The 53,869-nt window shown below is 64.7% G+C and carries 64 protein-coding genes and 1 tRNA gene (2 of these 65 running past the window's edge); 24 read left to right on the plus strand and 41 right to left on the minus strand.

Annotation, left to right across the window (positions count from 1 at the left end; translation table 11 throughout):
- A protein-coding gene (locus tag L858_RS0113740; RefSeq protein WP_028056132.1) for an N-formylglutamate amidohydrolase crosses the window boundary here: on the minus strand, nucleotides 1-45 show its start. 849 nt of this gene lie to the left of the window's left edge; 45 of the gene's 894 nt are visible here — the first part of the coding sequence; its start codon is at nucleotides 43-45; its stop codon lies beyond the left edge, outside the window.
- Nucleotides 46-194: 149 nt separating this feature from the next.
- On the opposite strand from L858_RS0113740, the gene cpdR reads away from it, so the two are divergent.
- Nucleotides 195-572 carry a cell cycle two-component system response regulator CpdR gene (cpdR, locus tag L858_RS0113745; RefSeq protein WP_022683731.1) on the plus strand — a complete coding sequence of 126 codons (378 nt, stop codon included), beginning with the start codon at nucleotides 195-197 and terminating at the stop codon, nucleotides 570-572.
- A gap of 5 nt (nucleotides 573-577) precedes the next feature.
- Here cpdR and L858_RS0113750 read toward each other — a convergent pair whose 3' ends face one another.
- Nucleotides 578-1,915, minus strand: a complete 1,338-nt coding sequence (locus tag L858_RS0113750; protein WP_028056133.1) for a dicarboxylate/amino acid:cation symporter — start codon at nucleotides 1,913-1,915, stop codon at nucleotides 578-580.
- 123 nt (nucleotides 1,916-2,038) lie between these two features.
- Between L858_RS0113750 and L858_RS0113755 the strand changes: the two genes are divergently transcribed.
- Nucleotides 2,039-2,113: transfer RNA gene (locus tag L858_RS0113755), tRNA-Val, on the plus strand.
- 62 nt (nucleotides 2,114-2,175) lie between these two features.
- Here L858_RS0113755 and L858_RS0113760 read toward each other — a convergent pair.
- On the minus strand, nucleotides 2,176-2,778 hold the full coding sequence (locus L858_RS0113760; protein ID WP_022683733.1) for a hypothetical protein: 603 nt from the start codon (nucleotides 2,776-2,778) through the stop codon (nucleotides 2,176-2,178).
- Nucleotides 2,779-3,005: 227 nt separating this feature from the next.
- Here L858_RS0113760 and L858_RS0113765 point away from each other — a divergent pair, with 227 nt between their 5' ends.
- On the plus strand, nucleotides 3,006-3,644 hold the full coding sequence (locus L858_RS0113765) for a 5'-methylthioadenosine/S-adenosylhomocysteine nucleosidase (RefSeq protein WP_022683734.1): 639 nt from the start codon (nucleotides 3,006-3,008) through the stop codon (nucleotides 3,642-3,644).
- Between the two features lie 16 nt (nucleotides 3,645-3,660).
- Here the strand turns inward: L858_RS0113765 and L858_RS0113770 are convergent, their stop codons facing one another.
- The 4 genes from L858_RS0113770 to petA form a co-directional block, all read right to left on the minus strand.
- Nucleotides 3,661-4,197, minus strand: coding sequence for an adenine phosphoribosyltransferase (locus L858_RS0113770; RefSeq protein ID WP_028056134.1), 537 nt, complete (start codon nucleotides 4,195-4,197; stop codon nucleotides 3,661-3,663).
- 76 nt (nucleotides 4,198-4,273) lie between these two features.
- A complete protein-coding gene (locus L858_RS0113775; protein WP_022683736.1) occupies nucleotides 4,274-5,122 on the minus strand; it encodes a cytochrome c1 in 849 nt (282 codons plus the stop codon).
- Between the two features lie 16 nt (nucleotides 5,123-5,138).
- Nucleotides 5,139-6,458, minus strand: a complete 1,320-nt coding sequence (locus L858_RS0113780; protein WP_022683737.1) for a cytochrome b — start codon at nucleotides 6,456-6,458, stop codon at nucleotides 5,139-5,141.
- Nucleotides 6,459-6,469: 11 nt separating this feature from the next.
- Nucleotides 6,470-7,036, minus strand: a complete 567-nt coding sequence (gene petA / locus L858_RS0113785) for a ubiquinol-cytochrome c reductase iron-sulfur subunit (RefSeq protein ID WP_022683738.1) — start codon at nucleotides 7,034-7,036, stop codon at nucleotides 6,470-6,472.
- Nucleotides 7,037-7,230: 194 nt separating this feature from the next.
- Here petA and L858_RS0113790 point away from each other — a divergent pair, with 194 nt between their 5' ends.
- The 3 genes from L858_RS0113790 to L858_RS0113800 are packed head-to-tail and all read left to right on the plus strand — an operon-like array spanning nucleotide 7,231 to nucleotide 9,153.
- On the plus strand, nucleotides 7,231-7,701 hold the full coding sequence (locus tag L858_RS0113790; protein ID WP_022683739.1) for a tRNA (cytidine(34)-2'-O)-methyltransferase: 471 nt from the start codon (nucleotides 7,231-7,233) through the stop codon (nucleotides 7,699-7,701).
- Entirely contained in the window at nucleotides 7,698-8,549 is an 852-nt protein-coding gene (hemF, locus tag L858_RS0113795) for an oxygen-dependent coproporphyrinogen oxidase (RefSeq protein ID WP_022683740.1), read from the plus strand. Before L858_RS0113790 ends, hemF begins: the two co-directional genes overlap by 4 nt.
- Nucleotides 8,550-8,553: 4 nt before the next feature.
- Nucleotides 8,554-9,153 carry a GNAT family N-acetyltransferase gene (locus L858_RS0113800; protein WP_022683741.1) on the plus strand — a complete coding sequence of 200 codons (600 nt, stop codon included), beginning with the start codon at nucleotides 8,554-8,556 and terminating at the stop codon, nucleotides 9,151-9,153.
- Here the strand turns inward: L858_RS0113800 and L858_RS0113805 are convergent.
- Nucleotides 9,135-9,920, minus strand: a complete 786-nt coding sequence (locus L858_RS0113805) for a DUF7847 domain-containing protein (protein ID WP_022683742.1) — start codon at nucleotides 9,918-9,920, stop codon at nucleotides 9,135-9,137. The genes L858_RS0113800 and L858_RS0113805 overlap by 19 nt on opposite strands.
- Nucleotides 9,921-9,995: 75 nt before the next feature.
- Here L858_RS0113805 and lipB point away from each other — a divergent pair, with 75 nt between their 5' ends.
- From lipB to L858_RS0113820, 3 genes are all read left to right on the plus strand, one after another.
- Nucleotides 9,996-10,709 (plus strand): lipoyl(octanoyl) transferase LipB, encoded by a 714-nt coding sequence (gene lipB, locus L858_RS0113810; RefSeq protein WP_022683743.1) that lies wholly within the window; start codon nucleotides 9,996-9,998, stop codon nucleotides 10,707-10,709.
- Between the two features lie 63 nt (nucleotides 10,710-10,772).
- Nucleotides 10,773-11,063 carry a hypothetical protein gene (locus tag L858_RS0113815; protein ID WP_022683744.1) on the plus strand — a complete coding sequence of 97 codons (291 nt, stop codon included), beginning with the start codon at nucleotides 10,773-10,775 and terminating at the stop codon, nucleotides 11,061-11,063.
- A gap of 114 nt (nucleotides 11,064-11,177) precedes the next feature.
- A complete protein-coding gene (locus L858_RS0113820; RefSeq protein ID WP_028056136.1) occupies nucleotides 11,178-11,870 on the plus strand; it encodes a hypothetical protein in 693 nt (230 codons plus the stop codon).
- On the opposite strand, the gene queE is transcribed toward L858_RS0113820, so the two are convergent.
- The 25 genes from queE to L858_RS0113945 form a co-directional block, all read right to left on the minus strand.
- On the minus strand, nucleotides 11,867-12,514 hold the full coding sequence (queE, locus tag L858_RS0113825) for a 7-carboxy-7-deazaguanine synthase (RefSeq protein WP_022683746.1): 648 nt from the start codon (nucleotides 12,512-12,514) through the stop codon (nucleotides 11,867-11,869). The genes L858_RS0113820 and queE overlap by 4 nt on opposite strands.
- A 10-nt stretch (nucleotides 12,515-12,524) precedes the next feature.
- Nucleotides 12,525-13,217: a 7-cyano-7-deazaguanine synthase QueC gene (gene queC, locus L858_RS0113830; RefSeq protein WP_022683747.1), complete on the minus strand. Its 693-nt coding sequence runs from the start codon at nucleotides 13,215-13,217 to the stop codon at nucleotides 12,525-12,527.
- 55 nt (nucleotides 13,218-13,272) lie between these two features.
- Nucleotides 13,273-13,662: a DUF3617 domain-containing protein gene (locus tag L858_RS0113835; protein WP_028056137.1), complete on the minus strand. Its 390-nt coding sequence runs from the start codon at nucleotides 13,660-13,662 to the stop codon at nucleotides 13,273-13,275.
- A gap of 134 nt (nucleotides 13,663-13,796) precedes the next feature.
- A complete protein-coding gene (hslO, locus tag L858_RS0113840; protein WP_022683749.1) occupies nucleotides 13,797-14,705 on the minus strand; it encodes an Hsp33 family molecular chaperone HslO in 909 nt (302 codons plus the stop codon).
- 123 nt (nucleotides 14,706-14,828) lie between these two features.
- Nucleotides 14,829-15,758: an ornithine carbamoyltransferase gene (argF, locus tag L858_RS0113845; protein ID WP_022683750.1), complete on the minus strand. Its 930-nt coding sequence runs from the start codon at nucleotides 15,756-15,758 to the stop codon at nucleotides 14,829-14,831.
- Nucleotides 15,759-15,886: 128 nt separating this feature from the next.
- A complete protein-coding gene (locus L858_RS0113850) occupies nucleotides 15,887-17,083 on the minus strand; it encodes an aspartate aminotransferase family protein (RefSeq protein WP_022683751.1) in 1,197 nt (398 codons plus the stop codon).
- 144 nt (nucleotides 17,084-17,227) lie between these two features.
- Nucleotides 17,228-17,626 (minus strand): flagellar export chaperone FliS, encoded by a 399-nt coding sequence (locus L858_RS0113855; RefSeq protein ID WP_022683752.1) that lies wholly within the window; start codon nucleotides 17,624-17,626, stop codon nucleotides 17,228-17,230.
- Nucleotides 17,627-17,647: 21 nt separating this feature from the next.
- Nucleotides 17,648-19,093: a flagellar filament capping protein FliD gene (gene fliD / locus L858_RS0113860; protein WP_022683753.1), complete on the minus strand. Its 1,446-nt coding sequence runs from the start codon at nucleotides 19,091-19,093 to the stop codon at nucleotides 17,648-17,650.
- 77 nt (nucleotides 19,094-19,170) lie between these two features.
- Nucleotides 19,171-19,629 carry a hypothetical protein gene (locus tag L858_RS0113865; protein WP_022683754.1) on the minus strand — a complete coding sequence of 153 codons (459 nt, stop codon included), beginning with the start codon at nucleotides 19,627-19,629 and terminating at the stop codon, nucleotides 19,171-19,173.
- 87 nt (nucleotides 19,630-19,716) lie between these two features.
- Nucleotides 19,717-20,856, minus strand: a complete 1,140-nt coding sequence (flhB, locus tag L858_RS0113870) for a flagellar type III secretion system protein FlhB (RefSeq protein ID WP_022683755.1) — start codon at nucleotides 20,854-20,856, stop codon at nucleotides 19,717-19,719.
- Between the two features lie 3 nt (nucleotides 20,857-20,859).
- On the minus strand, nucleotides 20,860-21,642 hold the full coding sequence (fliR, locus tag L858_RS0113875) for a flagellar biosynthetic protein FliR (RefSeq protein ID WP_022683756.1): 783 nt from the start codon (nucleotides 21,640-21,642) through the stop codon (nucleotides 20,860-20,862).
- On the minus strand, nucleotides 21,639-21,911 hold the full coding sequence (fliQ, locus tag L858_RS0113880) for a flagellar biosynthesis protein FliQ (protein WP_022683757.1): 273 nt from the start codon (nucleotides 21,909-21,911) through the stop codon (nucleotides 21,639-21,641). The genes fliR and fliQ overlap by 4 nt, the downstream gene beginning before the upstream one ends.
- A 38-nt stretch (nucleotides 21,912-21,949) precedes the next feature.
- Complete coding sequence (gene fliP / locus L858_RS0113885) at nucleotides 21,950-22,723, minus strand: flagellar type III secretion system pore protein FliP (RefSeq protein WP_028056138.1); 774 nt, start codon at nucleotides 22,721-22,723, stop codon at nucleotides 21,950-21,952.
- 34 nt (nucleotides 22,724-22,757) lie between these two features.
- Nucleotides 22,758-23,024 (minus strand): FliO/MopB family protein, encoded by a 267-nt coding sequence (locus L858_RS0113890; RefSeq protein WP_022683759.1) that lies wholly within the window; start codon nucleotides 23,022-23,024, stop codon nucleotides 22,758-22,760.
- A gap of 86 nt (nucleotides 23,025-23,110) precedes the next feature.
- Nucleotides 23,111-23,449, minus strand: coding sequence for a flagellar motor switch protein FliN (gene fliN, locus L858_RS0113895; protein WP_022683760.1), 339 nt, complete (start codon nucleotides 23,447-23,449; stop codon nucleotides 23,111-23,113).
- Entirely contained in the window at nucleotides 23,449-24,345 is an 897-nt protein-coding gene (locus L858_RS0113900) for a flagellar motor switch protein FliM (protein ID WP_022683761.1), read from the minus strand. The genes fliN and L858_RS0113900 overlap by 1 nt, the downstream gene beginning before the upstream one ends.
- A 51-nt stretch (nucleotides 24,346-24,396) precedes the next feature.
- A complete protein-coding gene (locus L858_RS0113905) occupies nucleotides 24,397-25,038 on the minus strand; it encodes a flagellar basal body-associated FliL family protein (protein ID WP_022683762.1) in 642 nt (213 codons plus the stop codon).
- A gap of 30 nt (nucleotides 25,039-25,068) precedes the next feature.
- Nucleotides 25,069-26,847, minus strand: coding sequence for a flagellar hook-length control protein FliK (locus L858_RS0113910; protein ID WP_238564974.1), 1,779 nt, complete (start codon nucleotides 26,845-26,847; stop codon nucleotides 25,069-25,071).
- Nucleotides 26,848-26,854: 7 nt separating this feature from the next.
- Nucleotides 26,855-27,280 carry a hypothetical protein gene (locus tag L858_RS0113915; RefSeq protein WP_022683764.1) on the minus strand — a complete coding sequence of 142 codons (426 nt, stop codon included), beginning with the start codon at nucleotides 27,278-27,280 and terminating at the stop codon, nucleotides 26,855-26,857.
- Nucleotides 27,277-28,605: a FliI/YscN family ATPase gene (locus tag L858_RS0113920; RefSeq protein ID WP_022683765.1), complete on the minus strand. Its 1,329-nt coding sequence runs from the start codon at nucleotides 28,603-28,605 to the stop codon at nucleotides 27,277-27,279. The genes L858_RS0113915 and L858_RS0113920 overlap by 4 nt, the downstream gene beginning before the upstream one ends.
- Nucleotides 28,602-29,228: a FliH/SctL family protein gene (locus L858_RS0113925; RefSeq protein WP_022683766.1), complete on the minus strand. Its 627-nt coding sequence runs from the start codon at nucleotides 29,226-29,228 to the stop codon at nucleotides 28,602-28,604. The genes L858_RS0113920 and L858_RS0113925 overlap by 4 nt, the downstream gene beginning before the upstream one ends.
- Nucleotides 29,221-30,234 (minus strand): flagellar motor switch protein FliG, encoded by a 1,014-nt coding sequence (gene fliG, locus L858_RS0113930; protein ID WP_022683767.1) that lies wholly within the window; start codon nucleotides 30,232-30,234, stop codon nucleotides 29,221-29,223. Before fliG ends, L858_RS0113925 begins: the two co-directional genes overlap by 8 nt.
- Nucleotides 30,227-31,978, minus strand: a complete 1,752-nt coding sequence (gene fliF, locus L858_RS0113935) for a flagellar basal-body MS-ring/collar protein FliF (RefSeq protein ID WP_022683768.1) — start codon at nucleotides 31,976-31,978, stop codon at nucleotides 30,227-30,229. Before fliF ends, fliG begins: the two co-directional genes overlap by 8 nt.
- Nucleotide 31,979: 1 nt before the next feature.
- Nucleotides 31,980-32,339 carry a flagellar hook-basal body complex protein FliE gene (gene fliE / locus L858_RS0113940; protein ID WP_022683769.1) on the minus strand — a complete coding sequence of 120 codons (360 nt, stop codon included), beginning with the start codon at nucleotides 32,337-32,339 and terminating at the stop codon, nucleotides 31,980-31,982.
- A gap of 12 nt (nucleotides 32,340-32,351) precedes the next feature.
- Nucleotides 32,352-33,611, minus strand: coding sequence for a sigma-54 interaction domain-containing protein (locus L858_RS0113945; RefSeq protein ID WP_022683770.1), 1,260 nt, complete (start codon nucleotides 33,609-33,611; stop codon nucleotides 32,352-32,354).
- Nucleotides 33,612-33,951: 340 nt separating this feature from the next.
- On the opposite strand from L858_RS0113945, the gene L858_RS0113955 reads away from it, so the two are divergent.
- The 3 genes from L858_RS0113955 (at nucleotide 33,952) to mdoH (ending at nucleotide 38,424) form a co-directional block, all read left to right on the plus strand.
- Complete coding sequence (locus L858_RS0113955; RefSeq protein ID WP_028056139.1) at nucleotides 33,952-34,770, plus strand: flagellin N-terminal helical domain-containing protein; 819 nt, start codon at nucleotides 33,952-33,954, stop codon at nucleotides 34,768-34,770.
- Between the two features lie 209 nt (nucleotides 34,771-34,979).
- Nucleotides 34,980-36,467 carry an OpgD/OpgG family glucan biosynthesis protein gene (locus L858_RS0113960; protein WP_028056140.1) on the plus strand — a complete coding sequence of 496 codons (1,488 nt, stop codon included), beginning with the start codon at nucleotides 34,980-34,982 and terminating at the stop codon, nucleotides 36,465-36,467.
- A 61-nt stretch (nucleotides 36,468-36,528) separates the two neighbouring features.
- A complete protein-coding gene (gene mdoH / locus L858_RS0113965; protein WP_037504783.1) occupies nucleotides 36,529-38,424 on the plus strand; it encodes a glucans biosynthesis glucosyltransferase MdoH in 1,896 nt (631 codons plus the stop codon).
- A gap of 43 nt (nucleotides 38,425-38,467) precedes the next feature.
- Here the strand turns inward: mdoH and L858_RS0113970 are convergent, their stop codons facing one another.
- The 8 genes from L858_RS0113970 to L858_RS0114005 all read right to left on the minus strand — a co-directional run bounded on the left by L858_RS0113970 (nucleotide 38,468) and on the right by L858_RS0114005 (nucleotide 44,726).
- Nucleotides 38,468-39,205 (minus strand): sigma-70 family RNA polymerase sigma factor, encoded by a 738-nt coding sequence (locus tag L858_RS0113970; RefSeq protein ID WP_022683775.1) that lies wholly within the window; start codon nucleotides 39,203-39,205, stop codon nucleotides 38,468-38,470.
- A 12-nt stretch (nucleotides 39,206-39,217) separates the two neighbouring features.
- Nucleotides 39,218-41,338, minus strand: coding sequence for a flagellar biosynthesis protein FlhA (gene flhA, locus L858_RS0113975; protein ID WP_022683776.1), 2,121 nt, complete (start codon nucleotides 41,336-41,338; stop codon nucleotides 39,218-39,220).
- A gap of 9 nt (nucleotides 41,339-41,347) precedes the next feature.
- Nucleotides 41,348-42,172: a lysozyme family protein gene (locus tag L858_RS0113980; protein ID WP_022683777.1), complete on the minus strand. Its 825-nt coding sequence runs from the start codon at nucleotides 42,170-42,172 to the stop codon at nucleotides 41,348-41,350.
- 147 nt (nucleotides 42,173-42,319) lie between these two features.
- Nucleotides 42,320-42,628, minus strand: coding sequence for a hypothetical protein (locus tag L858_RS0113985; RefSeq protein ID WP_022683778.1), 309 nt, complete (start codon nucleotides 42,626-42,628; stop codon nucleotides 42,320-42,322).
- 7 nt (nucleotides 42,629-42,635) lie between these two features.
- Nucleotides 42,636-42,917: a flagellar biosynthesis anti-sigma factor FlgM gene (gene flgM, locus L858_RS0113990; RefSeq protein WP_022683779.1), complete on the minus strand. Its 282-nt coding sequence runs from the start codon at nucleotides 42,915-42,917 to the stop codon at nucleotides 42,636-42,638.
- A gap of 45 nt (nucleotides 42,918-42,962) precedes the next feature.
- Nucleotides 42,963-43,511: a flagella basal body P-ring formation protein FlgA gene (locus L858_RS0113995; RefSeq protein ID WP_022683780.1), complete on the minus strand. Its 549-nt coding sequence runs from the start codon at nucleotides 43,509-43,511 to the stop codon at nucleotides 42,963-42,965.
- 64 nt (nucleotides 43,512-43,575) lie between these two features.
- Entirely contained in the window at nucleotides 43,576-44,058 is a 483-nt protein-coding gene (locus tag L858_RS0114000) for an OmpA family protein (RefSeq protein ID WP_022683781.1), read from the minus strand.
- Nucleotides 44,058-44,726 (minus strand): MotA/TolQ/ExbB proton channel family protein, encoded by a 669-nt coding sequence (locus L858_RS0114005; protein ID WP_022683782.1) that lies wholly within the window; start codon nucleotides 44,724-44,726, stop codon nucleotides 44,058-44,060. Before L858_RS0114005 ends, L858_RS0114000 begins: the two co-directional genes overlap by 1 nt.
- A 261-nt stretch (nucleotides 44,727-44,987) precedes the next feature.
- Between L858_RS0114005 and flgB the strand changes: the two genes are divergently transcribed.
- The 12 genes from flgB to motA all read left to right on the plus strand — a co-directional run.
- Nucleotides 44,988-45,356, plus strand: coding sequence for a flagellar basal body rod protein FlgB (gene flgB, locus L858_RS0114010; protein ID WP_022683783.1), 369 nt, complete (start codon nucleotides 44,988-44,990; stop codon nucleotides 45,354-45,356).
- Nucleotides 45,357-45,358: 2 nt separating this feature from the next.
- Complete coding sequence (flgC, locus tag L858_RS0114015) at nucleotides 45,359-45,769, plus strand: flagellar basal body rod protein FlgC (RefSeq protein ID WP_028056141.1); 411 nt, start codon at nucleotides 45,359-45,361, stop codon at nucleotides 45,767-45,769.
- Nucleotides 45,766-46,422 carry a flagellar hook assembly protein FlgD gene (locus L858_RS0114020; protein ID WP_022683785.1) on the plus strand — a complete coding sequence of 219 codons (657 nt, stop codon included), beginning with the start codon at nucleotides 45,766-45,768 and terminating at the stop codon, nucleotides 46,420-46,422. Before flgC ends, L858_RS0114020 begins: the two co-directional genes overlap by 4 nt.
- A gap of 32 nt (nucleotides 46,423-46,454) precedes the next feature.
- Entirely contained in the window at nucleotides 46,455-47,297 is an 843-nt protein-coding gene (locus tag L858_RS0114025) for a flagellar hook-basal body complex protein (protein ID WP_022683786.1), read from the plus strand.
- Between the two features lie 71 nt (nucleotides 47,298-47,368).
- Nucleotides 47,369-48,109 carry a flagellar basal body rod protein FlgF gene (locus L858_RS0114030; RefSeq protein WP_022683787.1) on the plus strand — a complete coding sequence of 247 codons (741 nt, stop codon included), beginning with the start codon at nucleotides 47,369-47,371 and terminating at the stop codon, nucleotides 48,107-48,109.
- A gap of 55 nt (nucleotides 48,110-48,164) precedes the next feature.
- Nucleotides 48,165-48,953: a flagellar basal-body rod protein FlgG gene (flgG, locus tag L858_RS0114035; protein ID WP_022683788.1), complete on the plus strand. Its 789-nt coding sequence runs from the start codon at nucleotides 48,165-48,167 to the stop codon at nucleotides 48,951-48,953.
- Between the two features lie 5 nt (nucleotides 48,954-48,958).
- Nucleotides 48,959-49,636: a flagellar basal body L-ring protein FlgH gene (locus L858_RS0114040; protein WP_028056142.1), complete on the plus strand. Its 678-nt coding sequence runs from the start codon at nucleotides 48,959-48,961 to the stop codon at nucleotides 49,634-49,636.
- A 17-nt stretch (nucleotides 49,637-49,653) separates the two neighbouring features.
- On the plus strand, nucleotides 49,654-50,766 hold the full coding sequence (locus L858_RS0114045) for a flagellar basal body P-ring protein FlgI (protein ID WP_193742872.1): 1,113 nt from the start codon (nucleotides 49,654-49,656) through the stop codon (nucleotides 50,764-50,766).
- Nucleotides 50,766-51,074: a rod-binding protein gene (locus tag L858_RS0114050; RefSeq protein ID WP_022683791.1), complete on the plus strand. Its 309-nt coding sequence runs from the start codon at nucleotides 50,766-50,768 to the stop codon at nucleotides 51,072-51,074. Before L858_RS0114045 ends, L858_RS0114050 begins: the two co-directional genes overlap by 1 nt.
- Nucleotides 51,071-52,408, plus strand: a complete 1,338-nt coding sequence (gene flgK / locus L858_RS0114055) for a flagellar hook-associated protein FlgK (protein ID WP_022683792.1) — start codon at nucleotides 51,071-51,073, stop codon at nucleotides 52,406-52,408. The genes L858_RS0114050 and flgK overlap by 4 nt, the downstream gene beginning before the upstream one ends.
- 18 nt (nucleotides 52,409-52,426) lie before the next feature.
- Entirely contained in the window at nucleotides 52,427-53,272 is an 846-nt protein-coding gene (locus tag L858_RS0114060) for a flagellin (protein WP_022683793.1), read from the plus strand.
- A 245-nt stretch (nucleotides 53,273-53,517) separates the two neighbouring features.
- Nucleotides 53,518-53,869: the start of a flagellar motor stator protein MotA gene (motA, locus tag L858_RS0114065; protein ID WP_022683794.1), read on the plus strand. The gene runs 512 nt beyond the window's last position; only the first 352 of its 864 coding nucleotides appear in the window; the start codon lies at nucleotides 53,518-53,520; the stop codon falls past the right edge of the window.

Consider the following 53,869-nt stretch of genomic DNA (forward strand, 5'->3'; position numbering starts at 1 on the left):
GGCCGGGGTCGACTGCCTCGGCACGGGTATCGGCGTTTGAGGCAATTCGTCTCCTTTCACCGCCGCCCGCCAAAAATGGTTACCCGGCTGGATAATATTCACACCTTGTCGCATATATGGGAACGGGGCGCCATCCGAAGGATGGGATCGGGCAAGCGCGGCCGCAAGGGCCGAAAGATGAGACAAGCGGGGCGATGGTTAGAATTTTGCTGGCCGAAGATGATGACAGCATGCGCGCCTATCTGGGGCGCGCGCTGGAGCGCTCCGGCTATGAGGTGGTGGCCGTGGCGACCGGTGCGGAGGCCCTGCCCCATATCGATGCCGATCGATTCGACCTGCTGCTGACCGACATCGTGATGCCGGAGATGGACGGCATCGAACTTGCCCAGCATGCCGCCGCGATCGCCCCCGACATGCGCATCATGTTCATCACCGGCTTTGCCGCCGTGACGCTGCGGGCGGGCAAGGCCGTTCCCCAGGCGAAGGTGCTGTCCAAGCCATTCCATCTGCGGGAACTGGTGCTGGAGGTGGAACGTATGTTCGGCAGCGAGAGCCTGACCGGCCTCAATTGAGCCGATCAGGTCAGGACCGGCTCCTCGCCATCAGGCGGCGGCGGCAGGGGGTGGCCCGCCATCGCCGCGGCGAATCTCTCCCGATCCAGCCCCTTCTCCCAGGCTGACACGACGACTGTCGCAACCGCATTGCCGACGAAATTGGTAAGGCTGCGACATTCGCTCATGAAGCGGTCGACCCCCAGGATCAGCGTCATGCCCGCGACGGGCACCGACGGCACGATCGACAGGGTCGCCGCCAGCGTGATGAAGCCTGCGCCCGTCACGCCTGCGGCGCCCTTGCTGGACAGCATGGCCACCAGCAGGAGCAGCAATTGCTCCTCCAGGCTCAGATGCACATTGGTCGCCTGCGCGATGAAGAGCGCCGCCAGCGTCATATAGATGTTCGTGCCGTCCAGGTTGAAGCTGTAGCCGGTGGGCACCACCAGACCCACGACCGACTTGCGGCACCCCGCCCGCTCCATCTTCTCGATCAGGCTGGGGAGCGCCGCTTCGGAGGAGGAGGTGCCCAGAACCAGCAGCAGCTCGGCCTTCAGATAGCGGATCAGGTGGAGGATGTTGAAGCCGACCAGCCGCGCGACGGCGCCCAGCACCAGCAGCACGAACAGCAAGGAGGTAAAATAGAAGGTGGCGACCAGTTCCGCGAGGCTCACCAGCGTCCCGATGCCATATTTTCCGATGGTGAAGGCCATGGCGCCAAAGGCCCCCAGCGGTGCGGCCTTCATGAGCAGCGAAACCAGCTTGAAGATCGCATGACTGGCGGCTTCGAGCACGGCCATGAGCGGATCGGCCCTTGGCCCCACCATCGTCACGGCGACGCCGAAGAGGATGGCGACGAACAGCACTTGGAGGATATTGTGGCCGTCCGCGACCGCTGAAATCAGCGTGTCGGGAATGATGTCGAGCAGAAAGCCGGTGAGCGTCCGGTCATGCGCCTGCTGCTGATATTGCGCGATCTTGCCGGCATCCAGCGTCGCCGGATCGATGTTCATGCCCGTGCCGGGATGCAGCAGATTGGCGACGATCAGCCCCACGATCAGCGCAAGCGTGGAAAAGGTCAGGAAATAGGCGAAGGCCTTGGCCGCCACCCGCCCGATCGCGCCCAGTTCCTTCATCCCTGCTATGCCGGTCACAATGGTGAGGAAGATGACCGGCGCGATGATCATCTTCACGAGCTTGATGAACGCATCGCCCAGCGGTTGCAGCGCGACGCCGGTGCCAGGAAAGAAATGCCCGATGGTGACGCCCAGCGCGATGGCGACCAGCACCTGCACATAAAGCTGCCGGTACAGCGGCGGGCGGGACACCGGCAGGTCGGACGTGGCGGCGGTGGTTGGCATCATCGGTCGGCGGTCCCCTTCGCGCCGCACCATATGGACTGCCCTGCCGCTGTCCAGAAGAATAGCGGAAAGGTGAATTTCCCGCTTGCGCGCGACGGAGAGCGCGGCTATTGGCCCCTCCACCGTGGGCGTGTAGCTCAGTGGTAGAGCACTGTGTTGACATCGCAGGGGTCGCAAGTTCAATCCTTGCCACGCCCACCATGGAAAGCCCCGTCAGTCCCACGGACTGGCGGGGTTTTTCATACGTCCAACATGGCGCTAGTTCAGGCTGCAATCTTCTCTTCCGCCGACCATGCCGTGAGCGGGTTCGCATCGATACCGAGCAGGCGGCGGGCGTCATCCATCACCACCTTCATCCATTTCGCGCACCATGAGGGTGAGAAGTCGCTTCCGTCCCAAGCTGCCGGACCGAAGAGATGCTCGAGCTTCCACAGCAGCGCCGACTGGTCCGGAGCGGGCATCTCGATCAACGCGGCTTCGATCGAACCCTGAGCATCGCACAGACGATCGCTCTCCTCATTGACTGCATCCAGGCCGAGGCGTTCGTGGGTCTTGCGATATGCAAGCCATGCGTCCCGAACAGCCGCGGCGTTTCGCCGGATGACAGGCGACCAGTGGTTGTCCCAGGCCTGAAGATTGCCCGGATCGACGCGGTACCGGGTGATCTTGCCGTCCAGCGCCTCGATTTCAAAGCAGAGGTCTGGAAAAGGGACCGCGCGCTTCAGCTCTTCGTAGAGCGGATCATGAACTGACACATTGTAGAGATCGGACGCCTCCTTGGCCGCCGCGTGCTCAGCAAGGGTTTTGTCCCAAAGTGCGAGGTCAGCGGACCGCCCCGTGACACCTATCGATACATGCATGGTCATAGATCACTCCCAATCATGACTGGCGGATGCCGCCAGAACGTTGCAGGTGCGATCTGTGCCTGGCTTGTGTAAGTGATGCGTTTAGGAATTCGGTAGGTGCCCTGCTCATCGAATAGATTGAACCGCGATCAGGCTGCGGCCTTGCAGAGCTTTTCTAATGTCGCCTTCGCGAGGCGGGAAGATTATGGGTTTCGGTCGGGCTGCGCCGTGCGGGAAGGGCAAACAATATGCCGGATTTCAAGGTCATCGCTGGGAAACGGGTGCTGTTCGTCATGGCGGTTGAGGCCGAATATGGCGCACATCTTCGTGCCCGCTTCTCGCCGCTGCTGACCGGTGTCGGCCCTGTCGAAGCGTCGATCCATATGGCGATCGCGCTGCACAGGCTGGAAATGGCGAACGCCCTGCCTGATCTGGTCGTCTCGCTCGGATCGGCTGGATCGCGCTTGTGCGAACTTGGTCAGGTCTATCAGGTGGCAAGCGTTTCGTGGCGCGACATGGACGCGTCCCGCCTTGGCTTCGTCAAGGGCGTCACGCCCTTCATCGATCACCCTGTCGATGTGCCGCTTTGCCAGCCCCTCTCGCTGCAATCGGCCCGCCTGTCGACGGGCGCCAATATCGTGGGTGGCGATGCCTATGCCGCGATCGACGCCGAGATGGTCGACATGGAAACCTTCGCCATCGCACGGGCATGCGATCGGTTCGGCGTCTCGCTGATGGGCTTGCGGGGCATATCCGATGGGCCGGGCGAACTGTCGGACTTGCTGGGCTGGACAGAGCTTCTGGGACTGCTGGACGAGCGGCTCGCCGCAGCGGTCGATCTGCTGCCTGCCGCACTCGCCAGCCATGAACTACCGGGACTGCGATAAACTGAACGGCGCAAGATCAGTGCCCAGGAAAAGCGATCACCGTCTGGGATACGATGCCATCCTGTTCCAGTGCGCGACGCCCGCCTAGGTCGGGCAGGTCTATAGCGAAGAGCGCCATCAGGACCGTGGCGCCCTGCTCGCGCAGCAACTGCGCGGCCGCGAGTGCGGTGCCACCGGTCGCGATCAGATCATCGACCAGCAGGACGCGCGCGCCTTGGGGCACCTGACCTTCGTGCAGTTCCAGCCGGTCGGTGCCATATTCCAGCATATAGTCGATGCCGACGGTCTGCCCTGGCAGCTTCCCAGCCTTGCGCACTGGCACGAAGCCAAGCCCGAGCGCGTGCGCCAGTACCGCGCCGAGGATGAAACCGCGCGCCTCGATGCCGATCACCAACTCCGCGTCGAGCGGGCGGGCGATCAGGGCCATCCGCTCCACCAGTTCGGCAAAGCCGCGCCAGTCCGCCAGCAGCGTGGTGATGTCGCGGAATTGGATACCGGGCTTGGGCCAGTCGGGAATGGTGCGGACCAGTGCCGCAAGGCCGTCGACGCTCATCATATCCTCCATAAGAAAAGGGGCGCGGTTGATGAACCACGCCCCCTTTTTGTCGGTCTTCCGGCCGGGCCGCGGGTCAGATAGCCCGCTTCTTGTCCGCCCAGATATTCTGGTACGCCATATAGGCAAGGCCGGTGGCGATCAGCAGGAAGAAGATGGTCGCCAGGCCCGCACGGCGGCGGTTCTCCAGCTTGGGCTCCGCAGTCCAGGTCAGGAAGGCGGCGACGTCCTGCGCCATCTGATCGACCGTCGCCTTGGTGCCGTCGCCATAGGTCACCTGACCGTCGGCCGTCAGCGGCGGCGCCATGGCGAGGTTCAGGTTGGGGAAATAGGGGTTGTAGTGCAGCCCCTGCGGCGTCTTGGCGTCGGGAAACTCCTTCAGCAGCTCGGCCGGCTGGTTCTGGAAGCCCGTCAGCAGCGAATAGACGTAAGCCGAACCATGGTGGCGCGCCTTGGCCATCAGCGAGAGATCCGGCGGGATCGCATTGTTGTTCGCCGCCGCCGCCGCGACATTGTTCGCGAACGGCTTGGGGAAGAAGTCGGCCGGGACCGGATCGCGCGTCGACATCTCACCCGTCTTGGGATCGACGTCGGGCGTCTTGATCGCCCATTGCTTGGCGATCGCCTTCACCTCTGCCTCATTATAGCCGATCGCCTGCAGGTCGCGAAAAGCGACGAACTTCAGGCTGTGGCAGGCCGAGCAGACTTCCTTGTAGACCTGGAAGCCGCGCTGCAGCTGGGCCTTGTCGAAGGTGCCGAGCGGCCCGTCGAAGGAGAAAGACACATGTTTGGGGTCGCGGTGGAACTCATGCTCCACCGTTTTAGCCGGGGGTTCGGAGACGAACGCCACCGCACCCACCAGGAAGGAGACGAGCAGCCAGCCAGCGAAGAAAAGGCCGACAAGAAATGCGCCAATGCGAACCATGATTTTCTTGCCCCCCTTAACCGGCGTTCGACGGCTGCGGATCGGCGCCCATTCCGGGCAGCGCGTCCTGCTCGCCTTTTATGTTGGTGCGATTGAGCACCGATTCCGTGATCGAGGCCGGCAGCGGCAGCGGCTTTTCGAAGCGCGCGATCAGCGGCAGGATGATCAGGAAGTGCGCGAAATAATAGGCGGCAGCCACCTGGGAGATCATCACATAAGGCTCTTCCGCCGGCGCACCACCGCAATAGCCCAGGATCAGGACGTCGATGATCAGGATCCAGAAGAATTTGCGGAAGGTCGGCCGATAGTTGCCCGAGCGCACCGGCGAGGTGTCGAGCCAGGGCAGGAAGAAGAGCAGCAGGATCGACGCGAACATCGCCAGCACGCCCAGCAGCTTCGCCGGGACGAAGAAGAAGTCGACGGTGAAGGCGCGCAGGATCGCGTAGAAGGGCCAGAAATACCATTCAGGGACGATGTGCGCCGGCGTCGAAAGCGGGTTCGCCTCGATATAATTGTCCGGGTGGCCGAGATAGTTCGGCGCGAAGAACAGCAGGATCGCGAAGAGGATCAGGAAGACGCCCGCGCCGAAACCGTCCTTCGCGGTGTAATAAGGATGGAAGGGCACGGTATCCTGCGGCCCCTTCACGTCTACGCCCGTCGGGTTCGAAGAGCCCGGAATGTGCAGCGCCCAGATGTGCAGGATGACGACACCCGCGATCACGAAGGGCAGCAGGAAGTGCAGCGAGAAGAAGCGGTTGAGCGAAGCATTACCCGGAGCAAAACCGCCGAGCAGCCAGGTCTGGATCGGCTCGCCCACCACGGGGATCGCGCCGAACAGGCCGGTGATCACCTTTGCGCCCCAATAGCTCATCTGCCCCCAGGGAAGCACATAGCCCATGAAGGCGGTCGCCATCATGAGGAGGAAGATGACGAGGCCGAGCAGCCACACCATTTCGCGCGGCGCCTTGTAGGAACCGTAGAACAGGCCGCGGAAGATATGGAGATAGACCACGATGAAGAAGAAGCTGGCGCCGTTGGCATGCGCGTAACGCATCAGCCAGCCCGCGTTCACGTCGCGCATCGTCTGTTCGACGGTGCCGAAGGCGACCAGCGTGTTGGCGCCATAGTGCATCGCCATGATCACGCCGGTGACGATCTGTATCACCAGCGCGAGGCCGGCCAGAACACCGAAGTTCCAGAAATAGTTGAGATTGCGCGGCACGGGATAGCCGGCGCCGATTGAATTATAGACGAGGCGCGGAAGCGGCAGCTTCTCGTCTATCCACTGCATCACAGGATGCTTGGGGGTATAATGCTCAGCCCAGGGAAAGCTCATGGTTTCTTACCTCAGCCTACGAGAATGGCGGTGTCGGAAGTGAAGCTGAACTTCGGAACTTCCAGGTTCTTGGGCGCGGGGCCTTTGCGGATGCGGGCCGCGGTGTCGTAGGACGAGCCGTGGCAGGGGCAGAAATAGCCGCCATATTCACCGCGATTTTCGCCCTCGCCAGCGCCCAGCGGCACGCAGCCGAGATGGGTGCAGACGCCCATCGTCACCAGCCACTGCTTCTTGCCGTCGACCGTGCGCTCCTCCAGCGTCTGCGGATCACGCAAACCGGATACGTCGACCTTGTCGGCTTCGGCGATTTCCTTGTCGGTCAGGTGCCGCACGAAAAGCGGCTGCGAGCGGAAGGTCGTCTTGATCGCCTGTCCCGGCTGGATCGCCGACAGATCGACTTCCGTCGACGCGAGCGCCAGCACGTCGGCGCTGGGGTTCATCTGGTCGATAAGCGGAACCACCACCGCGACCGCCCCCACGCCAGCGAAGCTGACCGCCGCAATGTTGATGAAATCACGGCGACGGACTGCGTCCCCCCGGGATAGCGTCTCACTCTCCGTATGTTCAACGATCGCCATGCACCTCAACCCTTGCAAGTACGTCCCTGGCCCCGCCTCATTGCCTTCGTCGGCTATGCTTTCGGGGGATTGAAGCGCCCATACGAAGTGGGCCCCGCCTTCCCCCTGGCGTGGTTTGCAGGCCTGATAACCGTAGGATGCGCCATTTGCCAACAGCAATTTGGCCGCTCTATGACAATTTGCCTCCTTGCTCTATGGCGCGCGGCATGCGTATCGCCCTTTATCAACCCGAAATCGCCGGCAATGTCGGCGCTATTCTTCGTCTGGCAGCCTGCTTCTGCGTGCCTGTGGATATCATCATGCCGACTGGATTTGCCTTTTCCGACGCCCGGCTGAAGCGAGCCGCCATGGATTATGGCGCCGCGGCGGAGGTGACGCGCCACGCCAATTTCGAAGCTTTCGACGCCGCCCGCAGGACGGAAGGCCGCCGCCTGATGCTGATGAGCAGCCATGCGTCGCAGCGGCTGCCGGACGTGGCCTTCCGGCCCGACGACATCCTGCTGATGGGATCGGAAAGTGCGGGCGTCCCGAACGATGTCCGCGATCTGGCGGATGTGCGCGTCCGCATTCCCATGGCGCCGGGCTTTCGCTCGCTCAACATCGCCGTTTCCACGGGCATCGCCGTCGCCGAGGCCCTTCGTCAGACTGGAGGCTTTCCGCAATGACCCTGGCCCTCGATCCCCAGCAGCAGGCCGCTCGCACATGGTTCGAATCGCTGCGCGACCGCATCTGCGCCGAGTTCGAGGCGATCGAGCGGGAGGCGGGCAGCGATGCGCGCTTCGACTATCTCGCCTGGAATCGGGAAGCGCCGGGCCTTGCCCCCGGTGAAGGCGGCGGCGGCGTGCGCGGCGTCATGAAGGGCAAGGTGTTCGAGAAGGTCGGCGTCAATGTGTCGACGGTCGGCGGCGCTTTCTCCGCGGAATTCGCCAAGACGATCCACGGCGCGGATGAAGATCCGAGCTTCTTCGCCACCGGCATCAGCCTGGTCGCGCACATGGCAAATCCGCATGTGCCCGCCGTGCATATGAACACGCGCTTTCTGGTGACGTCCAAGCGCTGGTTCGGGGGCGGCGCGGACCTCAACCCGCCGCTGCCGCGCGATGAGGATACGGGCTTTTTTCACGGCGTCCTGAAAGATGCCTGCGACGCGCATGACCCCGGCCATTACCCGAAGTTCAAGCAATGGGCGGACGATTATTTTTTCATCCCTCATCGCGGCGTCCATCGCGGCGTCGGCGGCATTTTCTACGATCATCTGGAGGGGAACTTCGACGAGAATTTCGCCTTCACCCGGTCGGTCGGCGAAGCCTTCCTGGCCGCCTATCCGCCGATTGTCCGCCGCCGCATGAACGAAAGCTGGTCGGATGAAGAGTATAGCCGGATGCTGGAGTGGCGCGGCCGATATGCCGAGTTCAACCTTGTCCACGACCGGGGTACGCTGTTCGGGCTCAAGACCGGCGGCAATGTCGATGCGATCCTGATGAGCCTGCCGCCGATGGCGAAATGGAGTTGAGGCGGTGGGCCTGACGACGGTTCCGGATGACCAGATCGCCACCATCGTGACGCATCTGGAAATGCGGGACCGGCCGCGGCCCGCGCCCATCGCGCCGGCTCCGCTGCGGCTGGTGCCGTGGAAGACCCCGGCGCCCCAGAGCTACCGCGCGCTGTTCCGGCGGGTGGGCGAGCCCTGGCTCTGGTTTTCGCGGCTGGTGATGAGCGACGAGGCGCTCACCGCCATCATCCATGATCCGGCTGTCCAGATTTATGCCGTCACCGACCTGCGCGGCGTGGAGGTCGGATTGCTCGAACTCGACTTTCGGTCACTTCCGGACTGCGAACTCGCCTTTTTCGGGCTGATCCCGGAACTGACGGGCAAGGGCTTCGGCCGATGGCTGATGGCACAGGCCAAGGCGCTCGCCTGGCGCAAGGAAGTGACGCGCTTCTGGGTGCATAGCTGCACGCTGGACAGCCCGGCGGCGCTCGGTTTCTACCAGAAGGCGGGGTTCGTGCCCTACAAGCGCGAGGTCGAGACGTTCGCCGATCCCCGGCTGGCCGGAACTTTGGCGCGTGACGCGGCACCGCATGTGCCGCTGCTGGGTCAGCGCGCGTCGGCCTGACGATAGAGCCGGGCCAGCATCACCAGCATATAGACCTGCACCACGGTCGAGACGACGGCGGCGGCGATGCCGCCGGTCAGCCGCGCACCGCTCGGGCCGCCGACAAGGCCGCCGATCACGCCGAAGATCGCTTGCGACGCCGCTCCGACGATCGCCGACAGCAGGGTCAGGATCAGGAGAAAGCCGAGCAGCCGCCAGAAATGCCCGCGGGTTAGCGCCCAGCCATGGCGCAGCGAGTCCAGCACGCCCTCGCTGCCGTCAATCACCACCGGATTGAGCAGCAGCAGCCGTACGCTGACGAAGATGGTGGCAACGACCAGAGCGACGCCCAGCAGCATGGCGAGGCTCGCGCCGAGCGGCTTGGCGACGAGCGACAGCGCCACCACGATGATGGTGCCCACGACGAGCAGGGCGGCCAGCAAGCCTGCCACCACCAGCGCCGTGCCAAGCAGCACCGGCAACCGCGCCACACTGAGGCGCAGCGCTTCGGCCACGCTGATCCCCGGACGAAGCGCCAGCGCGAACAGGGTGAGCGAGCCGAACCAGATGACGATTACGCCCAGCAGCATCGCCAGCCAGAAGCCAGTCGGCACATCGGGCATAGCCTGCGTCATGTTCCATCGGGCAAGCTGCGGCGGCGTCATTTCCTGCAGGATCAGTCCCGGCAGCGCGACGAACAGCAAGGCGACCGGGAACAGCAGGCTGCTTTCGCGCGAAACGAAGGCGACCGCTTCCTCCCAAGCCTTGCCGATGGACATCGCCGTCATATCTTCGCCCTGTTCTGCCAGCGTAAAATCGGGACGAGACTTGATAGCTCGCCCCGTCCAAGTCAAGGAAGCGCCATGACTTCTCCCGCCCCCTCTTCGCCCATGCCGAACATCGAGTGGCGCGTCGAGCCCTCGCCCGTCGATTATCCCGATGCACTGACGGATATGGAGGCGCGCTGTGCCGCGATCTTCGCGGGCGAGGCGCAGGAGCGGGTCTGGCTGCTCGAACATCCGCCGCTCTATACGGCGGGCACCAGCGCGAGCGCGGACGAACTGCTCGACCCCCGCTTTCCGGTGCATGATGCAGGACGCGGCGGGCGCTACACCTATCATGGGCCGGGGCAGCGCATCGGCTATCTCAACATCGACCTGCGCGAACGGGGCAAGGACGTGCGCAACTTCGTCCATCATCTGGAAGGCTGGATGATCGACGCGCTGGGTGAGTTGGGCATCGCCGCGCGGCGCGCGGAGGGACGCATCGGCATCTGGACCAACGACCGCCAGGGACGGGAGGCAAAGATAGGCGCGCTCGGCATCCGAGTGCGGCGCTGGGTCACGCTGCATGGCTTCTCGATCAACGTCGATCCCGACCTGTCGCATTTCGGGGGCATCGTGCCGTGCGGCCTTGCCGAATATCCCGTCACCAGCATCGCGGCGCTTGGCGTCAAGGCGTCGATGGTCGAACTGGACGCCGCGCTCCACACCCATTTCCCTGCGTTTATCGGACGGTTGCGGCGCTGCCCCGCGCCCGACGAGGCGGGGGTTGAGCAATGCGATATGCGCCGCTAGGGTCGCCGCCTTCGCCAGGTGGGGGGCCGCCGGGCATGCTGACAACCGATTGAGGATACCCGGATGCGCCTTGAAGCGAGGACGATAGTGACGGCGACGCTCCTGCTTGGCTGCGTGACGCTGACCGCGTGCGGCAAGAAGGATGAAGGCACGACGACGGTGCAGATGAACAATCTGGAAGTGGTGGACGGCACCACCACTGACGCCATGACCGACCTGGATGGCGTGCAGAGCGAGAGCACGGCGCTGGCTGTGTCCGGCAATCGCAGCGACAATGCGGCAGCGCCCGCGGAAGCCAAGAATGAATCGGCGCCGCAGCCGGCTCAAGATACGGAAGTCCTGTCCGATCAATAGGCTGGCGCTGGCGTTCAGCCGTGATACAGAGGAAATGAATCAAGGCTTTGGACCTGTAGCGGTCCGATGCTGCGGGGCCTGATGCCACGGGGCCCGATGTCACAGGGGATGTCGATGAATTTCCGTTTGTCTCTGCGCCGCGCCGTTATGGGTCTGGCGACGATAGTCTTGCCGTCTCTTGCCCAGCCCGCCGCCGCGCAATTTTTCTGGTCGCCGCCAAGCTTCGCGACGTCGCCCCTCACCGATGTAGAGGCGGCCACTGCGCTGGGCCTGCCCGGCGCCACGGCGGAGGAGGTGAAGGCCGGGCTGGTCTGGAACCTGCGCGCGGCGCTGAACGTCGCCGCCCTGCAATGCCAGTTCGAACCGACTCTTCTGTCGATCAGCAACTATAATGCGATGATCGCGCACCATGACGCGGAACTGGATTCGGCGCAGTCGGTCCTGCTCGGCTATTTCCAGCGCACCGTGGGCAAGGGTCGGCCGGGCCAAGCCGCATCCGATCAATATGGCACGCGCATCTACTCGGGCTATTCGACTGTCCAGGCGCAGCGGGGCTTCTGCCTGGCTGCGGCGGAAGTCGGCCGGCAGGCCATCTTCGCCCAGCGGGGGACGCTCAACGTCGTGGCGCGCAACGGCCTTGGCTCGATCAAGAAGTCGCTGATCCTGGCGGGCGAGCAGGCCTATGGCGATCCGGGCCGCAGCTATTCGCTCACCCTGCCCTCCTTCGATCCCAAATGCTGGAAGAAGGGCAAGCTTCTGCCCGCCTGCCACGTCGCCTGGAACCAGAAGATCGGCGTCCAGCCTTAACGTAACCCCAGATATTTATGCGACTGGAGGCTCAGCCTCCAGCGCGGCCTAGCCATCACCAGATCGACCGCCGCCTGCGCATTGTCGGCGGCGCGGGGATCATCGAGCGGCTGGATCAGGAGATGGTCGAAGGCCCAGCCTTCCATCTGCTCTACGTCGGCGATGCCGTGACCGGGTGAGGGCTGAGGCCAGACCAGCTTCAGTTCGTTCCCTGTGCGCTGCACGACCTCGCTACCTGCCTTGGGACTGACACAGACCCAATCGATTCCAGGATGGGCTGGCAGGGTGCCGTTGGTTTCGACGGCTATGGTGAAGCCGCGCGCATGCAGGGCATCGACCAGCGCATCGTCGATCTGGAGCATAGGCTCGCCGCCCGTAATGACGATGTAGCGTCCTTGCTCGCCCTCCCCCCAGAAGCCGAGCGCCGAGCCGGCAAGGCTCTCGGCATCAACGAACTTGCCGCCCCCATCGCCATCCGTGCCGACGAAATCCGTATCACAAAAGCGACAGATCGCGCTTTCCCGATCCTGCTCGCGACCACTCCAGAGGTTGCATCCGGCAAAGCGCAGGAAGACGGCGCGGCGGCCGGCGTGAACGCCCTCCCCCTGCAAGGTCAGGAACATTTCCTTGACGGCATAGGTCATGGCTCTTCTCTCAAGCCCTCACCGCATAGTCGGTGGGGTCAGGCAGCCCGGCTTCCTCAAACCCCTTCGAGCGCAACCGGCAACTGTCGCACAGGCCGCAATGCTGGCCTTCCGGCGTCGGATCGTAGCAGGACCAGCTGAGCCCGGCATCAAGGCCAAGCCTGTGCGCCTCACGCGCGATATCAGCCTTGCTCATGTGCTGGAGCGGCGCGTTGATGCGGATCGGACGTCCCTCCACTCCCGCTTTCGTCGCCAGCGTCGCCATCGTCTGGAAAGCGTCGATGAACTCCGGCCGGCAGTCGGGATAGCCGGAATAATCGAGCGCATTGACGCCGATGAAGATGTCGCTTGCGCCCGTCACTTCGGCCAGGCCCAGCGTGAGCGACAGGAAGATGGTGTTGCGCGCGGGCACATAGGTGACGGGAATTCCCGGTCCGACGCCGTCCTTGGGCACGGCGATGTCGGCGGTGAGCGCCGATCCGCCGAACGCCGTGAGGTCAAGGGGCAGAATGATGTGCGAAGCCACGCCAATCGCCTCGGCCACGCGCCTCGCCGCGCGCAGCTCCACGCTGTGGCGCTGATGATAGTCGATCGACAGGGCATGGACCTGATAGCCCGCCTCCCGTGCCAGACCGCCCGCCACCATGGAATCGAGCCCGCCAGAAAGCAGGACGACCGCTGATTTTTCTACACTGGCAACCATGGCGACCCGCTACCCCGGCCGGTCCGCAAGCGCAAGCGAGTCGGGCCGGGCGCCCTCAGCGGCAGGCGCCGACCCACCGGCCTTCGGCGGCAAAATCGAAGGGCCCCCCGTCCGCGATCCCCTGCGACTGGACCTGGACCAGCCGCGATGTTTCCACGCGCAGGTCGGTACGGCCGCTGCCCGCCCCCCCGCAGTCGTAGGTCACCACCACTCGATTGGGCGTGTCGCTGACGGTGAAGCTCTTGCAGTTGCGCGACATATGACGGACCTGCAACAGTTGCCGCAGATCGGACAGGCACAGCCGGCGCGCCTCGGCCCCGCGCTCCCGCAGCTCCCATTCACCTGGCTCAAGCCCCTTGGCCAGGCGCAGCGGCTCAGCCTTGCCGGCGGGAGGGCCCGCCGCCATCATCGCCGCTGCGGCCATAACATAGCATGCCGATCTCATCGTTTCCCCCATTGCCCCGCACCGGCTTCCCGGCGCGTGCGAATGCGACCCTTGATGCAGGATAATGCCTCACAATTGCGGCAAATTCATAGCGGCCTTGGCGCAGAGCCGCGGCGTGCCTCTTTATGGGACGGTCAGTGCGCCCCGAAACTGTCCAGCGCCACGGGAAACAGGCGTGAACAGAAGGCGCAATCGACGCCGATGATCCCGTTGCCATCGGCCATCTGCTCCCGCTCTTCAGCGGGAAAGCGGCCGATGACGGAGCGGATGTGACCCAAGTCGCAGCGGCAGCCCTTACTGAGTTCGACGGGATCGGTGACGCGCACTTCGTCTTCCTCATGGAAGAGACGCCAGACAATATCGCTGAGCGGCAGTGCTTCGGCCGTCAGTTCTTCATCCTTCAGCGTGTGCGCCAGCGCCCGGACATGCTCCCACTCGGGATGGTCGTGGCGGACGTGCAGCCGTTCGCGCCCGACTTCGCCTTCGGGCAGATGCTGGAGCAGCAGCCCGGCGGCGAGACAGCCCTTGCCCGCGTCGTGGCGCACGGCGATCTGGACGATGCTGGGCAGCTGTTCGGACTGGAAGAAATAATGTTCCGCCGCGTCGGCCAGCGATTCGCCGTCGAGCGGAACGATACCCTGATAACGCTCGCCCGTGGTCGCCTGATCGAAGGTGATGGCGAGAAAGCCCTTGCCAAAGAGGCCGAACAGCGTCGGATTGGGGCCAAGCTCCGCCAGGCGATCGGCGTCGAACTTGGCATAGCCGCGCACCTCCCCCGCCTTGTAGTCGGCGACCAGGAGGCTGACGACGCCGCTCTCCGTCTGCGCCTGTAGGGTAAGCTGCCCGCCCGCATCCTTGAGCGTGGTACCGAGCAGCGCGGCAAGCACGAGAGCGGAGGCCAGCAGCCGCTCGACGGGCGGCGGATAGGCGTGGGCGGCGAGGACATCATCCAGCACCGGGCCGAGCCGCACGATCCGTCCGCGCGCATGACGGGACGGAATGGTGAAGCCAAGGGCATGGTCGATGTGGGCAGAAGAGGTCAAATCAAGGCTCCGTGAGGGGCAAACGGCAGCAGACGCACTCCCGGTGAATGGCTTCAGCCGCCACGGCGATGAGCTCCTTCGATGGAACGTCAGTCGCTTTAGATAGGACGCGTCGCCTCAAACTCAACCGAGCCGGCCGAGCGCCCAGAGCAGCACCGACTTCTGGCCGTGGATGCGGTTTTCCGCTTCGTCCCAGATCAGCGACTGCGGTCCGTCGATCACTTCCTCGACGACCTCCTCGCCGCGATGCGCGGGAAGGCAGTGGAGGAACTTCGCACCGGGCTTGGCATGCGCCATCAAGGCGGGCGTCACCTGATAGGGCATCATCGCCCGCAGCTTCTCGTCCGCATGCGCCTGGCCCATGGATATCCAGGTGTCGGTTACGACGATGTCGGCATTTGCCACCGCCGCATGCGGATCGCGCGTACGGGTGATGGTAGCGCCGAGCGCCTGCGCTTCGCGCTCGAAGGACGGATCGGGGTCATAGCCCTCCGGCACGCCGATTCGGACATCGAACTTGAAGAGGCCGGCCGCCTCGATGATCGAATGGAGGACGTTGTTGCCGTCGCCGAGCCAGGCCCACTGGCTGCCGGGCAGCGACACGCCATGCTCGACGGCGGTCAGGAGGTCGGCGACGATCTGGCAGGGATGCGACAGGTCCGTGAGGCCGTTGATCACGGGGACCGTGGCATGGTGCGCCATCTCCTCGATCTTCGCATGATCGTCGGTGCGGATCATGATGGCGTCGCACATGCGGCTCAGGACGCGGGCGGTGTCGGCCACCGTCTCACCCCGGCCAAGCTGGCTGGTCGCGCCGTCGAGGATTAGGGATGTGCCGCCGAGCTGGCGGATCGCCATGTCGAAGCTGACGCGGGTGCGGGTCGAATTCTTTTCGAAGATCATCGCCAGCGTGTGGCCGGCGAGCGGCGCATCGGCGTCGGCCTTTCCCTTGGGGAAGGACTTGCGGGCAGCCTTGCGGTCGATGGCGTCGGCGATCATGGCGGCGATCGCATCGCCACCGGCATCAGAGAGATTGATGAAATGTCTGGTCATGGAAGGACTTCCTCCAAGAAGGCCGTTCGTCCTGAGTAGCCATTGAGCTTGCCGAAATGCCGTATCGAAGGATGCTTCGATACGGGTCGGCTTCGGTCAGCCTCTACTCAGCACGAACGGAAACAGAATCAGGCCGCAGCAGCCTCCGCAAAGCTCCGCGCTCCGGCGGAAAGCCGCTCGATGCACTCGGCCACATGGCTTTCCTCGATCACGAGGGGCGGCAGGATGCGCACGACATTCTGTCCCGCCGACACCGCCAGCAGCCCATGATTGTCGCGCAGATGCGCCACGAAGCTGCGTGCGTCGTAGCTGTCCTTCATCTTGACGCCGAGCATCAGGCCAAGGCCGCGCACATCCTCGAACATGCCGTCATGATTGGGGACGAGCTGCTCCAGCGCGGAACGCAGGCGCGCACCTATCGTTTTCACATGGTCGAGGAAGCCCTCGCCCAGCACCTCGTCCAGCACCGTCATGCCCACCGCCATCGCGAGCGGGTTGCCGCCATAGGTCGAACCGTGCGTGCCGAACACCATGCCCTTGGCCGCTTCCTCGGTCGCAAGGCAAGCGCCGAGCGGAAAGCCCGCGCCAATCCCCTTCGCCACCGCCATGATGTCGGGTGTCAGCCCATACTGCTCATAGGCGAAGAAGGTGCCGGTGCGGGCATAGCCGCACTGTACCTCATCGAGGATCAGCAGCAGACCCTGCTCGTCGCACAGCTTGCGCAGGCCGGAGAGGAACTCCTGCGTGGCCGGCGTCACGCCGCCCTCGCCCTGCACCGTTTCCACCAGGAAGCCGGCGGTATTCTCATCGACGGCGGCGGTCGCAGCCTCCAGATCGTTGAAGGGCACCACGGTGAAGCCCGGCAGCAGCGGTTCGAAACCGTCGCGCATCTTGGGCTGGCTGGTGGCGGAGATCGTGCCCAGCGTGCGGCCGTGGAAGGCATTGTCGAAGCTGATGATCTTGTGCCGGTGCGCCTCGCCATTGGCATAATGATAGCGGCGCGCGGTCTTGATCGCGCATTCCACCGCTTCAGCGCCCGAGTTGGTGAAGAAGACCGTATCGGCAAAGGTCGTGTCGACCAGACGCTGCGCGAATTTTTCGCCCAACGGCATGGCATAGAGGTTCGACGTGTGCATCAGCGTCGCCGCCTGACCGGCGATCGCCTTCACCAGCTTCGGGTGGCCGTGGCCGAGCAGGTTGACCGCGATGCCGCTGGCGAAGTCCAGATAACGCTCACCGCGCTCGCCGATCAGATAGCAGCCCTCGCCTCGGACCGGGCGTACATCGCACCGGGGGTAAACGGGCATGAGCGGCGTAATCGACATGGACCTTCCCTTTCTGGGTTGATGTAAGCAGTTTTCCGAAACGCAAAAAGGCGGCCCCCGCCGGGCCGCCCTTTGCGAGCGTCGCCTATACAAGGGAGACTTTGGCGGTTCAACCCTTGTATAGACCTGCGTTAAAAGGTCACTTCAGCCGATCTGGTTCCAGGCCTCGGCGATCTCGGCGATCATCACCCGGGCCTGTTCGACCGGCTCCGCGTCACGATCCTTGGCTCCCGCGAGCAGCAGCCGGCGGCCCTCGCGATAGATTTGTGCAAGGCCGGTCGCGATGTCGCCGCCCTTGTCGAAGTCGAGGCTCGATTCCAGCGCGAACAGGATCGACATGGCGCGGGCCTGCTTGTCCGACACCTTCAGCCGGTCGCCGTTGCGCTCGGCCAGCGCGGCGGCGTCGAGCGCCAGCAGCAGTTCGTCGAACAGCAGCTTGACCAGGGCGTGGGGCGTCGCCCCCTCGATACGGCTGCCGGAATGAACCGCCGCATAGCGTCGCGCCGCTGCCCCACCGCCGAAACCGCTGTGATTATAGAACATGTTCGTCGTGACCCTTGCTTATCAATTGTCGCTTTTTGTCCAAAGCGCGACCTGCTGCTGCAGGTAGCTCTGGGTCGCCTTGAAGGCGGAGAGCCGCGTTTCCATGGCCGAATAGACCTTGGTCAGTTGCTCCTGATAATTCGTCATCTGCGTGTCGAGTTTCTCAAGCTGCTTGGTGAGATCCTTGGCGAGGCTCTCATATTTGCTCTGCGCCGAGGCCAGCGGCCCGTCCTTCTGCTGGATCTTGTCGCGCACGCTGTCCATCAGACCGGCAAGACCCGGATTGGTGGCCGACTTGACCGCCGGGTTCAGCAGTTGCGTGATCGCCTTGGGGTCGGCGGCGATCGCCTTGTCCAGTACCTTCGTGTCCAGCGACAGCGTGCCGTCACGGTTGGTGCTGACACCGAGGTCGCTCAAGGTCGTGAAAGTGCCGCTGACCGCCAGCGCGGTCGAGGTCATCTGCGAGAGCTGGCGCTTCATGTCGCGGATCGCCGATTCCCCATTGAGCACGCCTGCATTGGAGGAGTCCGTGCCGGTCGCTGTAGCGGTGTTCAGCGCCTTCATCAGCGTGTTGTAGGCGTTGACGAACTCGACCATCAGATCGCGCATCGATGTGGTCGGCTCGGTCGTCGCCAGCGTCACGCTGGTGCCAGGCGCGGCCTTGTTGAGGTCGATGCGCAGATTGGCGATCGCCGTGTCGATCGTGTTGGTCGCATATTTCTGCTCGACGCCATCCAGCAGGATCGTCGCGTCGGCCGGCGTGGAGGCCGACGTCACCGTGCTCCCGGCGGGAGCGCCGGAGGACCAGGCGAACTGCGCGAGGTCGGCGCCCGTGTTGGCGTCCGGCGTGGAGGAGGAGACGGTGAGACTGATGTCGTTCGCGGCCCCGCTCGGGCCCTTCAACATCAGCCGCGTGCCCTGCGAATCCGTGATCACCGAAGCGGTGACGCCGACGCCGGCATTGTTGATGGCGGCAGCAAGGCCCGTATAGCTGTTGTTGGCCGATGTGATGGTGATGGGCACGGCCGCGCCCGATCCGACCTTCAACGACAGGGTTCCGGTGCCGACGGTCGCTGCCGCACCGCTTGCCTTGTCGCTGCGCGTGTTGACCGATGAGACGAGCGTGCGGCCAGCGGCAAGATTCTTGACCTCGATCTGCGCGGGCAGGCCGCTCGGCACGCCGCCGGGCAGTGCGCTGACATTGACGATGCTGGGATCGTTGGAGGCAGGCGTGCCCGAATAGCCGGTGCCGGACAGCAGGCTGTTGAGCGCATCGGCGAACGTGTCGAGCGAGCTGGAGGCAGAGCCGATCGCGGAAATGCGCGCGCTGTTCAGGCTCTGGCGGCTGGTGATCACCTGCTGGCGCGGATCGCGGGTCGCGCTGACCAGGCTGGACACCAGCGAGGCTGTGTCGATGCCCGATCCTGCGCCAAGCGCGGTCAAGATGCTGCTGCTCACCGAGGTCATGGGCCGTCCTTTCAAATGCCAGAACGGCACTAGGCCCAAGACCTTTAGGAATGATTTTTACCGCAGCCCAAAAAACCTCATGTGCTGACGGCAAGGACCTGATCGACCGCGCCAGGGCGCAGATTGGCCTGCGCCGCATGGGCATGGCCGGCCTGCTCGGCGAGGCGTCGCGCGATACGGATCGCGCTCTCCACTGCTTCTTTCGATGCAGGCGGCAGGGGCACGACGACGGTCGGCGCCGGGATCATCGACTGGATTTCCTCTGCCGCGGCATCGACGGACGTAGCGCTGGCGCCCGAACGCAGGTCGGCCATGATGTCGGCGATACGCGCATGCACCTTGGCATATTCGGCGTTGCTGGCGATGCCGCTGTCCGATGCGCCACCATCGGCGGCAGGATCAGTCGGTGACCTGCCGTTCTGGCGCGTGGAGGCGGAGGCGGAGGCTGAAGCAGGCTGAACCGCGGCCACGGGCGCCGCGCGGCTCGTGCCTCGATCAACCTGCGCGATCTCTCGCCGCGAAAGATAGTCGTTCATGACGCACATCCTAATGCGTCCCCGTGAACATTATACGGACAGGAACAACTAAACTTTAGTTAACCTATGTGATTATTTTTGGCCGGCTCAGCCCGGCTTCCGGCCGTCCGCGTCGAAGCGCAGATCGTCGGGCACGGTGATGAAGGGCCGGTCCATCTCGCTCGCCATCCGGTTCTCGACGCGGAAGACGAAGGCCAAGACGGTCGCGACCGCCATATAGAGGCCCTCGTTGACGATCTGCCCGGCGCGCGAGGTGAAGTAGATGGCGCGGGCGAGTTCGGGATATTGCAGGACGGTGACGCCATTCTGATCGGCGAGTTCGCGGATCGCCGCGGCCACCGCGTCGCAACCGCGTGCGACCACCACTGGTGCGCCGTCCTGCCCCGGTTTGTAGCGCAGGGCGACCGCGAAATGGGTCGGGTTGGTGATGATGACGCTCGCCTCCGCCACCGCCTTGCGGGTCGATCCGCTCAGCACCTCGAACTGACGACGGCGGATATGGCCCTTGAGTTCGGGTGAGCCTTCGCTCTCCTTATGCTCGTCCTTGATCTCCTGCTTGGTCATGGCGAGGCGCTTGGAACGCTGCATGACCTGCGCGGGCACGTCGATGCCCGCGATCAGAAACAGACCGCCCGCCATGATCAGACAGGTCATGATGAACATATTGCCGAGGTCCGACATGGCGGGCGCAAGGCCGGATTTGCCAAGGCCGATAATCTGGCTCATCCGGTCCCAGATCATCCAGACGCCGATCGCGCCGAGCAGCGTCACCTTGGCAATGGACTTGATGAGTTCGATAAGGCCCTGCATGCCGAACATGCGCTTGAGACCGGAGGCGGGGTTGAGCTTCGAGGCCTTGGGCGCGAAGCCTCCGGGACGAAAACCGAGCGAACCCAGCAGCGCCGGGCCGGCGATCGCCGCTAGCAGCGTGGCGAGCAGGATGCCGCCGACGGGCAGCGCTATGCCCGACAGCAGGCTGGCGCCGCGCGCGGCGGGGGCGAAGTTCACGATGTCGTCGCGCTTGAAGCGCAGCGCCTCGACCAGCATCTGGGACAGCGATTCCACCAGCGACGGCCCGGTCACCGCGAGCCAGCCGATGCCCGCCATCACCACCAGCGCCGTCGCGAGATCGCGCGACTGAAGGATATCGCCGTTCTTGGCGGCGTCCTTCAATTTCTTGGCTGTCGGCTTCTCGGTCTTTTCGCCGCCACCATTGCTCTGCGACATGGATCAGCGCCCCTCGCTGATGGACTGCGCCTGCTCAAGGCCCGAGCGCAGAGCGATGCTGATGCCCTCGCCCATGATCGGCGCCGCGATGGCGAGCAGGATGAGGCCCGCCATCAGCGCGACCGGCATGCCCACCGCAAACAGGTTGAGCGCGGGCGCGGTGCGGGACAGCATTCCCATCACCATCTGCACCAGCACCAGCGCGAAGCCCACCGGCAGGGCGATCGTCAGGCCCGCGCCGAGCAGCGCGCCGCCGAACTCGACCAGATGCCACACCGCATCATTGCTGAGCATTGCGCCACCGGGAGGCATCGCCTCGTAGCTCTGGACGATGAAGCTCACGAGCATCAGATGGCCATCCATGGCAAGCAACAGGAAAGTCGCGAGGATCGAGAGAAACTGACCGACGGCCTGGGTCGCCTGACCCGAGGAGGGATCGACCATCGCCGCGAAGTTGAGGCCCATCGTGTTGCCGATCGCTTCGCCCGCGACGAGCGCTGCGGCATAGCCGATCTGGACCGCGAACCCCATGGCGAGTCCCGCCAGCACCTCGCCCGCTACCAGCATGACGCCCGCGAAGCTGGCGACCCCCTCTGGCGGGAGTTGGATGGTGACGCTGTTGAGCGCGGCCATGCCGAGCGCCAGCGACAGGATCAGGCGCAGTTGCAGCGGCACGGAAGGCGCGCCGAAGATGGGCGCGGCGATGAAGGCGGCGCCGGGGCGGATCATGGCGATCAGCCATATCCACAGTTGGACTTCGACATTGGCGAAGCCGGGCGCGATCATTGGAGCAGGTCCGGGATACGCTCGAATATCTCGCGGGTGAAGTCGGCGATCAATACCATGATGGAGCCGCCGAACAGCACCAGCATCAGCCCGACGACAAGAATCTTGGGGATGAAGGCCAGCGTCTGTTCGTTGATCGACGTCGCGGCCTGAACCATGCCGATGAGGACGCCGGCGAGCAGCGCGGGAATGAGGATCGGCGCGGCGGCCAGCGCCGTGATCCAGAGCGCCTGCTGGGCAAGGCCCATGAAAAAGTCGGCGTTTTCCATGGCTCAGCCTCCCTCTTCCGCTGGAAAAGTGCAGGCGCTCATGTCGCGAACGAACTCGCAAGGCTGCCCATTGTCAGAGCCCATCCATCGACCAGCACGAACAGCAGCAGCTTGAACGGCATGGATATGATGGTCGGCGAGAGCATCATCATGCCGAGCGCCATCAGGGTGGAGGCTACGACGAGGTCGATAATGAGGAAGGGCAGGAAGATCATGAAGCCGATCTGGAACGCGGTCTTCAGTTCCGAGGTGACGAAGGCCGGCAGCAGGATCGAGAAGGGAATGTCCGCTGGCGATCGGAAGGCCGGCGCCTCGGCCAGATTGGCGAAAAGCTTGAGGTCGGTCTCGCGTGTCTGCTTGGTCATGAAGCCGTGCAGCACCTTGGCGGAGCGGCCGACCGCTTCCTCGATCGGGATCTGGCCCTTGCCATAGGGATCGAAGGCCCGGGTGTTGATCTGGTCGATGGCGGGGCGCATCACGAACAGCGAGAGGAAGAGCGACAGACCGACCAGCACCTGGTTGGGCGGGGTCTGCTGAAGCCCCAGCGCCTGGCGCAGCAGCGAGAGGACGATGATGATGCGGGTGAAGCTGGTCATCATGAGAACCAGCGACGGCAGCACCGTCAGCAGGCTCATGAGGATCAGGATTTGCAGCGAGAGCGACAGCGAGCGGCCATCACCGGAAATCTGGCCCATTGCGCGGGTCAGTGCGCCGCCATTGTTGACCGGCGCGGCCGGCGCGGTCTGGGCGAAGGCCGGGACAGTGAGGAAGAGCGCGGTGAGCAGGAGCGCTCCCACCAACCACTTAGTCATTCCCGCGAAGGCGGGAACGACATTGGCACTGGAATCAGCGCCCCGCACGATAGGAGTCGCCTTCCGCGATCTTTTCGATACGCCCGCGGGTGACCGAGAGCAGGATTTTCTTGCCCTCGAATTCCACCACGGCGAGCTTGCCGAAGCTGCCCATCGGCAGCGCCTCCAGCACTTTAAGCGACCGGTCATTCTGCCCGACCATCATCCCCGGCTGATATTTACGCCAGAGCCAGAGCGCGCCGAACGCCATGCCGCCGACCAGTGGCAATAGGATCAGCAGCTTGACGAAATACCAGATCATTTAAGCCCGCCCGCGATGATGGTTAATCGACTGTTCCGTTCGGAAAGAATGAGGCGCAAGGCAAGCGGTAAATCGCAGGCAAGCGATCAACCGCGCCGCTCGACCCCTGCGAGCCGAGTTTCAGTCGCGGCGACTTCCACGATGCGGATGCCATAGCGGCCATTGACCGTCACCACTTCGCCCTTGGCGATCAGCGCGCCATTGACCATGATGTCGAGCAGGTCGTCGGCCTGACGGTCCAATTCCACGACGCTGCCCTCCGACAGGTCCATGACCTCGGCCAGGCGCAGCGAGGTCGAGCCCACCTCCACCGACATGCGGACCGGAATGTCGGCGAGCAGGCGGAATTGGCGGTTGTTCACCATGCGGCTGACGCTGTCCTCACCGATGCTGTCGAGGCGAGGCGCCTCACTCATGTCGCTCATTATTCGGTTCCCCATGAAGGTTGATTGCTGGCAAGCTTTTCGATCTGGAAGGCGGCGCGGCCGTCCTGTTCACCGATCGAACCATGCGCGACGATACGATCGCCGACGATCAGCGGCAGGCTGCGGTTGATGGTGACGGGGATGACGTCCCCGGCCTTCAACTGCATCAGCTCGGCAAGAGAAAGATTGGGCCGCGCCAGCACGGTGCGGGCCGGCAGACGGATATCGCGCATCCGGGTGGCGACGCGCGCCTGCCAGACGGGATCGGCACGTTCCTCGTCAAGGGAAACGCGCGAGCCCATCAGCGGCTCGACAGCGCGCAGAGAAGAGAGCGGAAAGAGCAGATCGACGGTCCATTCGGCGTCGCGCGTGATGCTGATCAGGAAACGCTGCAACACCATCGGCTCGGCGGCGGGCGCGGCGGCAGCGAAGCCCACGCCCGTCTCACGGACGATGAGGCCCGGTTCGACCGCCAGCATTTCGCTCCAGCATTCGACCAGACGGGCCATGAAGCCCTCTGAAATGCGGGCGATCAGCCGATCTTCGGTGGGCGTGAATTCACCGCGCGGCGGCAGCGGGCGATTGCCGATGCCACCATAAAAGCAATCGACCAAAGTAGATATCATCGCCGCGTCCATGCGCAGCAGTACCTGACCCTTGAGCGGCGAGAGACGATAGACGCCGATGCTGGCAGCGGCGGGGACCTCCGCCTGCCAATTCGCAAACTCCAGCGCGCGCGCATCCTCCACCGCCACATGCGGGCGGGCGCCAGCGATCGGCTCGATCAGGCTGCGCAGACGCCGGCCAAGCTTTTCGCCCAGCCGGTCCAGCCCTGACAGCATCAGCGGCGCCTGAGAGTCTCCTCGCCCGAAGGCATAGGCTTGAACGTCGGTCATGAAAGTCCCCTGCCCTTTCGGTTGGGGGACTTCCCGCGCGATCAGACAGGATTATTGTATAACGAAATTGGTAAAGTAAACGTTATCGACCCCGCCATAGCCCGTCTTCTGCTTCAGGATGTCGTTGATCACGGCCTTGATTCTGCCCTGAAGCGCGCGCTTGCCCTGCGGCGTGGAGAGCGCCTCGACCGGCTGCTCGGCCAGCATCATCAGCACCTGGCTGCGGATTGCCATTTCATGGGTCTTGATCGCCTCGATGACACGCATGTCGTAATAGGTCGAAACGGCGAGCGAGATCTGCGCGAAGGCGTCCGTGTCCGACATGTTGGACGTAAACGGCGTCTGAAGCTGGAAATAAGTTGCCTGATAGGCTGCCGGGTTGGACGGCGTCGGCAGATCGATGCCCTTGCCCGGTGCATGGCCGCTCACGGGATGCGCAGCACCGCCGCCATGCCCCTCCCCTTCGCCACCGCCGCCATGGGCCTTGGCTATTTCCTCCGCGCTTTCGCCGGCAAGGACGAGCACGGGCTTGTTCGGGTCTTCCTTCGGCCCTTCTTCCTTGGCGCTGAAGAAGCCGGCCGCATAAAGGCCGCCCGCAGCGCCGGCGCCGCCCACCACCATGGCGACGACGATGAGCAGGATCATCTTCATGCCCCCGCCCTTCTTTTTCTTCGGTTTGGCGTCGTCACTCATCGGAAATCATCCCCCGGCTGGTCCAGCGTCTCAGGCATAACGCGCACGCGCGGAACCATCCGTCGCAGGGCGCCTGTCGTCATGGTTAAGAACGGCGGGATTGCCCGGTTCTTTAGCTGGGAAGGGAGAATTTTCGCGGCCCTGCCACCGCCCCTGCCCCTGCCCCTGCGACTGGCTCATATTCTGCCCGTTCGCCCAGCCGCTCTGCCCCGGCTGCTGCTGGGACGTCTGCTGCTGCGAGGATTGCTGGCTGGGGCTGTCCGCGCGCGCAGCTTCCGCGGCATGGGGAGCACGCTCCACCTTCACCTCGGCGATGCGCACGGCAGCAAGGCCGGCGTCGAGCTTCAACCTGTCGCTGTCCTGCCGCAGCGCCAGTTCGGCCGCTTCGCTGGCGACGGTCAGGCTGACCGCTGCGCCATCCGTCCCCTGCCGGATATCGACCTGAACCGGACCAAGTTGGTCGGCGTTGATCTGGAACCGGCCCTGCGCACCATTGGCGGAGAGGCCCGCAATATCGCGCGTCAGACCGTCAATCCACTGGCCGGAGACGCCCATGTCCACCAGCTGCGCGCCGATGCTGGCGGACAGATCGACCGTCGGCGGCGCGGTTCCCGTCGGCTGGACCGAGGAGGCTGCGGCGACCTGCGCAACGGGCGCAGGAGGCGCAGCTTCGGTCGGAACCGGCCGGGTGCTCGCTGGCATGATTTCGGCAGCAGGCGTGGCGTGGCCGGCCTTCGCGCGGTCGAGCGGCTTTCCGGCGCGAACCGGCGTGCCGGGCTGGCGCGGCGCAACCTGGTCCCGAACAAGTTGGAGCAAGGCGAGCGCTTCTGACTTCATCGGCCGGCGTTCGCCTTCGCCTTCCACCATGACCGGCAGATCGGCCGCGCTGGATGCTGCGTCGGCCATGTTGGTTTTCAGGGGGTCCGGCGTCGCGGAGCCAGGGATCGCGGCCTCAGCCTTGCTGTCTCCGGCATGAGGTTGGGCGGCAGCCTGCGGCAGAGGCTGCGCCGGTGCCGGCAAATTTTTGCCGCCATCGGCGGTCGCGAGCACGCCATCCTTTCGCGGGGAAGGCGTGGCTGATGCCGGCAGCGGTGCCGGTGCTGTCGGCGGCGCCTGCGTCTGCACGGCAGCGATAGAAGGCGGCGAAAACGGTGCGTCGGCAACATCTTCCTGCGGCTTGTCCTCATCTGCCTGCGGCGCTTTCACGGACTCGACGGGCTGTTCCTGTGCGATCGGGTCGAACACCGCCTCCACTGGTGGCGGCTTCGCCTGCTTGATCCGATGAGCAAGCCTGGGCTGCTCCTGCATCGTGACAGCGGGCTGCTCCGGCACCTCGGCTTCGCTGCTCTCGTTGGCGAGCGCCGGGGGCGTATCCGCCTCGCCCTTTTCGACCGCAACGCCATCCGTAACAGGCTTCGTTTGGGCAGGCTCTCCGGAAATCTCGATTTTCTTGGCAAGGCCGGGCGGCAGCGGCAGCGACTCCCTGCGATGGCTCTGCACGGCCTGCAGCGCAGTGGCGAGGCCGAAGGGCAAGGGCGACGGCTTAGGCGCTTCTCCCATTGCGTGCTCTGCCCCGGCGGACGCGATCTCCGTGCCCCCCCCTTGGGCAGCATCTGCTGCGGGGGCCGGCACCGTCGCCTGTGGGACGCCGCCCAGTTCGGTCGCCTGGCTAGCCTGCGGCGCGGCTTCCATGGTGCCGGAGAGCAGCGCAGCGAAATCGATTGCGCCTTCTGCGGGTGCGGCTGCACCTTCCGCCGGCATCTGCGCCGCCGCGGAGGAAAAGAGCAGGGCCTTGAGGCTGGTCAGCATGTTCACGTCAGACATCTCCTGTCCGCTGCATCCGGCGATAGCGCGGCAGCGCCGCCAGTTTATTCTCCCGCCATTCCTCCAGGTCCGCGCGAGCGCGATCCTTGAGCTTCACGGCGATTTCGCGATCCCGATTGGCCGCGAGAGAAAGGCCTTCCTTGACCTCCACCTTGCGGCGCGCATCGTAGAGCGCTCCGTCCAGCTGCCGCCCCGCCTGTTCGAGACGGCCCGCCAGCTCCTGCATCGCTGCAAAATTCGCGCCAGTTGCCATGCCCTGGTTCGTAAAAAGATCGTCGCGCACATTGCGCAGCCGCTGCGCGTTGCGCGCGATGCCGTCCGCCTCATCGCGGGCGCGGGCCGTCTCGGCGGCAGCCATGGCGTGCTGCACATGGCGGACGCGCAGCACGCGCTGGCGGCGGGCGACCTCCCCCTTCACGCGCCGAACTCGGCGATGAGGGCGGCGGCGCTGGTATCGAGGTCGATGAAGCTTTTCTGATCCTGGCGGATGAAGTCGAGTATCTCCTGCCGGCGCTGCACCGCTTCATCGATCACGGGGTCGTTGCCTGGGCGGTAGGCGCCCATCAGGATGAGATCGCGATTTTCCTCATAGGCGGCCCACAGGCGTCGGTAGGCGGCGGCGGCGAGGCGGTGCTCGTCCGGCACGACATCGGCCATGACGCGCGACAAGGACTTGCCGATGTCGATGGCGGGGAAGATCGCCTGCTCCGACAGATGGCGGGAGAGCACGAAATGGCCGTCCACGATGGCGCGGGCGGCATCGACGATTGGGTCGTCGGTGTCGTCGCCGTCCGCCAGCACGGTATAAAGCGCTGTGATCGAGCCGCCGGTGCGGGCATCGACGCCCGCGCGCTCGACCAGACGGGGGATCAGCGCGAGCGCGGAGGGCGGATAGCCCTTCATCGCGGGCGGTTCGCCAAGGGCCAATCCAATCTCGCGCTGGGCATGGGCACAGCGGGTAAGGCTGTCGATCAGCAGCAGCACCTTCTTGCCGCGGGCGCGGAAATATTCGGCGATTGCGGTGGCGCGCGCGGCGGCGCGAAGGCGCAGCACCGGGGGATGGTCGGCCGGCACGGCGACGACGATCGACTTGTGCATCGCGCCCTTGAGCTTGGTTTCCAGGAAGTCGCTGACCTCGCGGCCGCGCTCGCCAATCAGGCCGGCGACGACGATGTCGGCTTCCGCGCCCTGGATCATCTGGCCCATCAGCACCGACTTGCCGACGCCGGAACCCGCGATGATGGCGATGCGCTGGCCGCGCCCGGCGGTGAGCAGCGCATTGACGGCGCGAACCCCAAGGTCGAACGGCTCGGTGACGCGACCCCGGTCGAGGACATTGCCCTTGACCCCGTTGAGCGGCCAGCTGCCGCCCCCCATGATCGGCCCGCGGCGGTCGAGCGGCTGACCCATGGCGTCGATGACGCGGCCGATCAGCCCTTCGCCGACCTGCACCATGTTCGCCTGGCTGTCCGGTTCGACCCGCGCACCATTTTCCAGCGGCGCATCGTTGTCGAGCGGCACCAGCAGCGTCTTGTCGCCGCGAAAGCCCACGACTTCGGCCCGGCAGATGGTGCCGTCCGATGCGGTTACGCGCGCGCCCGCGCCGATCGGGCGGCGGAAGCCGGTGACTTCCAGCATACCCGCATCATGGCTGACCAGTCGGCCGACATGGCGGGGTGCACGGTTCTGCACCTGCATATGGTCGAACAGCGTCTCCGCCTGGGCAAGCGCGGCGCGGATCATGCCTTTCCTTCCATATCGTCGAGCAGCGCGCGCAGGCGGGAAAGGCGGACATCAGGGCCATCCTCGACCCAGCCATCAGCGGTTTCGAGCCGCACGCAGCCGCGATGCATATCCCGGTCGGCGACCAGCTTCACGCCGATCTCCTGATCCTCCAGCAGCGTCGCGTCGTCGGGATGGAGGTGCAGCGCGCTCTTGTCGTCATTATCCTCGATGAAGGCGGCGACGATGTCGCAGCGCTGGACGAGACGCTCGATGTCGATCTCGACCTCGCCGACGATCTGCTCGACCAGGCGGACCACGGTGGCGGAAAGCATGGTGGAGAGCATGCCGCTGGGCGCGGGCGCCAGCATGGTGAGCGCTTCGGCAAGGCGATCGCGCGCCTCGGCATTGGCGGCGCTTTCTTCAGCCGTCACCCGGCTGCCTTCGTCAAAGCCCATGGCGAAGGCCTCTATGCGGGCCTGTTCCAGCATATCCTCGTCGCTCAGCGGCACGATGTCGTGCACGGCCGGACCCGAGACGGCTTGGACGTCAGCATAAAGGCTGCGGAAGCCGCCGCTCGTCACCTGGCCCATGCCGCCGAGCGGGATGCTGGCGACTTCTGCATTGGCCCAAAGCTTAGACAAAGTCGTTCCCCTTGCCGCCCAGCATGATGGTGCCCGCGTCGGCCATGCGGCGTGCGGTGGCGATGATGAGCTTCTGCGCGTCGATCACTTCGGCGAGGCGGATCGGCCCGCGTTCCTCGATCTCGTCGGCAATCGCCTGCGCGGCGCGGGCCGACATCGACCCGAAGATCTTGGCCTTCAGCATCTCGTTCGCGCCCTTGAGCGCGACCACCAGGATCGAGCTGTCGACGGTGCGCATCAGCGTGCCCATATTCTTGTCGTCCATGTCGATGAGGTTGTCGAAGACGAACATCTCCTCCTCGATCGTCTGGGCGACCATCTTGTCGCGCTTGGCGAGCGCCTTAATGATGCGCTGCTCATTGTCCTTGCGAACATTGTTCATGATCGCTGCCGCCTCGATCGTGCCGCCGCGCTGGGAAGCGCCGCCCTGCTTCTTCGACATGTTGCCGCGCAGCAGCAGCTTTTCGAGATCGTCCAGCGCCTCGTTCGACACGGGGCCGAGCGTGGCGATGCGATAGACGATCTCTTCCTGATACTCGGCTGGCAGCAATTGCAGCACATCGGCGGCGATCGGCGCCTCCAGATGGGCGAGCACGATCGCCATGATCTGCGGATGCTCGACCTCGATCAGGCTGGCGATTTCCTTGGCATCCATCCACTTCAGCATTTCGAGCTGTGTCGAGCGGGTCGGCGGGGTGATGCGAGCGAGCATGTTCTCGGCCCGCTCCTCGCCCAGCGCCTTGGTCATGGCGCCGCGGATATGCTGGGTCGCGCCATAGCCGATGGTGGTGCGCTTCTTCGCCTTGGTGACGAAATGGTCGAGCGCTTCGTTGACTTCCTCGACCTGAACGTCGGCGACGTCGTACATGGCGTAACCGAGTTGGCGGACCTCTTCAGGTTCCAGGCGCGAGAGGATCTGCGCGGCCTCATCCTCATCGAACAGCATCAGCAGGACGGCGGCGGCGGCGCTACCCTTGAGCGCCGGGTTGACGGCGGCTTCAGGCATTTTCCTTCTTCCCTTCCTTCAGAAGGTCGCGGACGACGAGAGCGGCGCGGTCGGGGTCCTGCTTCACGAAGTTGCGAATGAGGTCGGCACGCTGGGCGTAGTCGTAGGTGGAGGAGATCATGTCGAGCGTGACCGGCGTGGACCCATCCGGGTTCACCACGGCCTGACGGGTGATTTCGGTCGAGATTTCGCGGCCGATCTTCTGACCGGCGGCAGCGCTCTGCTCGGCCTGTTCAGCCTGAGCGGCGGCGCGGCGCTTCAAGAGCGGACGGCCGATGCCGAAGATGACCAGCAGCGCGACGAGCAGCGCGGAGACGTTGCGCACCAGCGGCGAAACCCAGCTGGCTTCATACCAGGGAGCTGCGACTTCCTCGGCCTTGGCAAAGCTGCGCGATGAAAGGGCCACCACATCGCCACGCGCCTGGTCGAACCCGACGGCGCCCTTCACCAGCGCTTCCAGCGCGGCGATTTCCTGAGCGGAGCGGGGCTTGCCGTCCGGGCCGTTGTCCAGAGCGACCGCGACCGACAGGCGCTTGACCGTGCCGATGGCGTCCTTGGTCACGGACACTTCGCGGCCGAGCTCAAAATTGCGATTGAAGGTTTCCTCGGTCTTCATCAGCGGATTGGCGGGAGTACCGGGCTGCGCGGCGGTTTGCGCGCTTTCCGTGCCCTGGCTGACCGCCTGTCCGTTCGGGTTGGTCTGCGTAACGGTCGGGTTGACCGGCGCCTGATTGCTGAGCGCACCGGGAACGCCGCCGGCTTCCCCGCCTGCGCCTTGACCGCGCGGGTCGGAGGCCCAGGTGCCCTGCTCGCTGCGAAGGCGCGCCTCATCCTGCGGATAGGTTTCGCGGGTCGCCTGACGCTCGGCGAAATTGAGTTCGGTGTGCACCTCAGTCGAGAATTTGCCGGCGCCCAGGATCGGGGTGAGCAGCGCGATCACCGACTGACGATAGCGGTCCTCCATCCGGGTCTGGATGGCGAGCTGGCGGTCGTCGGCAGCGTTGCTGTCGTTATTGCTGATGAGGCGGCCATTCTGGTCCACGACCGAGATGTCCTCCGGGTTCAGCTCGGGGATGGAGGAGGCGACCAGATGCACGATGGCGCTCACCTGCGCGTCGGTCAGCTGCCGCCCCTGCGCCAGACGCAGCATCACCGAGGCGGAGGGCTTTGTCCGTTCGCGCAGGAAGACGCTGGGCGGCTCGACCGCGAGGTGGACCTTGGCGCTCTCGACGCTGTCGATCGCCTCGATCGTGCGCGCGAGGTCCATCTCGCGGGCGGAGCGGAGCTTTTCGCCCTCGACGGCGCGCGAAGCACCCATCGGCAGGCTGTCGATCATGCTGTTGCCGTCGGGTGCGCTCTTGGGCAGGCCCTGCGCGGCGAGCATCATCTTCGCCTTGAAATAATCATCCTCGCCGACTGTCATGCCACCCGAATTGTCGAAATCGTAGCGGATGCCGTTCTGGTCGAGCACGCTCGCCACCGCCGACTTGTCGGCATCGGGAAGGGCGCGGAACAGGTCGCGCTGCGGCGGTTCACGCAGCGCCAGCCAGGCGGCACCTGCCGTGGCGACCACGCCCAGCATACCGAGCAGCGGCAGGCTCTTGGCGACAGCGGGCTGCTTGATGAAGCCGGTGAAGCGCGCCTTCAGTGCGTCGGCGCCCTTGGCGCTTCCGAAGGAGGCGGGGCTGGCGGCGGGAAGAGCGGCGGCGCCGCCCACTTGGGTGGAAAGTGCGTTCTCGCTCATATTACACCGGCATGCTCATGATGTCCTTGTAAGCGGACAGCAATTTGTTGCGGACCTGAAGGGTGGCTTCGAAGCTCACCGACGCCTGCTGTTTGGCAAGCATCACGCCGGCGATATCCGTGGTTTCCCCCCGTTCGAACGAGGCGGCGGCGTCACCCGCCTGATTTTGCAGGCCGTTCACCTGCTCCAGCGCCGATTTCAACGCATCGGTGAAACCGCCGGGGGCGGTGGCGCCGTTGGTGCCGACCGCTGCGGGACCGCCGGTGTTGCCGGTCTGGGCGACGTCGCGCAGCGCGGCGTTCTTCTGGAGAATGGCGTTGCGGATCGCCATCACGCTGTCGGTGGCAGAGATGCCGGACATGTCCTATCCCCCTTATGCCGCGGCCAGCTCGCGCATTTCGGCGAGCCGATAGCGCAGCGTGCGTTCGGAAATGCCGAGCTTGCGGGCGGCGGCGGCGCGATGCCCGTCCGTCTCCCGCAGGGCGGCGCGGACCGCCTCCAGCTTGGAGTTGTGGGCGACGTCGCGCAGGCGGATCGGCTCGGCGGTTTCCAGCACCTGCTGTTTCACGACGCGCAGTTGCGGGGCGCCGGTGATGTGGAGGTCGTCGGCGTCGATGCGGTCACCGTCGCGCAGTACGACCGCGCGCTGAAGGACGTTACCAAGTTCGCGAGCGTTGCCGGGCCAGATATGGGCGGAAAGCTTCTCCAGCGCCGCGGCGGTCGGCCACACGAACCTGTCCTTGCCCGCTTCAGCCGAGCGCAGCAACATCGCGGCGGCGATAGCGGTCACGTCGCCGGAGCGCTCGGCCAGCGGGCGCAGTTCCAGCGGCATGACATTGAGGCGCCAGTAGAGGTCTTCGCGGAAGCGCCCTGCTGCCACCTCAGCCGCGAGGTTGCGGTTGCACGCCGCGACGATGCGGACATCGACCGGAACCGGGTGGGTCGCGCCGACGGGCAGCACTTCGCCTTCCTGAAGGGCGCGCAGCAGCTTCGCCTGAAGGCTGAGCGGCAGTTCGGCGATCTCGTCGAGGAACAGCGTGCCGCCGTCCGCCGCCAGAAACAGACCCTCCGACGCGTTGGCTGCGCCGGTGAAGCTGCCCTTCTTGTGACCGAAGAGCATTGCTTCCATCATGGTTTCCGGAAGCGCCGCGCAGTTGACGGCGATGAAGTCGCGCGACACGCGGCCCGATTGCGCATGGAGGAAGCGCGCCATGCCTTCCTTTCCGGTGCCGGTGTCGCCCTGGATCAGGACCGTGGCATCGCTGCGGGCGACGCGGCTTGCCAGCGTCATCAGGCGGGCGCTGGCATTGTCGCCGACAGCAGGGACTGCAGCGGGGCGAGCCAGTTCCGCGATGAGCGCGAAAGCAAAGCCCATGTCTTCCAGGCCGAACGCCACGCGGGCCGGCAGGCCGTTGGCGGCGGCGACCAGCGAGGGCGCGCCCTCGATCAGGTTGATCAGGATGTCGCGATGGGTGGCATGACCGATCTCGGTCGCGAGCAGCACGCGGCGGTCGTCCCGCTCGCGGGGGCCCTGCGCGTCCACGATGCGGACAGTATAAAAGGCATTCTCCAGCCAGTGCTGCAGCCCGGGAACGAGCGCGCAGACTCCTCGGCTCACGTCGAGCGATGACATGAACTAAACCCCATGTTTCTTGGCTGGTTTGTGCCCCCGCACGCCCCTAACCCCTTCGATGTCTTGAAAATGCCCGACCATGGTTATCATATGGTTAATCCGGCAAAGCGCTTGCCGCCGGCCGGCAATTTTTTTCCGGATTGCCGGAACTTTTCGCCGCCCCACGCTTATGCGCTCGCCAATTAACGTTACGGAACGCCCACTTTCCGCGGTTCTTCAACTGATTTCAGAAAAAAATAGTGGCAGGCCTAAAAAGCTTTCGAACCGCGCCGTTATCCCCTTTCGAGGCCGCAAGCAGCCTGATGGCAGCGACCTGATGTTTAACGAAGGGAATATCATCATGACTGTTATCGGAACCAACTCCTCGGCTCTGCGCGCTACCAATGCTTCGGCCATGTCCAGCAAGGCGCTCTCCACCGCGATGGAGCGTCTGTCGACCGGCAAGCGCATCAACAGCGCCAAGGACGACGCCGCCGGCCTTGCCATCGCCTCCACCATGACCTCGCAGATCCGCGGCATGACCCAGGGCATCCGCAACGCCAATGACGGCATCTCGCTGGCGCAAACGGCGGAAGGCGCGCTCGGCGAAGTCAGCAACATGATGCAGCGCATGCGGGAACTGACGGTCCAGGCGCTGAACGGCACCAACGACAGCAACTCCAAGACGAACATCACGTCGGAGCTCGACCAGCTGTCGACTCAGATCAACAGCGTGATGACGAACACCAAGTTCAACGGGATTTCGCTCTTCCCCACCACCGCTGCCACGATCACGATCCAGGCCGGTTCGACGGCGTCCGACTCGGTTTCCCTGTCGCTGGGCGGTATCGACATCTCGGCCGTCGTCGGCGCCAGCGCTGCCACGGTCAGCGGTTCGGCTGCGACCACGGCGACGCTCGCCCTCTATGACACGGCGCTCCAGACCGTCTCGACGGCCCGCGCCACGCTGGGTGCGACGCAGAGCCGCCTGGAATCGACGGTGAACAGCCTGACCGCAAACGTCACCAACCTGACCGACGCCCGCAGCCGCATCGAGGACGCGGACTTCTCGACCGAGACGACCGCTCTCGCCAAGGCGCAGATCCTGAGCCAGGCTTCGACCGCCATGCTGGCGCAGGCCAATCAGAGCCAGCAGAACGTCCTCAAGCTGATCAGCTAAGACGACACAAGATTGACCAGCTGAGGTCTTGGTCACCTCGGACGGTCATGTGACCCCCGGCACATCAACAGTCCCCACCGTGCCGGGGGTAAAACTTCGATGAAACGACCAGCTTTTCAGAAGCCTCCGTCCCCCCGGGCGGAGGCTTCACCGCATTTTGGGGGCTTGAGGACTTGGCTTTGCCGCGCGCCGCACCCATGATGGGCGCCATGACCAAGATCGATCGGCGCGCGATGATCGCCGCCTCCGGCGCAGCGCTGCTGCTTCCCCGCTCCGCTCTGGCGCAAAAGCGAGCCGACGCCTTTTCATGGGACATGCTGATCGGCCGTGCGCAGCGCCTCGCGCGCGGGCCGTTCAAGGTGACGCCCTTCTTCCCCGGCGCGGACAAGATCGGTTACGACGCCTTCAATCAGGCGCGGTTCCGGGACGATCGAACGATCTGGAACATATTCGGCGACGACACCGGTATCCGCCTTTTCCCCTTGAGCAGCACCGTGCAGCAGCCGGTCGAGATCGCGCTAGTGGACAAGGGGCGCGCGACGCCGCTGCGCTATGATCCGACGATGTTCGACGCGCCGACTGGCAATGCGGTGCGGGACCTCGGCCCGGATGCGGGCTTTTCGGGCTTCCGCATCATGAACGCGGCCCGCGACGGCGATTGGCTGTCCTTTCTCGGAGCGACCTATTTCCGGGCGCCGGGGGCGGAAAAGCAATTCGGCCTGTCCGCCCGTGCCGTCGCCCTCAACACCAGCATCGCAGGCAGGGAGGAATTTCCCCGCTTCACCCATTTCTGGCTGGAGCGGACCGGGCGCAGCAGCGTCACCGTGTACGCGCTGATGGACAGCGCCTCGATCACGGGCGCGTTCCGCTTCGCCAGCGAGTTGCGCGCGCAGGGCGTGCGGCAGGATGTCGATGCGGTGCTGTTCACGCGCAAGGCCGTCACCGAACTCGGCCTGATGCCCATGACCAGCATGTTCTGGTACGATCAGGCCGACCGCGCCAAGCGCACTGACTGGCGGCCGGAAATCCACGACAGCGACATGCTGTCCATCGCCGGCGCGGACGGGACGGCCCATTGCCGGCCGCTGGTCAATCCATCCGCGCCGCGCGTCGATGCCTTTGCAGAGCGCAATCCCAAGGGGTTCGGCCTGCTCCAGCGCGACCGCGATTTCGACCATTATCAGGATGATGGCGTCTTCTATGAACGCCGCCCCTCGCTCTGGGCGACCAGCCGCAAGCCGCTGGGCGCGGGAGAGGTGAGGCTCTACGCCTTTCCCACGGACAGCGAATATACCGATAATGTGGCCGCCTATTGGACACCAGCTACGCCGGCGCGCGCGGGCAGCCGGATCGAGGCGAGCTATCGGCTCGACTGGTCATCCGCCAAAACGCCCGCCGCGAGCGGCGTCGCCACGGTTGACAATATATGGCGCGGACAGTCCGGGGAAGCAGGCGGCGATCGCCTGCTGATCGACTTTGCCGGCGTGCCGGAGAATCAGCGGCCCGACATCTGGGTGGATGTCGCCGGGGGAACATTGGTCAAGAAAGCGGGTTATCCCGTATTGCACCGCCCCGGCTTGTTCCGGGTGGTCCTGGATTTGCGCCGGGAGCAAGGCAAGGCGAGCGATATCCGCGTTCAACTCAGGGCCGGCAATCGCCCGTTCAGCGAATATGTGCATTACCCGCTCGGCGCGTGACCATGGGCTGTGGTATCATAATAGCAGGTCACCACCGGATCCAAACGACAACGGATTGGCTATGAAAGCGAATAGCGGCTCCAGGATGGCCGGCGGCGGCAATACCGCTGGCAAGGCCTTCGAACAGGTGCCCGCGGAACGACCGCTGGCGATGCCGGTGCAGGATTTTCGCCGGGCGCCTGTGGGGGTGCAGTCTCGCCCCGTCAATATCGATGTGTTGGCGCGGCGGCTGCTGGTCGTCTTGCTCGCCCTGCTGCCCGCGTCGATCGCGGCGCATGAGATGCGGCGGTCGATCGGCCTGGACGGCATCTCGCTCTGGGAAGGCCTCTATCTCGCCCTGTTCATCCCGCTTTTCGCCTGGATCGCCTTCGGCTTCGCCTCAAGCCTGGTCGGCTTTCTGATCCTGACCGTGGGCAAGGGCCAGGGCATCCGCCCCTACCGCGCGCGCCCAGCCACGCCCCTGCGCGGCCGCACCGCGGTGCTGCTGCCGGTGTGTAACGAGGATTTTCAAGAGGTGCTAGGCCGCCTTTCGATCATGGAACGGTCGCTGGCGCAGGTGATGGGGGGCGAGCGCTTCGAATTTTTCATCCTGAGCGATTCCAACGCGGAAAATGGCGAAACGGAGCGGGCTGCTTACCTCAACAACCGCAGCAGCTTCTCGCGACCGGTCCATTATCGCCGCCGCGCTCTGAATGTCGGCCGCAAGCCGGGGAACATTGCCGAATGGGTGCAGCGGTTCGGCGGCGGCTATGACTATATGATCGTGCTGGACGCCGACAGCGTGATGAGCGGTCAGACCATGGCGCGCCTGGCCGCCGATATGGAGCGGCACCCGCATGTCGGGCTGATCCAGACCGTGCCGAGCATTGTCGGCGCCTCGACCTTCTTTGCGCGCTGGCAGCAATTTGCCAGCCGCCTGTTCGGGCCGATCTCCGCCGCCGGAATGATATGGTGGACGGGGTCGGAGGGCATGTTCTGGGGCCATAACGCGATCCTGCGCACCCGCGCCTTCGCCCAGAGCTGCGGCCTTCCCGAACTGCCGGGCCGCGCGCCCTTTGGCGGGCATATCATGAGCCATGACATGATCGAGGCAGCACTGCTGCGCCGGCATGGCTGGGACGTGCATATCGTCATGGCGGATGACAGTTTCGAGGAGTTTCCGCCCTCCCTGCCCGATCTTGCCACCCGCGACAGGCGCTGGTGCCAGGGCAATATCCAGCATGTGCCGCTGATCCCCGGCATTGCGGGCCTGCATTCGGTGAGCCGCTTCCAGTTGCTGGTCGGCGCTTCGGCCTATTGCACCTCGCCGCTATGGCTGGCGCTGATGCTGGTGGTGCTGGGCGGCGCCGTAGCGGGGCTGTGGCCACCGAGCGCCATCCTGCCCTCGGGCGCTTTGCTGGCGCTGACCGCGGTGCTGCTCTTCGGCCCCAAGCTGCTCGCCATGGTGTGGGCGCTGGCCGACCCCGCGCGCCGAATCGGCTTTGGCGGCGGGGTGCGGATGACGCGCGGCGTGGTTGCCGACATTCTCCTGTCGATCCTGATGGCGCCCGTGAGCATGCTGACTCAGACGATCAATCTGTTCGGCATATTGATGGGCCGAAAGAGCAGTTGGAACGGCCAGACCCGCGACCGCGACGGCATGGCGATGCTGCCCGCGATCTGGCTGTTCAAGTGGCATATTTTGCTGGGCGGCTTGTTGACCGTGCTGGCGGTCAAGTCCGGGACTTCGATCGGCTGGATCATGCCCGTGGTCGTAGGTCTGGTGCTGGCGCCCTTCTTCGCGGCGTTCACAGCGCGAAAGGACTGGGGCGAGCGCATGGCGGCAACCGGCCTTTTCGAGGTTGCCGAGCCCTGGTGGCGGACGCAGAATTTCCAGAAGACACGCTATCGGCAGTTGCAGCTGGATAATGCCCGGCCGGCGCTTAAGGGTCTTTCAAAGGCGGCGAATGACGGGTGAGAACTAAAACCATGCTCCTGCTTTCGCAGGAGCATGAGGCGCTTCAATCCCAATCGCGCAGCTTCTCTCGCAGCTTGTCGAGCGCCGCTTTCTTGATCTGGCAGACGCGCGCGGCGCCGATGTCCAGCGTGGCGCCGATTTCCTCCAGGTTCAATTCCTCGACGAAATAAAGCTGCAGCACCAGCGCCTCGCGCTGCGGCAGTTCGCCGATATATTTCGCCAGCGCGCCCTTGAGCGACTCGCGCTCCAGCACGTCGTCGGCACGGTCCTCGATATCGGCGAACCACATCGATTGGTCGGAATAGACTTCGTCCATGCTGGTGTGCTGCACCATTTCCGTGCTGTCCGACAGTTCGCGGAAGGCGGCGGCGTCAAGGCCCATCTCGTCCGACATCTCCGCCTCCAGCGGGGCACGGCCGAGCTTCTGTTCCAGACGCTTGCGCACGGCGGCCATCTGCTTGCGCTGGGCCATGGCGGAACGGGTCATGGTCGAGTGGCGGCGCAAATGATCGATCATCGCGCCGCGCACGCGCATCTGCGCGTAGGAGGCAAAGCCAAGGCCCCGGTCCTCAAAGCCGTTCGCCGCCTCGACCAGCGCGACCATGCCGATCTGGAGCAGATCCTCGATCTCGATCGCGCTCGAAACGCGGCCATGGACATGCCAGGCGATCTTGCGGACCAGCGGCATATATTGGCGCGCCAGCCGCTCGGGCGCGTTGGCATTGCCCGGCCGGCCATAGGTGTTGGCGTTGGAACCGGCGACGACCCTGTTCATGAACATGAGACGGATTCCTTAAGCAACGCGTTCGCGAGCAGGCAGGGGATCATGGCGCGGCGCGGGCCGCTGCTCGCCCCCGACAACGGCGACGACCTCCACGCCCTTGCCATCGGGGATTTCGAGGAAGGACAGCACCGGCGTTTCCGGCAGGTGCGGCTTGAACAGGCGGGCGAGCGCGCGGCGCGCGACCGGCGAGGTCACGATGGCGAAGTTGCGCGCCTGACCCAGCAGCGGGCGGGCGGCCTGCACCACCGCCTCGATGATGCGGTTGGCGAGTGCGGGCTCGATCGGGTGGCGGGCGTCGCCGGCCATCCGCATTGCCTGCGCCAGCAAGGCTTCCAGATCGCCGTCGAGCGTGATGACCGGCAGCGGCATCTTTACCGGGACAAGACCTTGGATGATGAGCGAGCCGATCCGCTGCCGCACCGCTTCAACCAGCTGGTCGAGGTTCATGTCCGGGCGGGCCGCATCGACCATCGCCTCGCAGATGCGGCGGAAGTCCTTGAGCGCGATACCCTCGGCCAGCAGGGCGCGGCAGAGAGCGCTGATCTGGGTGAGGTTGAGCAGGCCGGGCGTCAGGCCCTCGACCAGTTGCGGCGCGGCGTCCTTGAGGTTGTCGAGCAGCTTGCGCGCTTCGTCGAGCCCGAACATCTCCGACGCGTTCATCGCGATCAGCTGATTGAGATGCGTGGCGACAACCGTCGGCGGATCGACCACGGTATAACCCGCGATCACCGCCTCGCTGCGCTTGGCAGGCGAAATCCAGACGGCATCGAGGCCGAAGGTCGGGTCCTTGGCCTCACGGCCGGAAACGGTGCCTTCCAGCGCGCCGCTGTCGAGCGCGAGCAGGTCCTCGGGCCAGATTTCATCCTCGCCAACGACGACGCCGGCGATGGTGATGCGATATTGATTGGGCTCGAGCGCGAGATTGTCCTTCACGCGGACCATCGGGACGACGAAGCCCAGCTCCTTGGACAGCTGGCGCCGGATACCGGTGATGCGCGCCATGAGCGGCGCGCCCTTGCGCTCGTCGACCAGGCCAATGAGGCCATAGCCGATCTCCAGCCCCAGCACCGCGCCATCGGACACGTCTGTCCATTCGATCAGCGCAGGGTTGGCCGGCTCCGGTATCGGCGCGGGCTCGGCGGCCTTGGCCTTCGCCTGCTTGCGCAGGTTCCAGGCGATGAAGCCCGCAACCGCGGCGGCCGGCAGGATGATCATGTGCGGCATGCCGGGCAGGATGCCGAGGAAGGTCAGGATCGCGGCCACGGGTGCCCATGCCTTGCCGGAACCGAATTGGCTGGTGATCTGGCCCGACAGGTCTTCTTCGCTGCCGACGCGGGTCACGATCGCGGCGGCGGCGATGGAGAGCAGCAGCGCCGGGATCTGCGCGACCAGCGCGTCACCGATGGCAAGGATGATGTAGGTTTGCGCCGCTTCTCCGATCGACAGCTTGTGACTGACGACGCCGAGGATGATGCCGCCGACGATGTTGATCGCAAGGATCAGGATGCCCGCGACGGCATCGCCCTTCACGAATTTCGACGCACCGTCCATCGACCCGTAGAAATCCGCCTCGGTCGCCACTTCGCGGCGGCGGACCTTGGCCTCTTCCGGGGTCATCAGGCCGGCGTTCAAGTCGGCGTCGATCGCCATCTGCTTGCCGGGCAAGGCGTCGAGGGTGAAGCGCGCCGACACTTCCGACACGCGGCCAGCGCCCTTGGTAATGACCACCAGGTTGATGATCATCAGGATCGCAAAGACGAAAATGCCGACGACATAGTCGCCGCCGATCAGGAAATGGCCGAATGCCTCGATCACATGGCCGGCAGCGTCGGAGCCTTCATGGCCCTGCACCAGCACGACGCGCGTCGATGCGACGTTCAGCGCCAGCCGAAGCAGCGTGGCGAACAGCAGCACCGTCGGGAAGCTCGAAAAATCGAGCGGCTTGGCTGCGTTCAGCGCCACCATCAGCACCGCAAGGCTGATCATGATGTTGGTGATGAAGCCGATGTCCAGCATGAACGCGGGTACCGGCACCATCATGAACAGCACGACCATCAACGTCGCGATGGGCAGCACGGCGCCCTTGGCGGCACTCATCCAGATCTTCGCTTTGACTTGAGCGGGCGTCATCTTGGGTCGTTACCTTCCGAGGGTGGCGAGCATGAGGTAGGCGAGGCGTGCGGTTTCGGGCTGCGGGCGGATGCTGGTCACATCGGCCGCGGTCGCGAGGCGCTGGGTTTCTATCCGCACATAATCGGCCGGCTGGACGGTCTTCGCACCTGAGGGGAGCGAAGCATCGGCATATTGGATGGCGCCGACATCGATCGAGTCGACGCCCTTCTGCAGCTTGGCGGCGAAGCGGTCACGGATTTCCGCGAAGCTGCGCGGGCTGCCCGAACGATCGTAGAAGATCGACCGATTGGCACGCGCGGCAGCCGGAAACATGGACGCAGCGCTCGCATCCGGCGCGCGATCATGGACCGACAGGAACTTGCTGGCGCCGCCGACGCCCAGAAAATGGGCGAGGTAGAGATCGACCGGTTCGGCCTCGCGGCCAAGGCGCTGCTCGAGATAATCCTTGTTGTCGGCGGCATGCTGCGCCGCCATCACGGAGGCGGTTTCCGGATGCTTGCGCAGGTCGAGTATCTGCTGGCGCATTTCGGGATCGGCCACATAATAGCGGCCGTTGGCACCCCGGCTGATCGCATCGGCGGCCCAGCCAAGGCCATATTCGCTGCCATGCTTGTCGATGACGGCGAGCCAGCTCTGATCGACGAACTGATACAGACCGGTCGCGGACGATGTCGCCGCACGCGCGGTGGGATTGAGGCTGCTCTCGATCTTGGCTTGGCCGAGCAGATAGGCGAAGTCCACGCCCGTCCTGCGGCTAGCCATGGCGATCGCATTGGTCACGCGATTGCCCGCCGAAGCCCCTGCTGCGCTGATGTCTGCGAATGCCGACACTGAAGTAAAATCCCCGTTGGTACCGAGGAGCTTTAGAGCAAGGCTTGTGCCAAGATTTGGTTAACGCGCGCTCATAATTAACGGAATTTGATCGCCCGGACGCGAAAAAAGCGCCCGAAGGCGCTCCTTACATCAAAGTGAAGCTGCTCAGCGGCTGTATACGAGTGGCGCTGTCTCAGCGCCTTGGGCCGCGAGGATGGAAAGCCGCTGCTTCGTATGATCGGCCAGAAGGTTGGTGCGGACCCGCGCGGCCTCCATCAGCGGTCGAAGCGCCTCCAGCCGATCGCGCACTGCAGGGTCGGAACGCCACACCCCGATCGCGCGCACCGCGGCGGCTGCTTTAGCGATCCGACTGGTCGCCGATTCGATCGATGCGGGGTCATTGCCGTCCAGCGCCGCGCGCAGCCCGTCAAAGGCTGCGGTCAGTTCATCCAGCGCTGCAAGGCCGAGCGGCATGAGAAGCTCAGCCCGCGTTCGGCAGGTCGAGCGCGATCATTCGGTCAGCAATCGCCGACGGATTGACCGGATAATTTCCCGACGCGATCGCCGCTTTGATCGCGGCAACGCGGTCGAGATCGATGGGCGCGCCTTCCGCCGCCATGCGGGCAGCGGGGCTGGCCGACGTCGCCGAGGAGGACGAAGCCGCGCCCGATCCGACCGACGATGAAGCGCGCGTCTTGCCGCCTTCGCGCAGCCGGGACGCTTCAATTGCGGCGCTGATATTCTGGCCGACAGACTTGATCATGGTTCCAATCCTTCATTCGTCCCGCATCTATATATACGGCCGGGTTCAAAAATCATTAAATCCCGGAACACGAACAATTCCCATTTCCACGACCTGCGCCAGAACCGGCGCGGATTTCTTGTCTTCGCGCACGCGGATCGTCTGACCGACGGCGCCATCTTCATCGGCAACCATCACGCGCGAGACATTGAAGACCGCGTTGCCGGCAACGAGTTGCACGGGATCGCCCTTCTTGACAACCGCCTCGCGCGGAACGCTCCGGGCGGCTGGTGCGTAGCGGCCAACAGGGCCGGCGGCAGCGGCAGCGCTGCCAGCAGCCAGCGGCACCCGAATACGCCAGCCCAGCGCGTCGCATTTCACGATAGCGGCGCCGAACACGGGGCCGTCGATGCTTGGCGCGGAGGGACAGGCCGCAAGGCGCAGGCGGCGATCGACCGGCGCGATCGGCCCGCCCGGCTCGCCGATATTGGCGCCTACGGTCATGGCGACGAGGCCGTCGATGCGATCGAGATTCTCGAACTTCTGCTGGGCGAGCGCAGGCTTGGGCGCCAGCGCGAACAGGGCCAGAAGGAGGATCTTGGGCAATTTCGACACGCACTCTCTCCGATCATGCGGATGGATTCGGCGCATCGAAGAGCAAGTAGCGTGCCAGACGGGGTCAGCGCCGCTCCAAGGGCGCAGTCACGATCCGGATCGTCTGCCCCTTGCCCGCGCCGCCATCGAGTTGATCGAGCCCCCGGATCATGAGCCGCTTCTCGGCGATACCCTCAGTTTGCAGCGCGCGCGCGACTGCGCCCAGCCGTGCGGCGGCGAGATCCCAGCTATCGAAGCGCTCACGCGCGGGGTCAGTGCCAAGGCTGCTAATCTCCAGCTTCGCCGCTGGAGCCGAGCGGGCGAGCGCGGCGATACGCACCCTGCCCGCCTGGGTCAGCATGGCTTCCCCGGGCTGAAACAACTCCACAGCGCGGATATCCAACGCCTGCTCCACCGGCCTACCGCCGAATTGCTGGCGCACCTCTGCCAACATGGCGTCCCGATGCCGGCCCCCCGCCTGCAGCATGACGAAAAAGCCGAGCAGCAGCAGCAGCAGGTCCGCAAAGCTGAGCGCCCAGCGGCTGCGTCTCGCGGCCGAGGCGAGCATCACGCGACCTCGCGGATCGAAGCGCGGCGCATCGGAATATTCTCGCGCCGCGCAATAGCCGCCATATGGCCTGCCGCTTCGCGCTGCCAGGCGAGTTCGCGGTCCGACAAGTCGGTAAGACGGTTGGCAACAGGCGCCGCGATGACATTGGCAATGACAACGCCATAAAATGTGGTGAGCAGCGCCAGCGCCATTGCCGGACCGAGCGCGGCGGGATCGTCCATCGCCGCGAACATACCAACCAGCCCGATGATCGTCCCCGCCATCCCCAGCGCCGGCGCCGCGTCGGCGATCGACAGCCAGACATTGCGAGCCGCGGCATGGCGCTGGGCGCGATCGGAAAGCGACCGCGAAGCCCATAGCTCGAACTGCTCGGCGCGGTCGCAATTGGCAAGCTTGCGCGCGGCGTCAGTCAGGAAGGGGCTGGCCGTCTTCACCCGGTCGGTGCAGGCAAGGCCGCGCAGTTGCGCCACCTGGTCGATCTTGAGCATCGCCGCCCGTGCCGCATCCCGGTCCTTCGCCGGGTCAGCAGTGAAGAGCGGCCCCACTGCAGCAAACGCTCGCCCGAATGCGCTCGCGCCATTTTGAAAGAGGGCGACCACCGCGATCCCCGCGACCATCGCCAGCAAGGTCAGGGGATCGAACAGATGCGCCAATATTCCGATCATTCGCCTAGTCCCACCATCTGCTCGCACGGGAGCGGCAACGCCCTGCCACCCACCGGCAAATATTTGCCGCCTTTGCCGCCCAGCCTCCTCAACCCCGCGGATTTCCGCCGTTCAGCCCTTGCCGATGCGTCACCCACGCAAATTGGCACGGCTCTTGCTGATGTCCGCCTGGATCACCCGCTGTTCACGCCATCAGGCCTCAGAACGGCGGGAGGCGACGAAGCTTTAGGTCGCGACCAAGCAAAAAGACGGAAGGCGGATATGTCGGTCGATAGTGAATTGTTCGGGATACATGGAAAGGCGCTGGCGCTTCGCTCGCAGCGTCTGTCCCTGCTCGCGTCCAACATCGCGAACGCCTCGACGCCCGGATACAAGGCGCGCGACATCGATTTCGAGTCCGCGCTGAAGGAAGCGTCAACCCAGCAGGGCAAGTCCGCCGCCGACGTGTCGCAGGCCGTCGATGACTCGATGGGCTATCGCGTGCCGCTCCAGCCGAGCCTAGACGGCAACACGGTCGAACTCAGCACCGAACAGACGCTGTTCGCTGAAAATGCCGTCAAATATCGCACGACCCTCTCCTTTCTGGAGGGCCGCATCAACACCATCACCCGCGCGCTGAAGGGAGAATGAGCATGAGCGGCTCCGGCCCTATGAATGTCTTCGATATCGCCGGCCGCGCCATGAGCGCGCAGCTGGTGCGCCTGAACGCCACCGCCTCCAACATGGCGAATGCCGGCAATGTCACCGGCAGCGCGGCGGAAGCCTATCGCGCAATCAAGCCGGTGTTCCAATCGGTCACCGACAGCCCCGGCGTCTCGACGGTCAAGGTGGCGAACGTCCTCACCACCGACGCCCAGCCCACCAAGCGCCACGATCCCAATCACCCGCTCGCCGACAAGAATGGCGATGTCTGGGAAGCCGCCGTCGATAGCAGCGCTGAGCTGGTCGACATGATCGAGACGGCGCGCATGTACCAGAACAATGTGCAGGTGCTGAACACCGCCAAATCCCTGATGCTGGAAACGATAAGGATCGGCAAATGACGACCACGACCGCCACGGACAGCGCGGGGCTTTCGACCTATAACCCCTATGGGAAGGTCGGCACCGGCAAGTCGGAGATGGGCCAGGCGGACTTTCTCCGCCTGCTAACTGCCCAGATGCAGACGCAGGACCCTTTCGAGCCAGTGGATAACGCTCAGATGGTGGCGCAGATGGCGACCATCACCAACAGCAGCGGCATCGCGGAGATGAACCAGTCGCTCAAGACGCTGACTGCGCAGCTCACCGGATCGCGCCTGGGCGACGCGGCCAGCTGGATCGGCAAGTCGATGCTGGTGCAGAGCAACATCGTCGCCCCGGACTCGGCCGGCCAGTATGTCGGCCAGGTCAGCTTCAAGGAGGCGACAAGCGGCGCGACCGTCGACCTGCTCGACGGCAACGGCAATGTCATGAAGACGATTGAGCTCGGCAATCAGCCGGCCGGGGACGTCAACTTCTATTGGGACGGCAAGAATGACGCGGGCGAAACGGTCGCGACCGACGCGCTCAAGATCCGCGTCAATAATGCGAGCCCCTCCCGCGTCGCCAGCTGGGCGACGATCGCCGCCGTCCAGTCACCCGCAGACGGCAGCGCATCCAAGCTGATCACCGCGCTGGGCACCTACTCGCCAAACGACGCCATTTCCCTCGCCTAGCCAACCTATCCTTTCACCCAAGGAGCAACGCCATGTCCTTCTACATCTCGCTTTCCGGCCTCAAGGCCGCCCAGACCGACCTTTCGACCACGGCGAACAATGTCGCCAACGTGAACTCCACCGCGTTCAAGAAGAGCAAGGCCGTGTTCGGCGACATCTTCGCCGCCGCGCCGATGCAGACCACCACGCAGGTCGCGGGCCAGGGCGTGCGCGCCCAGGGCATCAACCAGCAGTTCACGCAGGGCACGATCGAAACTACCGACAAGACGCTGGACCTCGCCATCACCGGCGAAGGCTTCTTCACCGTGAAGCGCACCGCCGACAATCAGGTGGGCTATACCCGCAACGGCGCTTTTTCCGTTCAGGAAGACCGCTTCGTCGTCGACACCACCGGCGCGCGGCTCCAGGTCGTGCCGCTTGATCCGACCACTGGCGCCCCGACCGTCACCGGCACGCTGACGCCGACCTCGCTCACAGACCTCAAGATCCCGACCAACTGGCCCGATGGCGGCACCGGCAACCAGCTGACCAGCGTCGGCGTGTCGGAAGAAGGCAAGATCACCGGCGTCTATGCCGATGGTTCGACCGTCTATCTTGGCGCGACCGCGATCGCCGCTTTCAACAGTCAGGAAGGGCTTCGTCAGAGCGGCGACGCGCACTGGACGGCCACCAATGCAAGCGGCACCCCAATGCTCGGCATGGGCAATAGCGGCCTGTTCGGCTCGGTCCGTTCGGGCGCGCTGGAACGGTCGAACGTCGATATTACCGAGGAACTGGTCAACCTGATCTCGGCCCAGCGCAACTTCCAGGCAAATTCGAAGGCTATCGAGGCGGCGAACACGCTGTCGACCACCATCGTGAACATGCGCACCTAAGATAATCCGTCATTCCCGCGAAAGCGGGATGACGGATTATTTCTCGCCCTCAAAACGAACAAGGCAGACCCATGGACCGGCTCGTCAACACGGCACTCACCGCGATGCGCGGCGCGATGGCGCGGCAGGCGGCGATTTCCAACAATCTCGCGAACGTCAACACCGTTGGCTTTCGCGCGGAGATCGCCAATGCCGAGACTCGCTGGATCAAGGGCGACACGTTCGACACGCGGGCGCAGGCTTCGGAGCAGGTGATCGCCGCCGACATGGCGCAAGGCGCGGTCACCGCTACCGGCAATCCGCTGGACGTCGCCATGAACGGCGACGCGCTGCTGGCGGTTCAGGGGATGGACGGCAAGGAAGCTTATACCCGCCGGGGCGACCTCAAGGTCAGCGACAGCGGCCTTCTGACGACCGGCGACGGCCTGCCCGTTCTTGGCGAAGGCGGGCCGATCACCCTGCCGCAGATGGACAGCGTCACCATCTCGCACGACGGCAGCATCTGGGGCGTGCCGCAGGGCGGCGATCCTGCCAATCCGCAGCGGGTCGATGGTCTTAAGCTGGTGAACGCCACCGGCTCCAGCATCGCCAAGGGCACCGACGGGCTGTTTCGCGAGACGAATGGCGGCGTGCTGCCGCAGGATCCTCTCGCGACGGTGACTTCAGGATCGGTCGAGGGATCGAACGTCAATGCAACGACGGCGCTCGTGCAGATGATCGAGGCCAGCCGTGCGTGGGAGACACAGGTCAAGCTGATCGACACCGCCAAGCAGCTGGACGATGGCGGCGCGTCGCTGATGCGTCTGGATTAATTTGGCACGGTGCTTGCTTCGAGGCGGGCATGACCATGCGTCACGGAGATAGCAAATGACCAACGCCGCCCTTCATGTCGCCCGCACCGGCCTCGACGCGCAGAATACGAAGATGCGCGTGATCGCCAACAACCTGGCGAACGTCAACACCACCGGCTTCAAGCGCGACCGCGCCGATTTCGAGACGCTGGCCTATCAGCAGATGATCGCCGCCGGCGCGAATTCCGACAGCGAAAACAAATTTGCGACGGGCCTCAACCTCGGCTCGGGCGTGTCGCTGCAGGGCACAAGCAAGATCAACACCCAGGGCACGCTGAACCAGACCGGCAATGCGCTGGACATGGCGGTCGAAGGCAATGGCTATTTCCAGGTGCAGCGCCCGGACGGCACCATCGCCTATACCCGCGCCGGCAATTTCAGCCAGACCGCCGAGGGCGTGATCGTTTCCAGCGAAGGCCTGCCGCTGATCCCGCAGATTACCGTGCCCGAAGGCGCGACCGGCGTCACGATCGGCAATGACGGCACCGTCTCCGCCACGCTCCAAGGGCAGAGCGAACCGACTCAGCTCGGGCAGATCGAGCTTGCCAGCTTCATGAACCCGGCGGGGTTGCAATCGGTCGGCGGCAACCTGCTCACCGAAACCGCCGCCAGCGGCACGCCGCAGGTCGGCGTCGCGGGGTTGGACGGCCGCGGCGCGATCCGCTCGGGTTATCTCGAAACCTCGAACGTCAATGTCGTCGAGGAACTGGTGGACATGATCGAGACGCAGCGCGCCTATGAGGTGAACAGCAAGATGATCAAGGCGACGGACGAGATGCTCCAGTACGTCAACCAGCAGCTGTGAACGCGATGATGCGCTTTGCTCCCACCCTTCTCGGCGCCGCGGTGATCGCTCTCGCCGCCTCCCCGGCAATGGCCGGCAAGAAGCGCGATGCCGAGCGGCAATTTTTTGCCCCGACGGTCGTTGCCGCTCCTGCCGCTCCGCCGGCGAACGGATCGATCTTCCAGGCCTCGATGGGCTATACCCCGCTCACGAGCGGCGCGCGGGCGACAAGCGTTGGCGACATCATCACAATCGTTCTTGTGGAACGCACGCAGGCGACCAAGAGCAACAGCGCCGATACCAGCCGCAACGGCAGCATCGCACTGACGCCGCCGAGCACCGGGCCGCTCTCGAAGCTGTTTTCCGCCAGCGACATCGGATCGAGCGGCAGCAACGCCTTCACCGGCAAGGGCAATGCGACCCAGTCCAATGCGCTGAACGGCGAGATCACCGTGACGATCGCCGCAGTCTATCCCAACGGCACCATGCTGGTGAAGGGTGAGAAGGCGCTGACGCTGAACCGGGGCGACGAATATATCCAGATCAGCGGCCTGGTGCGCCAGGCGGACATCAGCCCGGATAACCGCATCGCCTCGACCCGCGTGGCCGACGCCAAGATCATCTACACCGGCAAGGGGGAAATCGCCCGCGCCAGCCGCCAGGGCTGGCTGCAGCGCTTCTTCTCCATGATCAGCCCCTTCTGATGGAACGGACCCGTCCCATGGCCAGCCTGTTTCGCTTCCTCCTGATCCTGACCAGCTTGGCCGTCGCAGGGATGATCACCGTTCCCGCGCGCGCGGAGCGGATCAAGGATCTTGGAACCTTTCAGGGCGTGCGGCCGAACCAGCTTACCGGCTATGGCATTGTCGTTGGTCTTGCGGGCACTGGCGATGACAGCCTCGATTATGCGACCCAGGGCATGAAGGGTGTCGTCTCGCGCTTCGGCCTGACGCTGCCGCAGGGGGTCAACCCGGCGCTCAAAAATGCAGCGGCGGTGCTGGTGACGGCCGACCTGCCCGCATTCGCCAAGCCGGGACAGCGGCTGGACGTCACCGTCTCCGCGCTGGGCAAGGCCAAGTCGCTACGCGGCGGCACGCTGATCCTGACGCCTCTGCGCGGCGCGGATAACGAGATTTACGGCATGGCGCAGGGTAATCTGGCCGTCGGTGGCCTCGGCGTCTCCGGCGCCGACGGCAGCCAGGTATCAGTCAACATTCCCTCCGCCGGCCGCATTCCTGGCGGCGCCACGGTCGAGCGCGCGGTCGCCACAGGCTTTGAGACGAGCCCCACCTTGACCTTCAACCTCGCCGAAGCCGATCTGACGACGGCGCTGCGTGTGGCGGATGGCATCAATCGCACCTTCGGCGACCATCGCGCCCGCGCAACGGACGCCGTTTCGGTGTCGATCGACGCGGCGCCGGGCGGCGCCGACCGCATCATGATGATGGGCCTGATCGAGAATATCGAGGTCGCGCCGGCCGATGCGCCCGCCAAGGTGATCGTCAACGCCCGCACCGGCACCGTCGTCATCAATGGCGCAGTGAAAATCCATCCGGCGGCCGTCGCGCATGGCAAATTGACCGTCAGCGTCAACGAATCGCCCCGCGTCGTCCAGCCCGCTCCCTTCTCCCAAGGGCGCACCGCCGTCGAACAATCCAGCTCCATTTCGATCGAGCAGGAGAAAAAACCGATGGTCAATTTTAAAGGTGGCGCCTCTTTGGCCGATATAGTCAAGGCGGTGAACGCCATCGGCGCCTCCCCCGCGGACATGGTCGCGATCCTCGAAGCCTTGAAACAGGCGGGCGCGATGAAGGCTGAATTGGTGGTGTTGTGATGCAGGTCAACGCGGTTTCATCCACAGGCACGCCAGCGGGCGGTGCAACGGACAAGGCGACGCTGGCAAAGGCGGCGCAGCAGTTCGAGGCGATCTTCCTGCGCCAGATGATGGGCGCGATGCGCTCCGCCAGCCTGGCCGAGGGGATCAGCGACTCCAGCGCGACCGATCAGTTTCGCGACATGGCCGACGCGCGCACCGCCGACAGCATGGCGGGCAAGGGCACGCTCGGCATCGCAGAGATGCTGATGCGCCAGTTCGGCGCGAAGATGAGCCCTGCGGCCGCCCCTGAAAGCAAGGGCGAATGAGCGACCTGTTCATCATCGGCGCGTCGGGCACGAAGGCTTATCGCACCGCCATGGCGGCGGTGTCGGAAAATATCGCTAACGCCAGCACCGAGGGCTATTCGCGCCGTTCGGTGACCACGGTCGAGTCCGGCTCATCCACGGCGACCATGGCGACCTATATCTCCCGCGCCAATTTCGGCGGAACGGAGGTGAGCAGCGTCAACCGCGCTACCGACCCTTATCTGGACGCGACGGTTCGCTACACCGGCATGGCGCTGGGCAGTTCGACGGCGCGGCTGCGCTGGCTGACCGATTCGGAGACGGCGCTCAACGACACGGAAACCGGCATCGGTCGGCTGATGACCGGAATGTTCCAGAATATTGACAAGCTGGCCGCCAGTCCTAACGACACCTCGCTGCGCGTCACGACGCTGGACAGTATCAGCCGCATCGCTGATGCCTTTCATCAGACCGCCGGCGATCTGGCTCAGGTGTCCAGCGGCATCGCGACGGAAGCGCAGGCGTCGGTCGATACGATCAACCGGTCGCTCTCGCAGCTCGCCGACATCAACAACAGCCTGCTGCGCGCCCAGCCGGGTACCTCCGCCTACGCCCAGTTGCTCGACAGCCGCGATGCAGCGCTCTTCTCCCTGTCGGAGAATCTGAACGTCGACATCAGCTTCGGCACCCACGACCAGGCGCAGATCAGCTTCAACGGCCAGTCGCTGGTGCAGGGCATCAACGCGACACCCGTGGCGCTGAGCGTCAACGCGAACGGCACGCTGGCGCTGGCGACCAGCGGCGGTACGGCTCTCACGGCGCCTGCCAATGGTACCTTGGGCGGCCTTTTCTCTGCTGCCCAGACGGTAACGGACCGGCGCACCAGCCTGGACACGCTGGCGCAGCAGTTCGTCACCGACGTGAACGCCTGGCATGCGCAGGGTCGGACCGATGCAGGAACAGCGGGGGCGCCGCTGCTCTCCTATGGCGGGGGCGCGGCCAACGTCGCTGCCCTCATCACTGACCCGTCCCAGCTGGCGACCAAATCTTCGGATGGCACGCTGAACGGTAATCTGCTGACCGCCGGCACCAGCCTGCGCGGCAACGGCAGCGTCGAACAGGGCTGGACCTCGCTCATCGCCACTCATGCCAATCTGTTGTCCTCGACCAAGGCGGAACAGACCACCGCCCGCAACCGCAGCGACCAGGCGGTCGCTGCGCGAGAGGCGGTGAGCGGCGTCGATCTCGACATGGAGGCGGCCGATCTGCTGCGCATCCAGCAAGCCTATTCGGGCTGCGCCAAGATCCTTCAGGTGGCGAAGGAAACCGTCGACGCGATCCTGCAGATCATCTGAGCGGCAAGGGGCTGAACCATGGTAGGCATCACCAACAAGATCATGCTCGCGGAAATCCGCCGGCAGCAGCAACTTTCCCAAAGCATCGTCGAGGGGCAGACCGCCATCTCGACCGGCGTCACGCTCAACAAGCCTTCAGATAACGCGCTCGCCTGGGTGCAGGTGTCGGACATCGGCCGCGCTCAGGCGCAGCAGGCCTCCTGGCAGGCCAATATCAGCTACGGCTCGACCCGCGCCGCCACGGCGGAGGATAATCTCAGCGAGATCAACACGCTGCTCACCCGTGCGCAGGAGCTGATGACGTCGGCCCGCAACGGCACGCTGAACAATTCAAGCCGCGCCGCCTATGCAGAGGAGATGAAGACGATCCGCACGACGATCGATTCGCTGCTCAACCAGAAGGATTATCAGGGCAACCCGGTGTTCGATGACGGGCAGAGCGTCCTCGTTCCCGTCAGCCGCGGCCTCAACCTGGCAGTCGTGGGCACGCGGCAGGAAGTATCCACCGGGATCGACGTCAACGGCACGCCCATGTCGATCGACGCCATATTGGCGCAGAGCGTCGCAGCTTTGGAAACCGGTACCGACAGCGACATCGCCAGCGGCCTCGATGCGATCAAGGCGGGGCAGAACCATGTTGTGGTCGAACAGACCAAGCAGGGCGTGCGTGGCGACCGGCTCGACGTCATCAAGCAGCGGCTGACCACCGTCGGCATCGACCTCAAGGAACGGCGTGCCGATCTGGAGTCGACCGATCTGACGGAAGTGATCTCCTCCGTTTCGGCCAAGCTGCTCCAGCTGGATGCGGCGCAATCGGCCTTTGCTCGGATCAACCAACAAACATTGTTCGACCTGATCAAGTAAGCCGCGGCGGGTCCTTGGGTTAACCAAGAGCCACGTGCTCCTGCGAAGGCCGGAGCCCACTCGAACGGCGGAACTGGATTCCTGCATCCGCAGGAACATGATCGAACAAAGGCTTGGCGACGCACTCTTTTTTTCGGAGCGACGCCTTAAATCAGACGAGCGCCGAGCCGTATTAACCATTCGAGAGCGTCTTCATGCGATGCTGATCGGGACGGGGCCTTCGGGCGGAATTTTCAGGGGTTATCATGTTCGCAATCATCGGCCTGGTCGTGCTGCTCGCCATGGTGTTCGGCGGCTTCATCTTTACAGGCGGCGACATCGGCCCGGTCCTGCACGCCCTGCCCCATGAAATGATCATCATCGGCGGGGCGGCCGTCGGCGCGCTCATCATCGGCAATTCGGGCGCTGACCTCAAGGCGCTGGGCGGCGGCCTGGGCAAGGTCTTCAAGGGGCCGAAATACAAGAAGCAGGATTTTCTGGACTGCATCTTCCTCGTCTCGCGCCTGATGAAGACCCTCCGCGTCGAGGGACCGGTCGCGCTGGAACCGCATATCGAAGACCCGGCCAGTTCCACCATCTTTTCCGAATATCCCCGCC

Source organism: Sphingobium bisphenolivorans, from assembly GCF_000412635.1.
Lineage (GTDB): Bacteria > Pseudomonadota > Alphaproteobacteria > Sphingomonadales > Sphingomonadaceae > Sphingobium > Sphingobium bisphenolivorans.

Bases quoted from the DNA above. Each gene is read 5' to 3' on its own strand.
- cpdR (WP_022683731.1), top strand. From the start codon at position 195: ATGGTTAGAATTTTGCTGGCCGAAGATGATGACAGCATGCGCGCCTAT.
- L858_RS0113750 (WP_028056133.1), bottom strand. From the start codon at position 1,915: ATGATGCCAACCACCGCCGCCACGTCCGACCTGCCGGTGTCCCGCCCG.
- L858_RS0113760 (WP_022683733.1), bottom strand. From the start codon at position 2,778: ATGACCATGCATGTATCGATAGGTGTCACGGGGCGGTCCGCTGACCTC.
- L858_RS0113765 (WP_022683734.1), top strand. From the start codon at position 3,006: ATGCCGGATTTCAAGGTCATCGCTGGGAAACGGGTGCTGTTCGTCATG.
- L858_RS0113770 (WP_028056134.1), bottom strand. From the start codon at position 4,197: ATGAGCGTCGACGGCCTTGCGGCACTGGTCCGCACCATTCCCGACTGG.
- L858_RS0113775 (WP_022683736.1), bottom strand. From the start codon at position 5,122: ATGGTTCGCATTGGCGCATTTCTTGTCGGCCTTTTCTTCGCTGGCTGG.
- L858_RS0113780 (WP_022683737.1), bottom strand. From the start codon at position 6,458: ATGAGCTTTCCCTGGGCTGAGCATTATACCCCCAAGCATCCTGTGATG.
- petA (WP_022683738.1), bottom strand. From the start codon at position 7,036: ATGGCGATCGTTGAACATACGGAGAGTGAGACGCTATCCCGGGGGGAC.
- L858_RS0113790 (WP_022683739.1), top strand. From the start codon at position 7,231: ATGGCGCGCGGCATGCGTATCGCCCTTTATCAACCCGAAATCGCCGGC.
- hemF (WP_022683740.1), top strand. From the start codon at position 7,698: ATGACCCTGGCCCTCGATCCCCAGCAGCAGGCCGCTCGCACATGGTTC.
- L858_RS0113805 (WP_022683742.1), bottom strand. From the start codon at position 9,920: ATGACGGCGATGTCCATCGGCAAGGCTTGGGAGGAAGCGGTCGCCTTC.
- lipB (WP_022683743.1), top strand. From the start codon at position 9,996: ATGACTTCTCCCGCCCCCTCTTCGCCCATGCCGAACATCGAGTGGCGC.
- L858_RS0113815 (WP_022683744.1), top strand. From the start codon at position 10,773: ATGCGCCTTGAAGCGAGGACGATAGTGACGGCGACGCTCCTGCTTGGC.
- L858_RS0113820 (WP_028056136.1), top strand. From the start codon at position 11,178: ATGAATTTCCGTTTGTCTCTGCGCCGCGCCGTTATGGGTCTGGCGACG.
- queE (WP_022683746.1), bottom strand. From the start codon at position 12,514: ATGACCTATGCCGTCAAGGAAATGTTCCTGACCTTGCAGGGGGAGGGC.
- queC (WP_022683747.1), bottom strand. From the start codon at position 13,217: ATGGTTGCCAGTGTAGAAAAATCAGCGGTCGTCCTGCTTTCTGGCGGG.
- L858_RS0113835 (WP_028056137.1), bottom strand. From the start codon at position 13,662: ATGAGATCGGCATGCTATGTTATGGCCGCAGCGGCGATGATGGCGGCG.
- argF (WP_022683750.1), bottom strand. From the start codon at position 15,758: ATGACCAGACATTTCATCAATCTCTCTGATGCCGGTGGCGATGCGATC.
- L858_RS0113850 (WP_022683751.1), bottom strand. From the start codon at position 17,083: ATGTCGATTACGCCGCTCATGCCCGTTTACCCCCGGTGCGATGTACGC.
- L858_RS0113855 (WP_022683752.1), bottom strand. From the start codon at position 17,626: ATGTTCTATAATCACAGCGGTTTCGGCGGTGGGGCAGCGGCGCGACGC.
- fliD (WP_022683753.1), bottom strand. From the start codon at position 19,093: ATGACCTCGGTGAGCAGCAGCATCTTGACCGCGCTTGGCGCAGGATCG.
- L858_RS0113865 (WP_022683754.1), bottom strand. From the start codon at position 19,629: ATGAACGACTATCTTTCGCGGCGAGAGATCGCGCAGGTTGATCGAGGC.
- flhB (WP_022683755.1), bottom strand. From the start codon at position 20,856: ATGTCGCAGAGCAATGGTGGCGGCGAAAAGACCGAGAAGCCGACAGCC.
- fliR (WP_022683756.1), bottom strand. From the start codon at position 21,642: ATGATCGCGCCCGGCTTCGCCAATGTCGAAGTCCAACTGTGGATATGG.
- fliQ (WP_022683757.1), bottom strand. From the start codon at position 21,911: ATGGAAAACGCCGACTTTTTCATGGGCCTTGCCCAGCAGGCGCTCTGG.
- fliP (WP_028056138.1), bottom strand. From the start codon at position 22,723: ATGACTAAGTGGTTGGTGGGAGCGCTCCTGCTCACCGCGCTCTTCCTC.
- L858_RS0113890 (WP_022683759.1), bottom strand. From the start codon at position 23,024: ATGATCTGGTATTTCGTCAAGCTGCTGATCCTATTGCCACTGGTCGGC.
- fliN (WP_022683760.1), bottom strand. From the start codon at position 23,449: ATGAGCGACATGAGTGAGGCGCCTCGCCTCGACAGCATCGGTGAGGAC.
- L858_RS0113900 (WP_022683761.1), bottom strand. From the start codon at position 24,345: ATGACCGACGTTCAAGCCTATGCCTTCGGGCGAGGAGACTCTCAGGCG.
- L858_RS0113905 (WP_022683762.1), bottom strand. From the start codon at position 25,038: ATGAGTGACGACGCCAAACCGAAGAAAAAGAAGGGCGGGGGCATGAAG.
- L858_RS0113910 (WP_238564974.1), bottom strand. From the start codon at position 26,847: ATGCTGACCAGCCTCAAGGCCCTGCTCTTTTCCTCCGCGGCGGCGCAG.
- L858_RS0113920 (WP_022683765.1), bottom strand. From the start codon at position 28,605: ATGATCCGCGCCGCGCTTGCCCAGGCGGAGACGCTGTTCGACCATATG.
- fliG (WP_022683767.1), bottom strand. From the start codon at position 30,234: ATGCCTGAAGCCGCCGTCAACCCGGCGCTCAAGGGTAGCGCCGCCGCC.
- fliF (WP_022683768.1), bottom strand. From the start codon at position 31,978: ATGAGCGAGAACGCACTTTCCACCCAAGTGGGCGGCGCCGCCGCTCTT.
- fliE (WP_022683769.1), bottom strand. From the start codon at position 32,339: ATGTCCGGCATCTCTGCCACCGACAGCGTGATGGCGATCCGCAACGCC.
- L858_RS0113945 (WP_022683770.1), bottom strand. From the start codon at position 33,611: ATGTCATCGCTCGACGTGAGCCGAGGAGTCTGCGCGCTCGTTCCCGGG.
- L858_RS0113955 (WP_028056139.1), top strand. From the start codon at position 33,952: ATGACTGTTATCGGAACCAACTCCTCGGCTCTGCGCGCTACCAATGCT.
- L858_RS0113960 (WP_028056140.1), top strand. From the start codon at position 34,980: ATGACCAAGATCGATCGGCGCGCGATGATCGCCGCCTCCGGCGCAGCG.
- mdoH (WP_037504783.1), top strand. From the start codon at position 36,529: ATGAAAGCGAATAGCGGCTCCAGGATGGCCGGCGGCGGCAATACCGCT.
- L858_RS0113970 (WP_022683775.1), bottom strand. From the start codon at position 39,205: ATGTTCATGAACAGGGTCGTCGCCGGTTCCAACGCCAACACCTATGGC.
- flhA (WP_022683776.1), bottom strand. From the start codon at position 41,338: ATGACGCCCGCTCAAGTCAAAGCGAAGATCTGGATGAGTGCCGCCAAG.
- L858_RS0113985 (WP_022683778.1), bottom strand. From the start codon at position 42,628: ATGCCGCTCGGCCTTGCAGCGCTGGATGAACTGACCGCAGCCTTTGAC.
- flgM (WP_022683779.1), bottom strand. From the start codon at position 42,917: ATGATCAAGTCTGTCGGCCAGAATATCAGCGCCGCAATTGAAGCGTCC.
- L858_RS0114000 (WP_022683781.1), bottom strand. From the start codon at position 44,058: ATGCTCGCCTCGGCCGCGAGACGCAGCCGCTGGGCGCTCAGCTTTGCG.
- L858_RS0114005 (WP_022683782.1), bottom strand. From the start codon at position 44,726: ATGATCGGAATATTGGCGCATCTGTTCGATCCCCTGACCTTGCTGGCG.
- flgB (WP_022683783.1), top strand. From the start codon at position 44,988: ATGTCGGTCGATAGTGAATTGTTCGGGATACATGGAAAGGCGCTGGCG.
- flgC (WP_028056141.1), top strand. From the start codon at position 45,359: ATGAGCGGCTCCGGCCCTATGAATGTCTTCGATATCGCCGGCCGCGCC.
- L858_RS0114020 (WP_022683785.1), top strand. From the start codon at position 45,766: ATGACGACCACGACCGCCACGGACAGCGCGGGGCTTTCGACCTATAAC.
- L858_RS0114025 (WP_022683786.1), top strand. From the start codon at position 46,455: ATGTCCTTCTACATCTCGCTTTCCGGCCTCAAGGCCGCCCAGACCGAC.
- L858_RS0114030 (WP_022683787.1), top strand. From the start codon at position 47,369: ATGGACCGGCTCGTCAACACGGCACTCACCGCGATGCGCGGCGCGATG.
- flgG (WP_022683788.1), top strand. From the start codon at position 48,165: ATGACCAACGCCGCCCTTCATGTCGCCCGCACCGGCCTCGACGCGCAG.
- L858_RS0114040 (WP_028056142.1), top strand. From the start codon at position 48,959: ATGATGCGCTTTGCTCCCACCCTTCTCGGCGCCGCGGTGATCGCTCTC.
- L858_RS0114045 (WP_193742872.1), top strand. From the start codon at position 49,654: ATGGCCAGCCTGTTTCGCTTCCTCCTGATCCTGACCAGCTTGGCCGTC.
- L858_RS0114050 (WP_022683791.1), top strand. From the start codon at position 50,766: ATGCAGGTCAACGCGGTTTCATCCACAGGCACGCCAGCGGGCGGTGCA.
- flgK (WP_022683792.1), top strand. From the start codon at position 51,071: ATGAGCGACCTGTTCATCATCGGCGCGTCGGGCACGAAGGCTTATCGC.
- L858_RS0114060 (WP_022683793.1), top strand. From the start codon at position 52,427: ATGGTAGGCATCACCAACAAGATCATGCTCGCGGAAATCCGCCGGCAG.